This window comes from Acidimicrobiales bacterium (assembly GCA_016794585.1).
GTDB lineage: Bacteria > Actinomycetota > Acidimicrobiia > Acidimicrobiales > DATDAH01 > JAEUJM01.
This window is the reverse complement of sequence record JAEUJM010000005.1, coordinates 111,542-169,212: the sequence shown is the minus strand read 5'-3', so window position 1 is coordinate 169,212 and position 57,671 is coordinate 111,542. Positions and strand designations below refer to the sequence as shown.

The 57,671-nt window shown below is 71.9% G+C and carries 47 protein-coding genes (2 of these 47 running past the window's edge); 27 read left to right on the top strand and 20 right to left on the bottom strand.

Going from position 1 to position 57,671, the window contains the following annotated elements; genetic code table 11:
* A protein-coding gene (locus JNK12_02750) for a hypothetical protein (protein MBL8774818.1) crosses the window boundary here: on the bottom strand, positions 1 to 185 show its 5' end (the start). The gene continues 880 nt to the left of window position 1, outside the view; 185 of the gene's 1,065 nt are visible here — the first part of the coding sequence; it begins with the start codon at positions 183 to 185; the stop codon falls past the left edge of the window.
* Between the two features lie 156 nt (positions 186 to 341).
* Here JNK12_02750 and JNK12_02745 point away from each other — a divergent pair, with 156 nt between their 5' ends.
* Positions 342 to 1,235: a DUF4394 domain-containing protein gene (locus JNK12_02745; protein ID MBL8774817.1), complete on the top strand. Its 894-nt coding sequence runs from the start codon at positions 342 to 344 to the stop codon at positions 1,233 to 1,235.
* A 115-nt stretch (positions 1,236 to 1,350) separates the two neighbouring features.
* Here the strand turns inward: JNK12_02745 and JNK12_02740 are convergent, their stop codons facing one another.
* The 4 genes from JNK12_02740 to JNK12_02725 are packed head-to-tail and all read right to left on the bottom strand — an operon-like array spanning position 1,351 to position 6,217.
* Entirely contained in the window at positions 1,351 to 2,061 is a 711-nt protein-coding gene (locus JNK12_02740; protein MBL8774816.1) for an ABC transporter ATP-binding protein, read from the bottom strand.
* Positions 2,058 to 2,816 carry an ABC transporter ATP-binding protein gene (locus tag JNK12_02735; GenBank protein MBL8774815.1) on the bottom strand — a complete coding sequence of 253 codons (759 nt, stop codon included), beginning with the start codon at positions 2,814 to 2,816 and terminating at the stop codon, positions 2,058 to 2,060. Before JNK12_02735 ends, JNK12_02740 begins: the two co-directional genes overlap by 4 nt.
* Positions 2,813 to 4,849, bottom strand: a complete 2,037-nt coding sequence (locus JNK12_02730; protein MBL8774814.1) for an ABC transporter permease — start codon at positions 4,847 to 4,849, stop codon at positions 2,813 to 2,815. Before JNK12_02730 ends, JNK12_02735 begins: the two co-directional genes overlap by 4 nt.
* 24 nt (positions 4,850 to 4,873) lie before the next feature.
* Entirely contained in the window at positions 4,874 to 6,217 is a 1,344-nt protein-coding gene (locus JNK12_02725; GenBank protein ID MBL8774813.1) for an ABC transporter substrate-binding protein, read from the bottom strand.
* A gap of 136 nt (positions 6,218 to 6,353) precedes the next feature.
* Between JNK12_02725 and JNK12_02720 the strand changes: the two genes are divergently transcribed.
* Complete coding sequence (locus tag JNK12_02720) at positions 6,354 to 7,490, top strand: acyl-CoA dehydrogenase family protein (GenBank protein MBL8774812.1); 1,137 nt, start codon at positions 6,354 to 6,356, stop codon at positions 7,488 to 7,490.
* A gap of 14 nt (positions 7,491 to 7,504) precedes the next feature.
* Here the strand turns inward: JNK12_02720 and JNK12_02715 are convergent, their stop codons facing one another.
* Together JNK12_02715 and JNK12_02710 are read right to left on the bottom strand one after the other, a co-directional pair.
* On the bottom strand, positions 7,505 to 9,862 hold the full coding sequence (locus JNK12_02715; protein MBL8774811.1) for an amino acid permease: 2,358 nt from the start codon (positions 9,860 to 9,862) through the stop codon (positions 7,505 to 7,507).
* 111 nt (positions 9,863 to 9,973) lie between these two features.
* Entirely contained in the window at positions 9,974 to 12,385 is a 2,412-nt protein-coding gene (locus JNK12_02710; GenBank protein ID MBL8774810.1) for an amino acid permease, read from the bottom strand.
* Positions 12,386 to 12,528: 143 nt separating this feature from the next.
* Here JNK12_02710 and JNK12_02705 point away from each other — a divergent pair, with 143 nt between their 5' ends.
* Positions 12,529 to 13,194, top strand: coding sequence for a TrkA family potassium uptake protein (locus JNK12_02705; protein ID MBL8774809.1), 666 nt, complete (start codon positions 12,529 to 12,531; stop codon positions 13,192 to 13,194).
* A complete protein-coding gene (locus JNK12_02700; protein MBL8774808.1) occupies positions 13,191 to 13,856 on the top strand; it encodes a TrkA family potassium uptake protein in 666 nt (221 codons plus the stop codon). Before JNK12_02705 ends, JNK12_02700 begins: the two co-directional genes overlap by 4 nt.
* A gap of 35 nt (positions 13,857 to 13,891) precedes the next feature.
* On the opposite strand, the gene JNK12_02695 is transcribed toward JNK12_02700, so the two are convergent.
* Both JNK12_02695 and JNK12_02690 read right to left on the bottom strand, forming a co-directional pair.
* Complete coding sequence (locus tag JNK12_02695) at positions 13,892 to 14,893, bottom strand: alpha/beta hydrolase (protein ID MBL8774807.1); 1,002 nt, start codon at positions 14,891 to 14,893, stop codon at positions 13,892 to 13,894.
* 55 nt (positions 14,894 to 14,948) lie between these two features.
* On the bottom strand, positions 14,949 to 16,778 hold the full coding sequence (locus JNK12_02690) for a GMC family oxidoreductase (protein MBL8774806.1): 1,830 nt from the start codon (positions 16,776 to 16,778) through the stop codon (positions 14,949 to 14,951).
* A gap of 564 nt (positions 16,779 to 17,342) precedes the next feature.
* On the opposite strand from JNK12_02690, the gene JNK12_02685 reads away from it, so the two are divergent.
* Genes JNK12_02685 through JNK12_02645 form a run of 9 tightly spaced genes read left to right on the top strand, consistent with a single transcriptional unit; the run spans position 17,343 to position 26,264 of the window.
* Complete coding sequence (locus JNK12_02685; protein ID MBL8774805.1) at positions 17,343 to 18,107, top strand: DUF4118 domain-containing protein; 765 nt, start codon at positions 17,343 to 17,345, stop codon at positions 18,105 to 18,107.
* A complete protein-coding gene (locus JNK12_02680) occupies positions 18,107 to 18,259 on the top strand; it encodes a hypothetical protein (protein ID MBL8774804.1) in 153 nt (50 codons plus the stop codon). Before JNK12_02685 ends, JNK12_02680 begins: the two co-directional genes overlap by 1 nt.
* Positions 18,256 to 18,345: a potassium-transporting ATPase subunit F gene (locus JNK12_02675; protein MBL8774803.1), complete on the top strand. Its 90-nt coding sequence runs from the start codon at positions 18,256 to 18,258 to the stop codon at positions 18,343 to 18,345. Before JNK12_02680 ends, JNK12_02675 begins: the two co-directional genes overlap by 4 nt.
* 55 nt (positions 18,346 to 18,400) lie before the next feature.
* Positions 18,401 to 20,107 (top strand): potassium-transporting ATPase subunit KdpA, encoded by a 1,707-nt coding sequence (gene kdpA / locus JNK12_02670; GenBank protein MBL8774802.1) that lies wholly within the window; start codon positions 18,401 to 18,403, stop codon positions 20,105 to 20,107.
* Between the two features lie 14 nt (positions 20,108 to 20,121).
* A complete protein-coding gene (kdpB, locus tag JNK12_02665; GenBank protein MBL8774801.1) occupies positions 20,122 to 22,158 on the top strand; it encodes a potassium-transporting ATPase subunit KdpB in 2,037 nt (678 codons plus the stop codon).
* Positions 22,155 to 22,733: a K(+)-transporting ATPase subunit C gene (kdpC, locus tag JNK12_02660; protein MBL8774800.1), complete on the top strand. Its 579-nt coding sequence runs from the start codon at positions 22,155 to 22,157 to the stop codon at positions 22,731 to 22,733. The genes kdpB and kdpC overlap by 4 nt, the downstream gene beginning before the upstream one ends.
* A 10-nt stretch (positions 22,734 to 22,743) precedes the next feature.
* Positions 22,744 to 25,278 carry a sensor histidine kinase KdpD gene (locus JNK12_02655; protein ID MBL8774799.1) on the top strand — a complete coding sequence of 845 codons (2,535 nt, stop codon included), beginning with the start codon at positions 22,744 to 22,746 and terminating at the stop codon, positions 25,276 to 25,278.
* Between the two features lie 14 nt (positions 25,279 to 25,292).
* Positions 25,293 to 25,970 carry a response regulator gene (locus tag JNK12_02650; GenBank protein ID MBL8774798.1) on the top strand — a complete coding sequence of 226 codons (678 nt, stop codon included), beginning with the start codon at positions 25,293 to 25,295 and terminating at the stop codon, positions 25,968 to 25,970.
* A 9-nt stretch (positions 25,971 to 25,979) separates the two neighbouring features.
* Positions 25,980 to 26,264 carry a hypothetical protein gene (locus JNK12_02645; GenBank protein MBL8774797.1) on the top strand — a complete coding sequence of 95 codons (285 nt, stop codon included), beginning with the start codon at positions 25,980 to 25,982 and terminating at the stop codon, positions 26,262 to 26,264.
* 30 nt (positions 26,265 to 26,294) lie between these two features.
* On the opposite strand, the gene JNK12_02640 is transcribed toward JNK12_02645, so the two are convergent.
* Complete coding sequence (locus tag JNK12_02640; GenBank protein ID MBL8774796.1) at positions 26,295 to 26,954, bottom strand: class II aldolase/adducin family protein; 660 nt, start codon at positions 26,952 to 26,954, stop codon at positions 26,295 to 26,297.
* 64 nt (positions 26,955 to 27,018) lie between these two features.
* The gene (locus JNK12_02635; protein ID MBL8774795.1) at positions 27,019 to 28,002 is read right to left on the bottom strand and encodes a hypothetical protein; all 984 of its coding nucleotides are present in this window, start codon (positions 28,000 to 28,002) and stop codon (positions 27,019 to 27,021) included.
* Between the two features lie 68 nt (positions 28,003 to 28,070).
* On the opposite strand from JNK12_02635, the gene JNK12_02630 reads away from it, so the two are divergent.
* The 8 genes from JNK12_02630 to JNK12_02595 all read left to right on the top strand — a co-directional run bounded on the left by JNK12_02630 (position 28,071) and on the right by JNK12_02595 (position 37,088).
* Positions 28,071 to 29,930 (top strand): FAD-binding protein, encoded by a 1,860-nt coding sequence (locus tag JNK12_02630; GenBank protein MBL8774794.1) that lies wholly within the window; start codon positions 28,071 to 28,073, stop codon positions 29,928 to 29,930.
* A gap of 1 nt (position 29,931) precedes the next feature.
* The gene (locus JNK12_02625; GenBank protein MBL8774793.1) at positions 29,932 to 30,432 is read left to right on the top strand and encodes a PaaI family thioesterase; all 501 of its coding nucleotides are present in this window, start codon (positions 29,932 to 29,934) and stop codon (positions 30,430 to 30,432) included.
* A 90-nt stretch (positions 30,433 to 30,522) separates the two neighbouring features.
* Complete coding sequence (locus JNK12_02620) at positions 30,523 to 32,559, top strand: S-layer homology domain-containing protein (GenBank protein ID MBL8774792.1); 2,037 nt, start codon at positions 30,523 to 30,525, stop codon at positions 32,557 to 32,559.
* 190 nt (positions 32,560 to 32,749) lie between these two features.
* Positions 32,750 to 33,463 carry a hypothetical protein gene (locus JNK12_02615; GenBank protein MBL8774791.1) on the top strand — a complete coding sequence of 238 codons (714 nt, stop codon included), beginning with the start codon at positions 32,750 to 32,752 and terminating at the stop codon, positions 33,461 to 33,463.
* 140 nt (positions 33,464 to 33,603) lie between these two features.
* The gene (locus JNK12_02610; protein ID MBL8774790.1) at positions 33,604 to 34,374 is read left to right on the top strand and encodes a hypothetical protein; all 771 of its coding nucleotides are present in this window, start codon (positions 33,604 to 33,606) and stop codon (positions 34,372 to 34,374) included.
* A 143-nt stretch (positions 34,375 to 34,517) separates the two neighbouring features.
* Positions 34,518 to 35,813, top strand: a complete 1,296-nt coding sequence (locus JNK12_02605) for an amidohydrolase (protein ID MBL8774789.1) — start codon at positions 34,518 to 34,520, stop codon at positions 35,811 to 35,813.
* 22 nt (positions 35,814 to 35,835) lie between these two features.
* Positions 35,836 to 36,537, top strand: coding sequence for an acetoacetate decarboxylase family protein (locus tag JNK12_02600; protein MBL8774788.1), 702 nt, complete (start codon positions 35,836 to 35,838; stop codon positions 36,535 to 36,537).
* The gene (locus JNK12_02595; protein ID MBL8774787.1) at positions 36,534 to 37,088 is read left to right on the top strand and encodes a hypothetical protein; all 555 of its coding nucleotides are present in this window, start codon (positions 36,534 to 36,536) and stop codon (positions 37,086 to 37,088) included. Before JNK12_02600 ends, JNK12_02595 begins: the two co-directional genes overlap by 4 nt.
* Positions 37,089 to 37,170: 82 nt before the next feature.
* Here the strand turns inward: JNK12_02595 and JNK12_02590 are convergent, their stop codons facing one another.
* The 3 genes from JNK12_02590 to JNK12_02580 all read right to left on the bottom strand — a co-directional run bounded on the left by JNK12_02590 (position 37,171) and on the right by JNK12_02580 (position 42,334).
* Positions 37,171 to 39,318 (bottom strand): acetate--CoA ligase family protein, encoded by a 2,148-nt coding sequence (locus JNK12_02590; GenBank protein ID MBL8774786.1) that lies wholly within the window; start codon positions 39,316 to 39,318, stop codon positions 37,171 to 37,173.
* 95 nt (positions 39,319 to 39,413) lie between these two features.
* Positions 39,414 to 40,811, bottom strand: coding sequence for a TldD/PmbA family protein (locus JNK12_02585; GenBank protein ID MBL8774785.1), 1,398 nt, complete (start codon positions 40,809 to 40,811; stop codon positions 39,414 to 39,416).
* Positions 40,808 to 42,334 (bottom strand): TldD/PmbA family protein, encoded by a 1,527-nt coding sequence (locus JNK12_02580; GenBank protein MBL8774784.1) that lies wholly within the window; start codon positions 42,332 to 42,334, stop codon positions 40,808 to 40,810. Before JNK12_02580 ends, JNK12_02585 begins: the two co-directional genes overlap by 4 nt.
* Here JNK12_02580 and JNK12_02575 point away from each other — a divergent pair.
* Positions 42,333 to 43,610 (top strand): thiolase family protein, encoded by a 1,278-nt coding sequence (locus JNK12_02575; GenBank protein MBL8774783.1) that lies wholly within the window; start codon positions 42,333 to 42,335, stop codon positions 43,608 to 43,610. The genes JNK12_02580 and JNK12_02575 overlap by 2 nt on opposite strands.
* A gap of 33 nt (positions 43,611 to 43,643) precedes the next feature.
* Here the strand turns inward: JNK12_02575 and JNK12_02570 are convergent, their stop codons facing one another.
* Entirely contained in the window at positions 43,644 to 45,275 is a 1,632-nt protein-coding gene (locus JNK12_02570; GenBank protein MBL8774782.1) for a hypothetical protein, read from the bottom strand.
* A 132-nt stretch (positions 45,276 to 45,407) separates the two neighbouring features.
* On the opposite strand from JNK12_02570, the gene JNK12_02565 reads away from it, so the two are divergent.
* The gene (locus JNK12_02565; GenBank protein ID MBL8774781.1) at positions 45,408 to 46,724 is read left to right on the top strand and encodes a bifunctional o-acetylhomoserine/o-acetylserine sulfhydrylase; all 1,317 of its coding nucleotides are present in this window, start codon (positions 45,408 to 45,410) and stop codon (positions 46,722 to 46,724) included.
* Between the two features lie 86 nt (positions 46,725 to 46,810).
* Here the strand turns inward: JNK12_02565 and JNK12_02560 are convergent, their stop codons facing one another.
* Positions 46,811 to 48,109 carry an acyl-CoA dehydrogenase family protein gene (locus JNK12_02560; protein ID MBL8774780.1) on the bottom strand — a complete coding sequence of 433 codons (1,299 nt, stop codon included), beginning with the start codon at positions 48,107 to 48,109 and terminating at the stop codon, positions 46,811 to 46,813.
* A gap of 27 nt (positions 48,110 to 48,136) precedes the next feature.
* On the opposite strand from JNK12_02560, the gene JNK12_02555 reads away from it, so the two are divergent.
* Together JNK12_02555 and JNK12_02550 are read left to right on the top strand one after the other, a co-directional pair.
* Positions 48,137 to 49,237, top strand: a complete 1,101-nt coding sequence (locus JNK12_02555) for an acyl-CoA/acyl-ACP dehydrogenase (GenBank protein ID MBL8774779.1) — start codon at positions 48,137 to 48,139, stop codon at positions 49,235 to 49,237.
* 127 nt (positions 49,238 to 49,364) lie between these two features.
* On the top strand, positions 49,365 to 51,092 hold the full coding sequence (locus tag JNK12_02550) for an EAL domain-containing protein (protein ID MBL8774778.1): 1,728 nt from the start codon (positions 49,365 to 49,367) through the stop codon (positions 51,090 to 51,092).
* A 23-nt stretch (positions 51,093 to 51,115) separates the two neighbouring features.
* Here JNK12_02550 and JNK12_02545 read toward each other — a convergent pair whose 3' ends face one another.
* The 3 genes from JNK12_02545 to JNK12_02535 are packed head-to-tail and all read right to left on the bottom strand — an operon-like array spanning position 51,116 to position 54,503.
* Positions 51,116 to 52,342 (bottom strand): CoA transferase, encoded by a 1,227-nt coding sequence (locus JNK12_02545; GenBank protein ID MBL8774777.1) that lies wholly within the window; start codon positions 52,340 to 52,342, stop codon positions 51,116 to 51,118.
* A gap of 12 nt (positions 52,343 to 52,354) precedes the next feature.
* A complete protein-coding gene (locus tag JNK12_02540; protein ID MBL8774776.1) occupies positions 52,355 to 53,302 on the bottom strand; it encodes an enoyl-CoA hydratase in 948 nt (315 codons plus the stop codon).
* A gap of 4 nt (positions 53,303 to 53,306) precedes the next feature.
* Complete coding sequence (locus JNK12_02535; GenBank protein MBL8774775.1) at positions 53,307 to 54,503, bottom strand: acyl-CoA dehydrogenase family protein; 1,197 nt, start codon at positions 54,501 to 54,503, stop codon at positions 53,307 to 53,309.
* 21 nt (positions 54,504 to 54,524) lie between these two features.
* On the opposite strand from JNK12_02535, the gene JNK12_02530 reads away from it, so the two are divergent.
* A complete protein-coding gene (locus JNK12_02530; GenBank protein MBL8774774.1) occupies positions 54,525 to 55,616 on the top strand; it encodes an acyl-CoA/acyl-ACP dehydrogenase in 1,092 nt (363 codons plus the stop codon).
* Positions 55,617 to 55,753: 137 nt separating this feature from the next.
* Positions 55,754 to 56,557 (top strand): hemolysin III family protein, encoded by an 804-nt coding sequence (locus JNK12_02525; GenBank protein MBL8774773.1) that lies wholly within the window; start codon positions 55,754 to 55,756, stop codon positions 56,555 to 56,557.
* 6 nt (positions 56,558 to 56,563) lie between these two features.
* Here JNK12_02525 and JNK12_02520 read toward each other — a convergent pair whose 3' ends face one another.
* On the bottom strand, positions 56,564 to 57,671 hold the 3' portion of the coding sequence (locus JNK12_02520; protein MBL8774772.1) for an AMP-binding protein. Its footprint extends 362 nt past the window's final position; 1,108 of the gene's 1,470 nt are visible here — the last part of the coding sequence; its start codon lies off the right edge, out of view; its stop codon occupies positions 56,564 to 56,566.

Below are 57,671 nucleotides of genomic sequence, written 5' to 3'. Positions count from 1 at the left end.
CGGTCGATCATGTCGAACAGGGCGCCGGCCTCCGATTGCACCACCTGCTCGGCGAGGGCGAACATGGCCTCGTCGATCTGGCCGTGCACGTCCACCCACCCTCGCACCCGGTCGAGGAACCCTTCGTGGTCGTGCTCCTGGTCGTGGTCATGGTCGGCGGGGAGCTCGTGGGAATCGTGCGCCATGGCCCTTCGACCGGCGGCGGGCGCCATCGGTTACGTGGCGAGGTTTCGGATCCCGTCGGCGCCGGTCGTGACGTCGCGGTGACAGATGTCGTCGTTCCGTCATCCAGATGCGCCGCCGCTCCGTAGATCCTCCAAACCCCTCACAAGGAGCTGCCCATGCGTCGGACCCTCGCCCTCGGGACTGCGGTCCTCATCCTCGTCCTCGGACTGGTCGGGACGGCACCGCCGGCCTCGAGCGCGCCGAGCAACCAGACCGCGTTCGCGCTCACCACCACGAACAAGATCCTGCGCTTCCGCACCTACGCGCCCGGAACGATCCTGTCGGCGGTGACGGTCACCGGGCTCCAGCCGGGGGAGCGCCTCGTCGGCATCGACGTGCGTCCCGCCACCGGCGAGCTCTGGGCCGTCGGCGACGCCGATCGCCTCTACACGGTCGACCCCGCCTCCGGGGCGGCCACGGAGCGCTCGGTGCTCAGCACACCGCTCGACGGCCGCCACTTCGGCGTCGACTTCAACCCGACCGTCGATCGCCTGCGCATCGTCAGCGACGCCGAGCAGAACCTGCGGGTCAACGTGGACACCGGCGCGGTCACCGTCGACGGGTCGCTCGGCTACACCGGCTTTCTCGCCGCCGAGGACCCAAAGGTGACCGCCGCGGCGTACACCAACAGCCAGTGCGGCCCACCCAACCCGACGCCGGCACCGCCGCAGCCCCGCACGACGACGCTCTACGACCTGGACGCCCGCCTCGACCTGCTCTCGACGCAGGCGCCGCCCAACGACGGCGTGCTGAACGCGGTCGGCGGGTTGGGCGTGAACGTCCGGGCCCGGGCCGGCTTCGACATCTCGGGCAACGACGGCACGCCCTACGCCGCCCTCGACCCGGCCTCGCCCTCGGCCGACGCGACGTCGTTCCTCTACCGGATCGACCTCACCAACGGCGACGCCATCCGCATCGGGCGCATCGGCACCACCGCCACACCCCGGTACGTCACCGACATCGCCATCGCCTTCCAGGGCACCTGTCCGCTCCCGGCGCCGCCGATGTAGGACGCTCCACCCTCGACCACCCGGTCGACACGGTCAGCGACGGCCGCCGGTCTCCCTTGGGCCGGCGGCCGTCGCCGCGCGTCCGCACACGCCCGACGGCGTCCGCCGGCCACCGTCAGCCGAGGAAGTGCGCGTCGAGGTCGCCGAGCTCGGCGACGGGCCCGACGAAGGTGGTGCGGCCCTTGGTGAGCAGGACGACGTCGTCGGCGATGCCGAGGGCGTGGCTGACGAGCTGCTCGACGATGAGCAGGGTGGTGCCGGCGGCCTTGATGCGGCCGAGCATGGCGTAGACCTCGTTGACGATGATCGGGGCGAGGCCGAGCGAGAGCTCGTCCACGATCAACAGGGCCGGCGGCTGGACCAGCACCCGGGCCAGCGAGAGCATCCGCTGCTCGCCGCCCGACAGCGTCCCGGCCAGCTGCTGGCGGCGGGTGGCGAGGCGGGGGAAGGCGTCGTAGGCGGCGGCGAGGCTCTCGTCGACGCCCGGGTGGCCCTGCTTGGCGCCCTCGCGGAACGACAGGACGAGGTTCTCGTCGACGGTGAGGGTGGCGAACACCGAACGGCCCTCCGGGGCGTGGGCGACGCCCTGGCGGGCCAGGCGGAAAGCGGGCTGGCCCGTGACCTCGTCGCCGCGAAACCGCACCGTGCCGGCGGTCGGGGCGACGAGCCCCGAGCACACCCTGGCGACCGTGGTCTTGCCGGCGCCGTTGGACCCCAGCAGGGCGAGCGCCCGGCCCTCGTCGACGGAGAAGGACACGTCGAACAACGCCCGGAAGGGCCCGTAGCCGGCGTCCACGTGCTCGAGCTCGAGCAGCGGCGCGGTCACACCGTGTCCCCGAGGTAGGCCTGGCGCACGGCGGCGTCGGCGATCACGTCGGCGGTGGGGCCCTGGGCGATCAGCTGACCGAAGTCGAGCACGTAGAGGCGGCCCGTGACCCGCCGCACCATGGCCACGTCGTGCTCGACGAGGAGGATGGCCGTGCCCCGCTCGGCCCGCACCGTGTCGAGCACCTCGGCCATCTCGTCGGTCTCTCGGTGATCGAGACCGGAGGACGGCTCGTCCAGCAGGAGCAGGGTGGGCTCGATCATGAGGGCCCGGCCCAGCTCGACCAGGCGGCCCCGCCCGAGGCTGAGGGACTCGATGGGCCGGTCGGCGACCTCGTCGAGGCCGAGCAGGGCGAGAGTGGCCGCGGCGCGCTCCCGCTCGTCCCCCGACGGCGCGCTGCGCCCGAGGAGGTCCTTCAGCAGGCCGCCGTCGGCGCGCCGGGCCCGCTCGGCCACCAGCAGGTGGTCCCGCACGGTCATGCCCGCGAAGAGCTCGATGCGCTGGAAGGTGCGGCCCATGCCCAGCCGGGCCCGCCGGTGGACCTGGAGCGACGAGACGTCCTGGCCGGCGAACCTGACCCGCCCCCGGTCCGGGGCGAGCACGCCGTAGAGGCAGTTGAACAGCGTGGTCTTGCCGGCGCCGTTGGGGCCGATCAGCCCGACGATCTCGCCGGGCTCGACCGACAACGACACCTGGTCGAGGGCGGTCACGCCCGAGAAGTGCTTCGTGACCGAGTCGGCCTCGAGAAGGCTCACGTCGGGCCTCCCGATCCGCTGGGCACCGCGATCGGCCCGTCCGGGTCGGTGGAGGCGGGCGGGGGGTCGGTCCGTCGGGACAGGCGGGCGAGCAGCCGGTTGGTGGCCTCCAACGACGCCCGGGTCTGGTGCTCGAGGATCCCCTCGGGGTGCTTGGCGTAGGTGAGGGCGCCGAGGCCGAACAGGATCGACGAGATCGCCGCGGGGTTCTCGGCCGGGTTGAGGATCTCGGGGAGGAAGGTGAGGTCGAGGCGGCTGAGGAACTCGGGTACGAGCATGAACGAGATGCCCGCGGTGATGGCGGCCTGCACCGAGCGATCGCCGAGGGTGACCACCATCACCACCCAGAACAGGCCGAGGAAGAACACGTAGTCGGTGGCGGTGGCCCGGCCCGTCTGCGAGGCGAGGAGGCCGCCGCCGAGTCCGGCGATGCCCGCCGAGAGCGCGAAGGCGGTGATGCGGGCGCGCTTGCGGTCGATGCCGATCGAGGCCGCCGCCAGCTCGCTGCCCCGCAAAGCGTCGAGGTACCGACCGGTGGTGCCGCGCTTCACCAGCAGCACCACCACCCCGACGAGCGCGAGGATCACGAGGCACAGCAGCAGGAAGGCGCGGTCGTCGGTGAAGTCGATCGGACCGACGAGGGGGCGGGGGACGTCGACGCCGAGCGGTCCGCCGCTCACCCAGGTCTGCGGGACGAGCACGTTCTCCCACATCAGGGCGAAGGCCAGCGTGGCGAGGGTGAGGTAGAGCCCGTCGAGGCGCAGCACGGGGATGGCCAGCACCGCGCCGACGGCGGCGGCGATGAGGGCGGCGACGAACATCGTGGGCAGCACCGGCAGGCCGAGGCCCTGGACGAGCTGGCCGGTGGCGAACGCGCCCACGCCGGCGAAGGCGGCCTGGGACAGCGACACCTGGCCTCCCATTCCGGTGATGACGGTGATGGACAGGAAGATGACGCCGAAGATCAGGCCCTTGGTGAACAACAGCAGCCAGAAGTCGTCGAACCAGAACAGCGTGGCGAGCACGAACAGCACGATCGTGGTGACCGCCAGCACGCGGGTGGCCACGGTCATGCCTTCGGAGCGCACGGACGCGGCGGGCGCGGGCGGCGGCGGGTCGACACCGGCCAGGGGATCGGCGGTGCGTCCCAGGCCCCGCAGGGCGGGCCAGAAGAGCAGCAGCAGGAAGAGCACGAGGAACGGCAGGGCGGGGCGCAGCCCCTGCGACAGGATGCTGTCGGCGGGCAGGTAGCCGGCCAGCACCTGTTGCAGGACGCCGAGGGCGATGCCGCCGGCGAAGGTGAGGGGGATGCTGGTCAGACCGCCGAACGCGGCGGCGGCCACCGCGGCGACGAGCAGCGTGAAGAAGCCGTTGGCTTCGACCTGAGCGAACAGGGGAGCGAGCAGCACGCCGGCGAGTCCGGCGAGGAAGCTCGACATCATCCACGCCGCGCTCCCGACCCGATCGGCGTTGATGGCGTTGAGCTCGCTCATACGGGGGCTCTCCACGACCGCCCGCATCCGCAGGCCGAGCGAGGTGAAGCGGAACAGCACCGTGAGCGCCGCCACGACGAGGACGGTGACCACGATGGTGGCGACCTGGTTGGCGTCGAGCGCGTAGTCACCCCACCGGTAGATGCGCCCGGGGTCGGGCGCGATGCCGAGGGGGTTGTAGGCGGGGCTGCTGCCGAACCAGATCTGCACCATCTGGGGAATGGCCACGAGCAGGCCGAGCGAGGTGACGAGCCTGGCGAGCGGCGATGCGGTGCGCAGGTGGCGGAACAGCGCCCGGTCGAGGACGTAGCCGATGGCGGGCCCGAGCAGCACCACCGCCACCAGGAAGGCCAGGGGGATGGGCCAGTCGTGGCGGACGCGGGTCTCGTAGTACACCGCGGCGCTGACGAATGCCTGCGCGCCGAAGGCCAGGTTGAACACGCCAGAGGTCTTGTAGGTGAGCACCACGCCCACGGCCATGAGCGCGAAGACGCACCCGATGGGAAAGCCGCGGATGGCGTAGCTGATCAGCTCGGTCATGGCAGAGGCGCGAGCGGTGCCGCCTCAGTCCTGGTGGTCGGGCTCGTCGGGCAGCGAGGCGGCGCCGTTGTCGAAGCAGATGAACGGCTTGCCCTCGGTCGTGAAGCTGGGCACGAACTCGCCGTCCTGGATCTGCGACAGGGCGTAGCAGAGCTGCGGTCCGTCGGCCTCGTGGGCGATGGTCCAGTCGGTGCCGGCGACGATGCCGTCGCCGGTGAAGTCGGTGACGGCGTTGAGGCCGTCGACGACCTTGTCCCGGGTGAAGTCGGGCCCGGCGGCCCGCAGGCCGGTGACGAACTGCGCCGCGCTCAGCCAGCCGGCGAGCGACAGCTCACCGACGGTGCCGCCGGTCTCGTCCACCCACTGGAGGTAGTCCTGGATGCCTTGGGGCTGGGGCTCGAACTCGAAGGGGGTGAAGCCCGTGAGGACGTAGGAGCCCTCGAAGAGGTCGCCGAAGTCGCCGATGAGGTCGTAGTCGTAGCCGTTGGGGAGGTACTGCGGGGCGTCGAGGCCCTGTCGCTCCATCTCCCGGGCCAGGGTGGTGACGCCGTTGGTGTCCATGCAGGTGGTCACCAGGTCGACGCCGGCGTCCTTCATCTGCTGCACCTGCACGCTCAGGTCGGTCGTGCCGTACGCCAGCGAGCTGTCGGCGAAAGCGACCTCGGCGCCGGCATCCGCGCCGTACTCGTCGAAGCTGTTCTCGATGCCGGTCAGGCAGTCCGACGACTGCGGCACGTTGTAGGCGAGCACGCCGATCTTCTCGGCGCCGGTCTCCCGGGCCAGGAAGGGCAGCAGGGGCCCACCGCCGGTGAAGTCCAGGAACGAGCCCTTCTCCCCGAACAGGTTGGGCCCGTTCTGCCACTCCTGCTGGATGTTCCAGCCGAAGGTCGGGATGTTCTCGTCCACCAGCAGGTCGGCGCCGGCGAAGTTCAAGGTGGCCACGCCGACGACCGCGAACGGGTCGTCCTGGGTGATGATGCGCTGCACCTCGGTCTGGTTCTGCGCGAACTGGTCGTCGTGGCGGTTGTCCTCGGGCAGCACCAGGTCGCGCTGGTAGATGCCGCCCTCGTCGTTGATCATGGCGAAGTAGGCGTCCACGCCGTCCCACACCTGGCCGTAGGGGGCGCCGAGCGGGTTGGTGACCGAGGCGACACCGCTGACCGTGATGGTGTCGTCGGTGACGCCGGGCTGGTCGACGGCCACGAACTCGTCGTCGGCGGCGTCGCTGACCTCGCCGTCGTCGACGTTGGCGGCTGCCTCCGTGCCGTCCGTCTGCTCGTCGGCGCTGTCCTCGCCGGCGTTGCCGCACGCCGCCGCGACCAGTGCCAGGCTCGACAGGACGATCAGAAAGCGACGGTGCGTGCGCATCGGTGTCCCCCCGGATGGCGATGTGGTGCACAGACACTAGGGGACGGCGTCACCCCGCGGTGCCGCGACCTCGCTGGGCGCGGCTGCGACGTCGCGAAGGACCCGACGGGGTCCTCGGGTCTGTGAGGATCTGGGGGTGGACCTGGCGCTGACCGACGACGAGCGGGCCTTCGCCGCCGAGGTGCGGGCCTTCCTGGCCGACCACCTCGCGCTGCCGGGTGCCTTCGCGTCGACGGCCGACGAGATCGCCTGGGGGAGGGCCTGGCAGGCCACGCTCGCCGAAGGGCGCATGGTCGGCATCCACTGGCCGCAGGAGTTCGGGGGGCGCAGCGCGACCCCGGTCCAGGTGGCCCTCTACAACATGGAGTACGCCCGGGCGCGGGCACCGCAGCCGGTGAACCGGGTCGGCATCAATCTCGCCGGGCCCACACTGCTGGCCTGCGGGACCGACGAGCAACGGGCCCGGTGGCTGCCCGCGATCCTCGACGCCTCCGAGATCTGGTGTCAGCTCTTCAGCGAGCCCGACGCCGGCTCCGACCTCGCCTCGCTCACCACCCGGGCCGAGCGGGTGGACGGGGGCTGGCTGGTCTCGGGGCAGAAGGTGTGGACGTCGTACGCCGACGTGGCCCGATGGGGGATCGGGCTCGTCCGCACCGATCCCGAGGCGCCCCGCCACCGCGGTATCTCGTACCTCGTCATCGACATGACCGCTCCGGGCATCGACGTCCGCCCCTTGGTGCAGATCACGGGCGAGGCCGAGTTCAACGAGGTGTTCCTCGACGAGGTCTTCGTGCCCGACGACCAGCTCGTGGGCGGACTGCACGACGGCTGGGCGGTGGCCAACACCACCCTGGCCCACGAGCGGGGCACCGCCTTCCCGTTCAAGGAGCAGGTGGTGCACGAGGTCTACCTCGACGAGCTCTACGAGCTCGCCGCCCGCACCGGCCGTCTCGACGACGTCGACGTCGCCGACGAGCTGGCGCAGGTCTTCGTCGAGCTGCGCCTGCTTCGACTCCACAACTGGCACACGCTGTCGAACCTGGGCAAGGGCATCGAGCCCGGCCCCGAGTCGAGCGTGGTCAAGCTCACCTGGACCGAGGTCACGCAGCACCTGTCGGACACCGCGTTGACCGTGCTGGGCCCCGCCGGCGCGCTCGAGGGCCCGTGGGCCCGGCAGTGGCTGTGGAGCCAGGCCGCGGGCATCGCCGGGGGCACCTCCGAGATCCAGCGCACCATCATCTCCGAGCGCCTCCTGGGCCTGCCCCGGGGCTGAGCGTCCGCTGGGGGCTAGGCGAGGATCTCGTAGACGGGGTTCAAGATGGCGAGCCGGCCGTGGTGCTCGCCGACCACGCCCTGGGCTTTCAGCCGGACGCCCACGCGGATCCCCGGCACCTCCCGGCGGCCCAGGAACACCACGGCGACGCCGCCGCTGTCGTCGGCCAGGGTGCACTCGAGGGCGGGCACGCCCGACCAGGGCTGGACGCGGATCGACCGGATGCGCCCGGACACCATCACGCGCTGGCGGTGCTCGACCGCGCCGATGGGCACGGTGCCGTCGGTGTTCGGCGTCACCGACGCGGCGTGTTCCGCCACCGCGGCGCCATCGTCGTCGGCGGTCTCGCCGACGACGGCCGGCGCCACCTGGCGGACCTCCACCGGCGTGGCCTTGAGGTCGAGGTGGTACGGCACGACCGTGACGTTGCAGTGGGGGAGCGTCGAGAGCACCTTGACCATCTCGTCGGAGGTGCGGTCGTGGAGCAGCCGGTGCCAGAAGCGGCTGTACTCCCGGCGGGGAATGAGGACGCTGACCTCGGTCTCGCCGTCGGCGAGCTCCTGGGCGGCGATCTCGGCGGCGGCCTGGGTGACACGCCGGTCCTGGCACTCGACGATGTCGAGCGAAAGGCGGCCGAGGCCGAGCGTCCGCCAATCGCGGGCGAGGTCGGCGGTCACGAGGGGGTCGAGGTCGAGGTGCACGGCCCGCAGCTCGTCGGGCGTGAGGGTGCGGGCGTACTGGATGGCCCGGGCGGCGGCCACGTCGAGGGTGTCGACGAGCACGAGCACCACGTGGCGGCGCAGGATCGGCGCGCTGGCGGCGGCGTGGGCGTCCTCGAGCAGCTCCACCGCCTCGTGGGTGTACTGGCGGTTGAGGCGGAACAGCACCACCACGAGGATGGGGATGAGGGCGATGATCACCCAGGCCCCATGGGTGAACTTCGTGACGGCGACGATGATGGCGACGACGAAGGTCATGGCCGCACCGACGCCGTTGATGAACAGCCCGAGCTGCCAGTGCGGTTCCTTGTGGGTGATGTGGTGCTTGGCCATGCCCGCCTGGGACAGGGTGAAGCTGGTGAACACGCCGATGGCGTACAGCGGGATCAGCCGGTCGACCTTGGCCCCGGTGACGATGACCAGCACGATGGCCGCGGCGGCCAGGGCGATGATGCCGTTCGAGAACACCAGGCGGTGCCCCCGCTTGGTGAGCTGGCGGGGCATGAAGCTGTCGCCCGCGGCGAAGCTGGCGAGACGGGGGAAGTCGGCGAAGCCGGTGTTGGCCGCCAGCACGAGGATGAGCATCGTGCCCACCTGGAGCGAGTAGAAGAGCACCTCGCCGAGCGCCCCGGTGCCGTAGACGAGCTTGCCCACCTGGGAGATGACGGTGGGGGTGCCCTCCTCGAACGGGGTGGCGTGCACCTTGGACGCGAGGAGCGACAGGCCGAGGAACATGAAGCCCAGGGCGGTACCCATGACGACCAACGTCGAGCTGGCGTTCTTGGCGGCAGGTTCCTTGAAGGCGGGCACGCCGTTGGAGATGGCCTCGACGCCGGTGACGGCGGCACCGCCCGAAGCGAAGGCGTGGAGCACCACGAACAACGTGGCCCCGTAGAAGACGCCGTCGGCGGCGCTCCCTTCGGTGCCGGTGAGCATGCCCTCGACACCGCCGGCCTCGACGGGCAGGTCGCCGAAGGCCATCTGGTAGAGCCCGACGCCGAGCAGCAACACCATGTTGAACATGAAGAAGTAGGTGGGGACGGCGAACACCTTCCCCGACTCCCGGACGCCCTTCAGGTTGCCGAAGGCGATGATGAGGATGAACCCGATGGAGATGGGGACGACCCACGGCGCCAGCGCGGGGACCGCAGAGGCCAATGCGGCGCTGCCCGCCGAGACCGACACCGCGACCGTGAGGATGTAGTCGGTGAGCAGCGAGACCCCGGCCACCTGAGCGGGGAGTGCGCCGAAGTTGTCCTTGGTGACGATGTAGGCGCCGCCCGCACTGGGGTACGCCTTGATGGTCTGGCGGTAGGAGAGGATGAGGAAGCCGAGGACGATGAGCATCGCCACCGTCACCGGCACCACCAGCGCGAACGCAGCGACGCCGATGGCGGGGATCAGGACCCGCAGGATCTCCTCGGTGGCGTACGCGGACGACGAGAGGTTGTCCGAGGCGAACACGGCCAATGCCGTGGGCTTGCCGAGCCGCTCGTGCTCGAGCCGGTCGGTGGCCAGGGGCGCACCGAGGAGGCGGGTCTTGGCCCGGTAGCTCCACGTCTCGGGCAGGTCGACCCGTGGCGCCATGCGCTTCGGGGTGAGGCGCTCACCGCCTTGCGCAGCCGCCCGCTGGAGGTCGTCCTCGGTCTTCACCCAGCCAGTCGATACCGCTCGGCGCACCGGCGGCAAGCTCGCCGCGTCAAGATCCCGTCAATATCTCATCGGCGCCTGCGCGCCACGGCCGGGCTGGGCCGAGCCGGCGGGCTATGAGTGGTCCGCGCCGGCCTTGGCCTGGAGCTCGTACACGGGGTTGAGGATGGCGAGATTGCCGTTGTGCTCACCCACCACGCCGCTCACCGCGAGGCGGGCGCCGGTCTCGATGCCGGGGATGTGGCGGCGGCCGAGGAACACGATGGTGAGCGCGCCGGTGTCGTCGGTCAGCGTGCACTCGAGGGTGGACACGCCGGCCCACGGCTGCACGCGCATGCGCCGGACTTTTCCGTCGACGAAGACGCGCTCGCGATGGCGCACGGCGGCGATGGGGATGCTGCCGTCCGCCCGGGGCGTGGCCGTCGCAGGGGAGGCGAGCAGGCGGTCCACCTGTGCGTCCTCGCGGGCGGCGGCGCGCCCGCTCCGGCGCCCGGCGCGGCTGCCCAGGTCGGTGGTGGCGATCTCGGTCCGACAACGGCCGAGGTGGTAGGGCACCACCGTGACGTTGCAGTGCGGGAGGCTCGACAGCGTCGCCGCCATCTTGTCCGAGGTGCGGTCGTGCAGGAGCCGGTGCCAACCGCGGCGGTACTCCCGGCGGGGAATCAGCACGCTCACCTCGGTCTCGCCGTCGACGAGCGACTGGGCGGCCACCTCGGCCGCGGCTTTCGTCACCCGGCGGTCCTGGCACTCGATGATGTCGAGGGTGAGTCGGGTGAGGCCGAGCGAGCGCCAGCGCTCGGCGAGGCGGGCGGTGCGCAGCGGGTCGAGGTCGAAGTGCACGGCGCGCAGCTCGTCGGGGGCGAGGGTGCGGGCGTACTGGATGGCCCGCGCGGCGGCGACGTCGAGGCGGTCGACGAGGACGATCACCACGTGGCGCCGCAGGATGGGTGCTTCCGCGGCGAGGTGGGCGTCGTGCTCGAGCTCGGTCTCCTCCTCGACGTACTGGCGGTTGAGGCGGAAGAGCAGCCACACCACCAGGGGGACGACGGTGACGACGACCCACGCGCCCTCGGTGAACTTGGTGATGCCGGTGACGAGCGCGACCAGCAGCGACACCGCGGCGCCCACGCCGTTGATGGCGAAGCCACGGCGCCAGCCCGGCGCTTTGTGGCGGAGGTGGTGCTTGGCCATGCCGGCCTGCGACAGCGTGAAGCCGGTGAACACGCCGATGGCGTACAGCGGGATGAGGCGCTCGACCTTGGCCTGGGTGGCGACCACCAGGAGGATCGACACCGCCGACAGGGCGAGGATGCCGTTGGAGAACACGAGGCGGTGGCCGCGGGTGGTGAGCTGACGCGGGAGGAACGCGTCGCCGGCGGCGAAGCTGGCCAGGCGGGGGAAGTCCGCGTAGCTCGTGTTCGACGCGAGCACGAGGATGAGCACGGTGCCGGCCTGGAGGGAGAGGTACAGCAGGTGGCCGAGGCCCGACGAGCCGTAGACCAGCTCGCCGATCTGGCTGAGCACCGTGGGCGTGCCCTCGAGGAACGGCCGGGCCTCCACCTCGGCCGCCAACACCGAGATGCCGAGGAACATGGCGCCGAGGGCGACGCCCATGATCACGAGCGTGGTGCGGGCGTTGCGCCACGACGGCTCCTTGAACGCGGGGACGCCGTTGGAGATGGCCTCGACGCCGGTGACCGCGGCGCCGCCGGACGCGAAGGCCCGCAGGATGACGAAGAGCCCGGCGCCGTAGAACAACACGTCGTCGGCCCCCACCCCGGCCGGGATCATCTCCGGCTCGACCGTCGCCTGCGGGAGATCGCCGGCGACCAGCCGGGTGATGCCCACGAGGAGCAGCACCGCGATGTTGAGCATGAAGAAGTAGGTGGGAGCGGCGAAGAGCTTGCCCGACTCGCGGACGCCACGGAGGTTGCCGTAGGACACGAGGACGATGAAGCCCAGCGCGATGGGGACCACGAAGTCGGCGAGCGCAGGGACGGCCGACGCCAACGCCGCCGCGCCGGCCGCGACCGACACGGCCACGGTGAGGATGTAGCCGATGAGCAGGGCGACACCCGAGACCTGGGCGAGCCCGATGCCGAAGTTGTCCTTGGTGACGACATAGGCGCCGCCGGCGCTCGGATAGGCCTTGATGGTCTGGCGGTAGGAGAGGATCAACAGCGCGAGCACCCCGAGCAGCGCACCGGTGAGGGGCACGACCAGGGAGAACGCGGCGACCCCGACCGCCGGGATCAGGACCCGCAGAATCTCCTCGGTGGCGTAGGCGGACGAGGAGAGGTTGTCCGAGGCGAACACCGCGAGGGCGGTGGGCTTGCCGAGGCGCTCGTGCTGGAGCTCGTCGGTGTCGAGCGGCGGACCGAGGAGCTTGTTCTTCAAGCGGTAACCCAGCGGTTCGGGCAGCTCGACGCGCGGCGGGAGGGCCTTCGGGGTCAGGCGATCGTCATCCGCGACCCGGGACCGGGTGGCATCGCCGGTCGCGACGTCGGGGGAGTCGGTGGTCGTCACCGGCCCAGTCCACCATGTCCCGCGCGCCGGCACCTGATCGGGCCTTCCTGGGGCAGGAAAGGTTCGCGACAGGTCGGTCTGGCGCGCACCGGCGGGGAGCGGGCGAGTTGTCTCGGACCGCTCATTGGGTGTTGCATCGCGCCATGCACGTGATCGTGGTGGGGTGCGGCCGGGTCGGATCCGAGCTCGCCGGGAACCTGGAGGGCGGCGGCCACACGGTCGCGGTCATCGACAAGGACGCCCGTTCGTTCCGGCGTCTGCCCGACTCGTTCCAGGGCCGGTCGATCCACGGCCTGGGCTTCGACCGGGACGACCTCGAGGACGCCGGCATCAAGGAGGCCGACGCCGTCGCCGCGGTCACCTCCGGTGACAACTCGAACATCCTCACGGCCCGCATCGCCCGGGAGCACTTCGAGGTGCCAAACGTGGTGGCCCGCATCTACGACCCCCGCCGCGCCGTGATCTACCAACGCCTGGGCATCGCCACCGTCGCCACCGTCACCTGGACGACCGAGCAGATCACCCGTCGTCTGTTCCCCGAGCAGTCCCACCTCGAGTGGTCCGACCCCACCGGCGACCTCCTGCTCGTCGAGCGCATCCTGCCCGACGCCTGGGCCGGCCGCCGTCTCGCCGACGTCGGCTTCTCGCCCCGCATCCGGGTGGTCGCCCTCGTGCGGGCCGGTTCACCGCTGCTGGTCGACCCGGACACCGTCGGCCACGACGGCGACACCATGCACGTCATGGTGCACAAGGACGCCACCGAGGAGCTCGACGCCACCCTCGCCGACGCCGCTGGAGGCCAGTCGTGAAGATCGCCATCGCCGGCGCGGGCAACGTCGGTACCTACATCGCGGCCGACCTGCAGGGTGCCGGCCACGACATCTTGTTGATCGAGCAGGACTTCGACCTCGGCGCGCGCACGCAGGCCGAGCTCCCGTCGATCGAGGTCTTCGTCGGCGACGCCTGCGAGGTCAACGTCCTGCGCGACGCCGGCGTCGGCTCGGCCGACGTGATGGTGGCGGCGACCGGAGACGACGAGGACAACCTCGTCGTCTCGCTCCTCGCCAAGCAGGAGTTCGCGGTGCCCCGGGTCGTCGCCCGGGTGAACCATCCGCAGAACCACTGGCTCTTCAACGAGACCTGGGGCGTCGACGTGTCGGTGTCCACCCCGCACCTGCTCACCGCGCTGGTGGAGGAGGCGGTCTCCGTCGGCTCCCTCGTCCGGCTGCTCAACTTCGCCGAGGGCGAGGCCGGCCTCGTCGAGGTCACCCTGGCCGAGGACTCGCCGGCGGCCGGCGTGGCCATCGCCGCCCTCGACCTTCCGCGTGACGCCAGCATCGTCGCCGTCGTGCGCGATCGCCACGTCGTGGTCCCGCGCGGCGACACCGTGCTCCAGCGTGGCGACGAGGTGCTCGCCCTCATCACCCCCGCCTCCGAGGACCAGGTCAAGGCCCTGCTCGTCGGAGGCTGACCCGGCGGCCGCCGACCCGGCGCCCGCCGGTCCCCTCAGCGATCCGCGGCGCCCTGCGGGAACTGCCAGTCCAGCCAGTCGAGCACGGTCCGGGCGATGGCCCGGCCGTCCTCGGTGAGCGCGCCGCCGTCCACGACGTCGAAGCCGTGGTCGGCCCCCGGCACGATCTTGGTGGTGACGTCCTTGCCCGCGGCCTCGAGGGCGGCGGCGAAGCGCTCCGACTGGCCGACCGGGATCACGCCGTCCTCCTCGCCGTGGATGAGCAGCGCCGGCCCGTGCGCGCCGTCGGCGTTCACCACCGAGTCGGCCTTCTTCCATCGCTCGCGCACCTCGGGGTCCGAGCTCGAGCGCCGCCCGCCGTAGTAGCGCTCCTCGTCGGCCGACATGCCCGTGTAGTAGCCGTAGAAGCCGATGAAGCCGTTGATGTGGGACGGCGTGGTGGGCCACATCTCGGCGCCGTAGTAGTAGGGGTCGTCCCCCGAGACGTAGAGCTGCCCACCGAGGCGCGAGCCCGCGGAGCTACCGTGCACGACGATCCGGTCGATGTCGACACCGAGCTCGCCGGCCCGGTCGCGGACGTACTGCACCGCGGCCTTCACGTCCTGCTCCGGCTCGGGGTACACGGGCGACCGGGTGGTCTGGCCGAAGATCAGGTAGTCCACCGAGATCGTGACGTAGCCCGCGTACTGGTACACCTGGGCCCAGCCCCCCATGTCCGAGCGGGAGCCTCCGAACCCGCCGCCACCGTGGACGAGGACGATGGCGACGTCGCGGTGCTCGCCCTCGGGCACGCACAGGTCGCCCTGGTAGTGGTCGCCCGACGTCGGGGGCGTGATGGTGACCGTGGTGCAGCCCGCCGGGGCAGGCTCGGGCCCGGCGTCGTCCGCCGAGGTGTCGTTCGAGCCGGCGTCGAGCGCGTTCAGGGCCTCGGCGTCGGCGGCGGAGGTCGCGGCGGGCGTGGGCGACAGCCGGGCCATGGCCACGCCCGCGGTGGCCAGCACGACGACGACGGCGACCACCGAGGTCAGGACGCGCATCGCCGATCGCATGGTGGACCTATCGGCAGGCGAGGACCGCTCCGAAAGCTCGGGGCTAGCCGGGGGGCGGCGGCACCGGGTGCCGGCCGCTCAGGAGGCTGGCGGTGCGGTGGGCCAGCGCGGCCAGCGTCAGGGTGGGCCCGTACCCGGTGGAGGTGACGAACACCGACGAGTCGGCGCAGAGCAGGTTCTCGACGTCGTGGAAGCGGCCTTCCGGGCCGACCACGCTCGTGGCTGGGTCCGCCCCCATGCGGCAGGTGCCCATCACGTGGCGTGAGGCCGGTGCGAGGCCGAGCGGGTGCGCGGTCGCACCGGGCTCGTCCCTCGGCGGCGAGGACGACGAGACCGACCACTCGGCGCCGGCGTCGAGCAGCACCTGTTCGAGGACCGGCGACCAGTGGTCCGACGCGACGAGCTCGTGGCGGTGGGGGGCGTACGTGGCCCGACCCGCAGGACGGCCCCAGACGTCCCGCACGGCGGGGTCGAGGTCCACCCGGTTGCCCGGCTGGGGCAGATCCTCCCCCTGCATGGTGAACACCCACAAGCGGTCGCGTAGCGACGAGTCGCGCATGGCCACGTTGTGGAGCGGCCCGCTCGGGTAGGTGAGTGCCTCCTGGACCGGGTGGGCCGCCCCACCGTGCTCGACGATGCCGCCCCGGAACCACGGCAGGCCGGCGGCGCGGGCCGCGGCGAGGTCGTCGGCGGTGGGCACGCAGAAGTCGTCGTGGAGGTGGGTGACCGAACGGCCGCGCTCGGCGTGCAGCGAGAAGGGGAAGGCGCCGACCGTGAAGGTCTGGAAGTGGTACATGAGGTGGCGCCCGACGAGCCCGGACGAGTTGCCCACCCCACACGACAGGAGCAGCCGGGGCGTCTCGAAGGCACCGGCCGCCAGCACCACGTGGGCGGCGCGGACCTCCTGGACGGCGCCGCGGGCATCGAGGTAGCGCACGCCGGTGGTGCGGCGCCCCGAGGAGTCGAGCAGCACCTCGGTGACGTGGGACTCGGCCCGCAGGTCGCAGCGGCCGGTGCGCAGCGCCCGCTGGAGCATGGCGATGGGGTCGCCCTTGGCGTGGGTGGGGCAGCCGTAGTACCCGCAGAACCCGCAGTCGTTGCAGGCGGGCCGGCCGTCGTAGGGGACGCTGTTGGCGCCGGTGGGGGCCCGGTACGGGTGCAGGCCGTGGCGCTCGGCGGCCGGCACCGAGAGGGTGGCCCCGAACATGTCGGGGCCGGGGGGCATCGGGTACGGACCGGACCGCCAGGCCGCGAACGGGTTGGCATCGGCGTCGCCCGCGACGCCGATGGCCGCCTCGACGGCGGCGTAGTGCGGTTCGAGGTCGTCGTAGGTGATGGGCCAGTCCGCCACGGCCGCCCCGTCCACCGGCCCCCGCTCGCTCAGCAGGGCGAAGTCCTCCTCCCGGAAGCGGGGGAGCTTGCCGTCGGCGTGGGTGCCGCCCCCGCCCACGGTGGAGGGCAGGTTGTTCACGTCGCCGGTGAAGATGCGGTTGCCGTCGGCCTCGGTACGCCGGAAGGTGCGGGGCTCGGCCAGGGGGTCGGGCCCGAGGAAGTGGCGGAACGAGAACTTCAGCTCGTCGTTCGAGAACTCGTGCCGGGGCGCGTAGGGCGGCTCGGTGTCGATGAGGTGGTTGCGGCCCTTCTCCAGCAGCACCACCGACCAGCCCGCCGCGGTCAGCACCTCTGCGGCGGTCGACCCGCCTGGGCCGGACCCGACGATGACGGCGTCGGCGTCGAGGTCAGTCACGTCCCGTGACCTCCACCGCGGTGTAGCCCCGGGGCTGGCTGTCGCCGGCGAAGCCGATCGACCGCCAGCCGGCGCCGTCCCGGTTGCCGCCGTAGACCGGGTCTCCGTAGAGGCCCTCGCAGCCATGGGTGTGCAGCAGGTCCCGGAACCCTGAGTCGGCGGCGAGGCGCTGGTCCTGGTCCTCGCCGGCGAGGGTGACGAAGTCCGGGCCCAAGGCGGCGAGCCCGGCCCGGTAGCGCTGCTGCCAGCCGACGACGGGGCCGTTCCACTCCCGCTCGGGGATCCCCTGCGAGCCCTCGATCCGGGTGCGCCACGCCAGCTCCTCGATCCGGCTGAGGGGAGTGAAGCGGGAGAACCCGTCCTCGCCCCCGTGGCGCCCGGAGAAGGGGCCCCCTGCCCAGATGCGGGGCGGATCGACGAGGAACGCGCCGAGCAGGCCGTCGACGTAGTCGGCCACACCGGCGGCACGCGCCCCGGGGGCGCCCTCGTCGTCGGCCGGGAACAGCCGCTCGAGTGCAGCCTCGAGCACGCCGTGCTCCTCGTCGGTGAGCCAGATCGCGATGGGCGCACCTTAGGTCGCCGCCCCGGCCCGGGCCGTGGGCGTCAGCAACTCGTCAGGAGTCGGCCGGTGCGCGCTAAGAGCGCATCAAGCGCCTTCCGCTCCTGGTTGCCCGGACGTACACCGGGACCATGGCGAAGACACGAACGGAACCCATCGATCCCTTCGTCGCCGGGCTCGTGGCCGGCGTGAGCATGGTGGCGCTGGCGGCTCTCCTGGTGCCGCTGCGCTCCTGGCTGGGCAACACCAACGTCGCGCTGGTGCTCGTGGTGGGCATCGTGGCCGCCGCCGCTCTCGGCGGGCGCTCGGCCGGTGTGGCCGGCTCCGTGGCCGCAGCGCTGTCGTACGACTTCTTCCACACCCTCCCGCACTACACGATGACCGTCCACGCCCGGGTGGACCGCATCACCACGGTGCTCCTGCTCGTGGTGGGCGTGCTCGCCGGCGAGATCGTGGTTCGCACCCAACGCGCCCGCGCCGTCGCCCACGTGCGCGAGGACGAGCTGGTGCGGCTCCGCCGTGCCGCCCACCTGGCCAGCGCCACCGACCCGGCGGATCTCGTGCCGATGCTCGAAGCGGAGCTGGCGAGCCTCCTGGGGCTGTGGTTCTGCCGGTTCCAGCGCGCCCCGCTGGACGAGCCGGTGCCCCGCCTCACCCGTCACGGGGTGACCGTCCCGGCCGGGGTGGCGCCCCTCACCGAGGACCCCAACTCGTGGTCGATCGAGCTGCCCGTGACGGTGGGGGAGCGGGACCTCGGCCGCTTCCTGCTCGTGCCCCACGAGCCCCTCGCCGCGGGCGGGTTCGATCCTGACGCCCGGCGCGACGCGCTCGCCCTGGCCGACCAGCTCGCCGCGGTGCTCGCGGTCACCACGCCCGATGACCGGAGGAGGAACTGATGGCGGACGTCCTGTTCGTGCTCGTGGTGGTGGCGTTCTTCGCCGTCGCCGCAGCGTTCGTGGTCGCCTGCGACCGCATCATCGGGCCGGAGGAGCTGCCCGAAGCCACCGAAGTGGCGAACGACCGCTCCGCCGAAGTGGTGGCCCGATGACCTTCGACAACGTCGCCGGACTGGTGATCGCCCTCGCGGTCATCGGTTACCTCGTCGCCGCCCTCGTCTTCCCGGAGAGGTTCTGATGAGCGAAGCGGGGGCCCGAGCGGCCCGTGAGCGCAGCGAACAGGAGCGGATCAGATGACGGTCTCCGGCTGGCTCCAACTCGCCACGCTCGTCGCGCTCATCGCTCTGGGGACGCGGCTGCTCGGCCCCTACCTCGCCCGGGTCTTCGGGGGCGGGTCCGCTCCGGGCGACCGTGTGTTCCTGCCCGTCGAGCGCTTCGTCTACCGCCTGGCGGGGGTGGACCCCGAGCGCGAGCAGCGCTGGAACGTCTACGCCTACTCGCTGCTGGCCTTCAGCGCGGTGTCGGTGCTGTTCCTCTACCTGCTCCAACGCGTGCAGGAGTGGCTGCCGCTCAACCCCACCGACGCCGTGGGGGTGCCCGCCGCACTCGCCTTCAACACCGCGGTGAGCTTCGTCACCAACACGAACTGGCAGAACTACGGCGGCGAGCTCACCATGAGCCACCTCACCCAGATGGCCGGTCTGGCGGTGCAGAACTTCGTGTCCGCCGCCGTGGGCCTGTCGGTGGCGGTGGCGCTCATCCGGGGCCTGGCCCGACGGCGGGGGGCCACCATCGGCAACTTCTGGGTGGACCTCACGCGGGCCACGCTGCGGGTGCTCTTGCCCCTGGCCATCGTGTTCGCCGTCGTCCTCGTGGGGCGGGGGGTCGTCCAGAACTTCGACGGCTTCACCGACGTCTCCACCGTCGAGGGCACCGTGCAGTCCATCCCCGGCGGCCCGGCGGCGAGCCAGGAGGCCATCAAGGAGCTCGGCACGAACGGCGGCGGCTTCTGGAACGCCAACTCGGCCCATCCGCTCTCGAACCCCGACGGCCTCACCAACCTCCTCCAGATCGCGGCCCTGCTCGTGATCCCCTTCTCCCTCACCTACGCCTACGGGCGGATGGTGAAGGACCAGAAGCAGGGCTGGGTGGTCTTCGCGGCGATGTTCCTGCTCTGGATCGCGGCCGCCGGCCTGGCCATGGGCTTCGAGGCGGCCGGCAACGACCACCTCGACCCGCTGCGGGTCGATCAGGCCGTCACCAGCAACCAGTCGGGTGGGAACCTCGAAGGCAAGGAGGTGCGCTTCGGCCCGACCGCCTCCGGGTTGTTCGCGGCATCGACCACCGGGACCTCGACCGGCGCGGTCATCTCGTCCCACGACAGCTTCACGGCCTTCGGCGGGGCCGTGCCGCTGGTCAACATGATGCTGGGGGAGGTGAGCCCGGGCGGCGTGGGGGCCGGCCTCTACGGCATGTTGGTCTTCGCCCTGCTGGCGGTGTTCATCGCCGGCCTGATGGTCGGCCGGACCCCCGAGTACCTCGGCAAGAAGATCCAGGCCGCCGAGATGAAGCTCGTCGTGCTCTATCTGCTGGCAGTGCCCGCCGTGGTGCTCTGCTTCACGGGCGCCTCGCTGCTGCTCGACTCGGCGCTGGCCTCCCGGGCCAACCTCGGGCCGCACGGCCTGACCGAGATCGCCTACGCCTTCACGTCGGCTGGCAACAACAACGGGTCGGCCTTCGGAGGGCTCACCGGGAACACCGATTGGTACAACACGACCCTCGGGCTCTCGATGCTCGTCGGCCGCTTCCTGCTGATCGTGCCCGTGCTCGCCATCGCAGGGTCGCTGGTGCGCAAGCAGCCGGCGCCGGTGTCGGCCGGGACCTTCCCCACCGGCACTCCGCTGTTCGCCGGACTGCTGGTGGGGGTCATCGTCATCGTCGTCGGGCTCACCTACTTTCCGGTGCTCGCCCTCGGACCCCTCGTGGAGGGACTGTCGTGAGCGAGAACAGTTCGCTGTTCGACCCCGAGATCCTGCGTCCGGCGGTCGGGGACGCCTTCCGCAAGCTCGACCCGCGCGTGGCCATGCGCAACCCCGTCATGTTCGTGGTGCTCATCGGCAGCGTGGTCACCACGCTCGTGTTCCTGCGGGACCTCGGGTCCTCGACAGCCAGCGAGAACGTCTTCGCCGGCCTCGTGGCCCTGTGGCTCTGGTTCACGGTCCTGTTCGCCAACCTGGCCGAGGCCGTGGCCGAGGGCCGCGGCAAGGCGCAGGCCGACTCGCTGCGCCGGGCCAAGGCCGACACCACGGCCCGCGTGCGCCGATCAGGGGGCGCCATCGACGAGGTCCCCAGCCCGCAGCTCGCCATCGGGGACGAGTGCGTCGTGACCGCCGGCGACGTGATCCCCGGCGACGGCGAGGTCATCGAGGGCATCGCCTCGGTGGACGAGTCGGCCATCACCGGCGAGTCAGCTCCGGTCATCCGCGAGTCCGGCGGCGACCGCTCGGCGGTCACGGGCGGGACGCGGGTCCTCTCCGACGAGATCGTGGTGCGCATCACCGCCAAGCCCGGTGAGACCTTCCTCGACCGGATGATCGCCCTCGTGGAGGGTGCCTCCCGGCAGAAGACGCCGAACGAGATCGCGCTGAACATCCTGCTCGCGGGCCTGACCATCATCTTCCTGCTGGCGACCGTGACGTTGCAGCCGCTCGCGATCTACTCCGGGGCCGAGCAACCCATCATCATCCTGGTCGCCCTGCTGGTGTGCCTGATCCCGACGACCATCGGCGCCCTCCTCTCGGCCATCGGCATCGCCGGCATGGATCGCCTGGTGCAGCGCAACGTGTTGGCCATGTCGGGGCGCGCCGTCGAGGCCGCCGGCGACTGCTCGACGCTCCTGCTCGACAAGACGGGCACCATCACCCTCGGCAACCGCCAGGCGTCCGAGTTCATCCCCGTGGGCGATGTCACCGAGGCGCACCTCGCCGAGGTGGCGCAGCTCTCCAGCCTCGCCGACGAGACCCCGGAGGGGCGCTCGGTCGTGGTGTTGGCGAAGGAGCAGTACGGCCTGCGGGAGCGAGAGCTCGCCGGCGCCGAGCTCGTCCCCTTCACCGCCCAGACCCGCATGAGCGGGGTGGACTTCGAGGGTCGCTCCATCCGCAAGGGTGCCGCCGACTCGGTGCGCCGCTGGGTCGAGGAGGCGGGGGTCGACGTGCCCCCGGAACTGGGGCAGGTCGTCGACGGCATCGCCTCGGCCGGCGGTACGCCGCTGGTGGTCGCGGAAGGAGATGAGGTCGGCGGCTCGGCCACTCGCCGCGCCCTCGGGGTCATCCACCTCAAGGACGTCGTGAAGCAGGGCATGCGCGAGCGCTTCGACGAGCTCCGGGCCATGGGCATCCGCACGGTGATGATCACCGGCGACAACCCCCTCACCGCCAAGGCCATCGCCGACGAGGCCGGCGTCGACGACTTCCTCGCCGAAGCCACCCCTGAGGACAAGATGGCCCTCATCAAGCGGGAGCAGGCCGGCGGCTTCCTCGTGGCCATGACCGGCGACGGCACCAACGACGCGCCGGCCCTGGCGCAGGCCGACGTGGGCGTGGCCATGAACACCGGGACCCAGGCCGCCAAGGAGGCCGGGAACATGGTGGACCTGGACTCGAACCCGACGAAGCTGATCGAGATCGTGGAGATCGGAAAGCAGCTCCTCATCACCCGGGGCTCGCTCACCACCTTCTCCATCGCCAACGACGTGGCGAAGTACTTCGCCATCATCCCGGCCATGTTCGTCGGGGTGTTCCCCGCCCTCGACACCCTCAACATCATGGATCTGCAGACCCCGCGCTCGGCGATCCTCTCCGCGGTCATCTTCAACGCCCTGGTCATCGTGGCGCTGATCCCGTTGGCCCTCCGGGGCGTCAAGTTCCGGGCCGAGTCGGCCGCCGCCGTCCTCCGGCGGAACATCCTCGTCTACGGCCTGGGCGGGCTCATCGTCCCCTTCGTGGGCATCAAGCTCATCGACGTCGTCGTCACCGCACTGGGAGTGTCATGAGACGCCAACTGCTTCCCGCCCTGCGGCTGCTCGCGGTCTTCACCGTCCTGGTGGGCATCGCCTACCCGCTGTTCGTGACCGGGGTGGCCCAGGTGGCGTTCCCCGACCAGGCCGCCGGCTCGATCGTCACCGTCGACGGGGAGGCGGTCGGTTCCTCCCTCCTCGGCCAGGAGTTCACGGGGGACGAGTACTTCGAGAGCCGACCGTCGGCCGCCGGCGACGGCTACGACGCCGCCTCGAGCGGCCCGTCCAACCTCGGGCCGTCCAACCCCGACCTGCTGGCCGCCGTCGAGGAGCGGGCGGTGACCTACCGGGAGCGGAACGGGTTGGACGCGGACGCCGCGGTGCCGGTGGACGCCGTGACGGCGTCGGCGTCGGGGCTCGATCCCCACATCTCGGTGGCCAACGCCCGACTCCAGGCCGAGCGCGTCGCCGCCGCCCGCGGCCTGCCGGTGGAGGACGTGCTCGCCCTCGTGGACGACCACACCGAGGGCCGGGCCCTGGGCTTCCTGGGCGAGGTGGGGGTGAACGTCCTCGAGCTCAACCTCGCCCTCGACCGGGCCGCGGCTTCGTAGCCTGTCGATCATGGCCCGGGGCAAGCTGCGCATCTACCTCGGTGCCGCGCCGGGTGTGGGCAAGACCTTCGCCATGTTGAACGAGGGGCGGCGCCGCCGGGACCGTGGCACCGACGTGGTGGTCGGCTACGTCGAGACCCATGGGCGCCCGAACACCGCCGCGCAGCTCGAGGACCTCGAGGTGGTCCCGCGACGCACCCTCGGGCACCGGGGGACCGAGTTCCAGGAGATGGACGTCGATGCCGTCCTGGCTCGCCGCCCAGCGGTCGTGCTGGTCGACGAGCTCGCCCACACCAACGTCCCGGGCAGCCGCCACGCCAAGCGCTGGCAGGACGTGGCCGAGCTGCTCGCCGCCGGCGTCGACGTGCTGTCGACCCTGAACATCCAGCACCTCGAGTCGGTCAACGACGTGGTCGAGCGGATCACCGGGGTGAAGCAGCAGGAGACCATCCCCGACGAGTTCGTCCGCCAGGCCGACCAGGTCGAGCTGGTGGACATGACCCCCGAGGCGCTGCGCCGCCGCATGGCCCACGGCAACATCTACGCGCCGGAGAAGGTCGATGCCGCGCTGGCCAACTACTTCCGGGTGGGGAACCTCGGGGCCCTGCGCGAGCTGGCGCTGCTCTGGGTGGCCGACAAGGTCGACGAGTCGCTCCAGGACTACATGGCCGACCACGGCATCGAGGGTCCCTGGGAGACGCGGGAGCGCGTCGTCGTGGCCCTCACCGGCGCACCCAGCAGCGAGCACCTGATCCGCCGAGCGGCCCGGATGGCCATGCGCTCCAAGGCCGAGCTGCTCGGGGTGCACATCTCGGTCGGCGACGGGCTGGCGGCGGCCCCCAGCGACCTGCTCCTCCAGCACCGCCGCCTGCTCGAGGACCTCGGGGGCGCCTACCACGAGGTCGTCGGCGCGGACGTCGCGACCACCCTGTTGTCGTTCGCTCGCTCCCAGCACGCCACCCAGATCGTCCTCGGGGCCAGTCGGCGATCGCGGTGGGCCGAGCTGTCGCGCGGCTCGGTCATCAACGCGGTCGTGCGGGCGTCGGGACCCATCGACGTGCACGTGATCAGCCAGGAGGATGCCGACGGCGAGCTCCCGCCCCTGCCCCGGGCGCGCTCCGCGACGCTCTCGCTGCGACGGCAGCTCGCCGGGCTCGCCCTCGCTCTCGCGGGCGTACCGCTCCTGACGCTGCTGCTGGCCAACACTCGGGAGGTCTTCGACCTACCCGCCGACATGTTGGTCTACCTGCTGTTGGTGGTCGCAGTGGCGACCGTGGGCGGCGCCATCCCCGCCGTCCTCTGCGCGGTGACCGGGTCGCTGGCCCTGAACTGGTTCTTCACGCCGCCGCTCTACACGTTCACCATCGACAAGGGGGAGAACGCGTTCGCCCTCGTCGTGTTCATCACCGTGGCGGTGATCATCAGCGCGCTGGTGAGCCAGGCGGCGCGTCGTCGGGCCGACGCCGCCCGCGCCACCGCCGAGGCGGAGGCCCTGGCCCGTGTCACCGGGGGCCTCGTGTCCGGTGAGGACCCGTTGGCCGGCACCGTCGATCGCCTGCGGTCCACCTTCTCCCTCGATGCGGTGGCGGTGCTGGTCCCGGGCCCCGACGCCGACACGTGGGTGGTGGATGCGAGCGCCGGATCGCCCGTCCCCACCCGCCCGACCGGGGACGGATCGACGATCGCGCTCGGCGACGGTGCCGCCCTCGTGCTGGTGGGCGATCGGCTCCGCGAGGACGACCTGCGGGTCCTGGACGCGTTCGCCGCCCAGCTCCACGCCGCCCTCGAGCGGCGGGCGCTGGCTGCGGAGGCCGCGGAAGCCGGCGCGCTCGCCCACACCGACCAGTTGCGCACCGCCCTGCTCCGAGCGGTCTCGCACGACCTGCGCACGCCGCTCGCGTCGATCAAGGCGTCGGCCACCAGCCTGCTCCAGGAGGACGTCGACTGGTCGCCCGCGGCGGTGCGGGAGTTCCTCGTCACCATCGACGAGGAGGCCGACCGCCTCAACTCGCTCGTGGGCAACCTCCTCGACATGAGCCGGCTCGAAACGGGCGCCCTCGACCTGCTCGTGCGGCCCGTCGGACTGGAAGAGGTGGTCGCGGCGGCGCTCTCGAGCCTGGGGGCGATCGCCGCCGAGGTCACCGTGGACGTGCCCGAGACCCTGCCCCGGGTGGCCGCCGACCCTGCACTGCTCGAGCGGGCCGTCGCCAACGTGATCGGCAACGCGGTCCAGGCCAGCCCGGCCGGTGCCGAGGTGCGGGTCCAGGCCGGCGCGGTGGGCGACAGCGTGGACCTGCGCGTCATCGATCAGGGGCCCGGTGTCGCACCGGAGCTGCGCGAGGTCATGTTCCTCCCGTTCCAGCGCCTCGGCGACCAACCCAACGGCAGCGGCGTGGGGCTCGGCCTGGCGGTGGCGCACGGGTTCCTGGACGCCATGGGCGGCGCGCTCGTGGCCGACGACACCCCGGGCGGTGGGCTCACCATGGTCCTGAGCCTGCCGATCGCCGCCAGCGTGACCGCCGTCGGCGTGGAGGGGCCGTCGTGACCGAGTCGGGCTGTGTGCTGGTGGTGGACGACGAGCGGCAGATTCGGCGGGCCCTCGGCACCAACCTCCGGGCGCGGGGCTACGACGTCGTGCTCGCCGCATCGGGGGAGGAGGCGCTCACCTTGGCGGCCGAGCGTCATCCCGACGTCGTGATCCTCGACCTGGGCCTGCCCGGCATCGACGGCATCGAGGTGGTCCGGGGGCTGCGGGGCTGGGCCACGATGCCCATCGTGGTGCTGTCGGTCCGTGAGGGCGAGGCCGACAAGGTCGCCGCGCTCGACGCCGGTGCCGACGACTACGTGACCAAGCCCTTCGGCATGAACGAGCTGCTGGCCCGCTTGCGGGCGGCGCTGCGGCGCTCGACGCCCGCCGAGGAAGAGGCGGTGATCGCCACCGACTCGTTCACCATCGATCTCGCCGCGAAGCGCGTGGTGCGCGCCGGGGAGGAGGTGCACCTCACGCCGACCGAGTGGCACCTCATCGAGGTGCTCGTGCGCCACCAGGGCAAGCTCGTGAGCCAGCGCCAACTCCTCCAGGAGGTGTGGGGGCCGCAGTACGAGACCGAGACGAACTACCTGCGCGTCTACCTGGCCCAGGTCCGGCGCAAGCTCGAGCCCGATCCGTCCCGCCCGCGCTACTTCATCACCGAGCCCGGGATGGGCTACCGCTTCGAGGGGGCCCAGCCGCAGTAGCGTCCGGCCATGGCCAAGAGCGTGGAAGAGCTGCACGAAAAGCTGATGGACGAGTACGGGCAGGTCCGGCGGAAGTTCGACCAGATCCACACCGCCTTCGACCGGGTCATCACGGCCGGGCCCGAGGACGACCTGCACGACCGGTTGCTCCACCTCGAGAAGGTGGTGAAGGAAGTCCGCGACGGCGGGGTCGTGGGCTCCGGCGCCAACGGCCACCGGCGGGCGCTGAAGGAGTACCAGGAGGCGGTCGAGGCGCAGGGCGCTCCCGACAAGTCGGGTCCCACCGAGGGCTGACGCACCGCCCGTCGCGGCCCCGAGCGGCGCTCAGGCGCCCCACATGTTCTTGCGCACGAAGTCGTAGATGTTGGCGAAGTTGGCGTTGACCTCTTCGGGGATGGGCACCAGCTCGCCGAGCGCTCGGGCACCCCACACGATGTGGGCGTTGTGCTCGACCACGAGCGCGGCGTGCAGGGCGTCGTCGACGTTCTTGCCGACGGTCACCATCCCGTGGTTGGCCATGAGCGTGGCGCTGCGGTCGCCGAGGCCGGCGGCCACCACCTCGGCGAGCTCGTCGGTGCCGGTGGTGCGGTAGTCGCACACCCGTACCTCGCCGCCGATGAACACGACGAACTCCTCCACTGCGGCGGGGATGGGCTGGTGCACCAAGGCGAACATCGAGGCGTGCTTCGGGTGCGCGTGGATCACGCCCATCACCTCGGGATGGGCCCGGTAGCAGGCCAGGTGCAGCGACTTCTCGGAGGTGGCGCTGCGCTCGCCGGCCACCTTCTCGCCGTCGAGGTCCACCACGACCAGGTCGTCGAGGACCATGGGGTCGTAGGCCAGTGACGACGGCGTCATCACCACGTTGCCGTCCGACAGCCGGCCGGACACGTTGCCCGACGTGCCCTCGACCAGGCCCTTGGCGTACATGGTCTTGGCCGCCGCCAGCACGGCGGCGAACACCGCGTCGTCTGCATCCGACATCAGTCGAGGACCTCTTGTGCGTTCCCCGGCCACGCAGGCCGCGGCCTCGAACCTTCGGAGCGGCTCACGAAAGGACCTCCGGGTTGGCGATGTGGGTGGGGCGCTCGCCGGCGAGGAGGCGGACCAGGTCGTCGGCGATGATGCGGGAGTGGTTGGCCTCGGTGTCGTAGGTGGCGCCGCCGATGTGGGGGGTCAGCACCACGTTGGCCATCGAGCAGAGGGGATGGTCGGTGGGCAGCGACTCACCCTCGAAGTGGTCGAGGCCGGCGCCGCCGAGGGGGCCTGACGTCAGCGCCTCGGTGAGAGCGTCCAGGTCGTGCAGCGCGGCCCGGGCCGAGTTCACGTAGATGGCGCCCTCCCGCATGGCCGCGAATTGCTCGGCGCCCATCATCCCCAGCGTGTCCGGGCTGACCGCGGCGTGCATCGACACCACGTCGGCTTCGGCGAGCAGCGCGTCGAGCGAGTGGGTCGCCTCGTCGTTGAACGGGTCGTGGGCGATCACCTGCATGCCGAGCCCCTCCAGGCGCCAGCGGGTGGCCCGGCCCACGGCGCCGAGGCCGACGATGCCGGCGGTCCGGCCGGCCAGCTGCCAGGCCCGGAACCGCTGGTACGGGATGGTGCCGTCCTTGAAGACCTCGCCGGCGCGCACGTCGGCGTCGGCAGGGAGCAGGTGGCGGTTGACCGCGAGGAGGAGGGCCACGGCGAGCTCGGCGACCCCGTCGGCGTTGCGGCCCGGCGCGTGCAGCACGGGGATGCCCTTGGCGGTGGCCCCGGCGACGTCGACGTTGGTGGGGTCGCCCCGGGTCGAGCCGATGGCGAGGAGGGGGAGCTCGAGGACGGCGCCGGTGCAGAAGTCGGCCTCGCAGACCACGATGTTCGCGCCCTCGGCCTCGATGCGGGCGGCCAGCGCCTTGTCGTCGTAGAGGCGCAGCGGGCGGTGCTCGATCCACGGGTCGTAGACCACCTCGGCGACGGACTCGAGGGTGGCGAGCCCCTCCCCCCGGAACGGCGCGGTGACCAGCGCTCGTGGCTTCTCGGCTTCCCCCATGGGGGCATCCTCGCGCGACCGGGGGGACGGTTGTGCCGTCCGGCCCGGGGCGGCGCAGACTGACAGCCGTGCATCCGCTGCGCATCGCCGTGCTGGTCAAGCAGATCCCCAAGGTCGAGGCCATGGTCCTCGGCGACGACGGCCGCCTGGTGCGCGAAGGACTGCCCCTGGAGATGAACGCCTACTGCCGTCGCGCGGTGGCCATCGGGGCCGAACTCGCCGCGGCCACGGGGGGCACGGTGACCGCGCTCACCCTCGGGCCACCCTCGGCCGAGGACACGCTGCGGGAGGCCATCGCCTGGATCGAGGAGCGGGGGGTGCCCGTCGAGGGGGTGCACCTCTGCGACCCGGCCTTCGCCGGCTCGGACACGCTCGTCACGGCGCAGGCGCTCGCCGCCGCCCTGCAGCGCCACGAGGCCTTCGACCTCGTCCTGGCCGGCCGCAACTCGGTCGACGCCGACACGGGGCAGGTCGGACCCGAGCTCGCCCAGCTGCTCGACCTCGCGTTCGTGGCCGGCGTGCGCGAGCTCGCCCTCGTCGACGGCGCCGTGAGCGTCCGGCTCGAGCACGACGACGAATGGGTCGAGGCCACGGTGTCGTTGCCGGCGGTGCTCTCCGTGGCCGAGCGCCTCACCGATCCGGCGAAGGTGCCGCCCGAGGGCCGCGCCGCGGTCGCTTCGGACCGCATCACCTCGGTCACCGCCGCCGAGCTCGGCCCGGGTCCGTGGGGCGCGGCGGCGAGCCCGACCTCGGTCGGCGACGTGCGCTCGCTCGAGGTCGAGCGCCTGCGTCGGCGCCTCGCCGGCTCCGTCGAGGACCAGGTGGCGGAAGCGGTCGCCGTGCTCGCCGACCGGGGCGTGCTCGAGGGCGCCGCCGACGGTCCGTCCGAGACCGTCGCCCCACCCGCAGGCGCCGGCGGTCCCGCTGGTCCTGCGGTGGCCGTTGTGGTCGAGCCCGACCGCGTCCGCCTCACCCGGGAGCTGCTCGGCGCGGCCGCTCGGCTGGCGTCCGAGCTGGGGGGCCGGGTGGTGGCCCTTGGCACCAACCTGCCCCCGGTCGAAGACCTCGGGACGTGGGGCGTGGACGAGGCGGTCACCGTCACGGGCGCCCTGGTCGAAGAGGACGTGGCCGCCGGGGTCGCCGAGTGGGTCGCCGCCCGTGGGCCCTGGGCGGTCCTCGCGCCCAGCACCGCATGGGGCCGCGAGGTCGCCTCCCGGGTGGCGGCCGCCCTGGGGGCCGGGCTCACCGGCGACGCGGTCGGGCTCACCATCGAGGACGAACCGGCGTCGGAGCCCGAGGGCGCCGGCGCCGGCACGGGCGGTCGCCTCGTGGCGTGGAAGCCGGCGTTCGGCGGCCTGCTCGTGGCGGCGGTGCGCTCGACGTCCCCGGTCCAGCTCGTCACGGTGCGCGCCGGGGTGCTGCCCCTCCTCGAGGGTCGAGAGCCGGTGCCGGTGGCCACGGGGACGGTCGGCGTGACGCCACGGGGCCGGGTGGTGGTGCACGGCCGTCACCGGGAGGACGATGCCGAGGCGCTCGCGTCGGCGGACGTCGTCATCGGCATCGGCCAGGGCATCGATCCGGCCCACTACGCCGAGCTGGAGCCCCTGCGCCGGGCGTTGGGCGCGGAACTGGCCGCCACGAGGAAGGTGACAGACAAGGGGTGGTTGCCGCGGGCCCGTCAGCTCGGGATCACCGGTCACAGCATCGCCCCGCGGCTGTACGTGGCGCTCGGCCTGAGTGGGAAGTTCAACCACACGATGGGCGTGCGCAGCTCGGGCACCATCCTCGCGGTGAACCCCGACCCCGAGGCGCTCATCTTCGAGTGGGCCGACCTGGCCATCGTCGGGGACTGGCGGGAGGTCGCCCCCCTGCTCGTGGAGCGTCTCGAGGAGGCGGCCCGCGACGGCGCCGCCGGAACGGAGCACTGAGATGGCCGACGACGGCGCCAACCCCTACGGCCTCAGCGACGAGGTGATCGCGGCGCTGGAGGCCCGCTTCCGGGCCACCCCGCTGCACGCTCTGCTGGGCCTCGAGTTCCTCGAACGCACCGACGAGCACGTGGTGGTGTCCATGCCGGTGCGCAACGAGGCCTTCGGCAGCACCGGGAACCTCCATGGCGGCGCCATCGCCACGCTCATCGACGTCGCGGCCGCGTCCGCCGCGGCCCGCAGCAGCTCGTTCGTGCCCGGCCAGAACACGTTGGTCACCGCCGACCTGCATGTCCGCTACCTCGGCCGTCCCAAGGGAGACGTCGTGCGGGCCGTGGCCACCGTGGTGCGGGCGGGCCGCCAGCTCGTCGTGGTCGAGTGTCGTGTGCTCGACCCCGAGGACCGCGTGATCGCGGTGGCGGACTTCGCCGGCATGGTCGTGCCGCTCCGCGACCCGCTGCTGCCCGGCGCCGAGCCCGACCGGAGCGCTCCCGAGCTCTGACCCCCTCGTCGGGGGGTCGGTCCCCCCGGCAACAGGGCCGAAGGGCCCCCATCGCTACAGCCTCGGCGCAGGGGTGCCGACAACCCGGGCGTGAAACGACGCGGACGGCGGCGCGACCTCCTGGTCGCCGGCATCACCGCGCTGGCCCTCGCGCCGGTGGCGGTGCTCGGCCTCGCCGCGCCCGTGCCCTCCGCTGCGGCGCCGGCGGCGCCTGCCGCCGCACCGACCCTGGTGACGCCCGGGACCGGCCCCGACGGCACGTGTGAGGCCGCCGGGCTCGTCGTGGCCGGGGTGATCGACGGGGCCACGCTCTGCTCGACCGGCCCCGAGCCCGGCGTGGGACCCGTGCCGCCTGGCGCCGCGCCCACCGAGGCCACCGCCGGCATCCAGTGCTACGGCGACGGCACGAGTGGGGCCCGCGTGCAACTGGTCTACGCCCACCCGTCGGGGGTGAACCGGCTGTCGGCCCTTCGGGCCACGATGCGCACCCGCGCCGCGCAGATGGAGACCATCTTCAACGCCAGTGCCGGCCAGACCGGTGGCCAGCGCCACATCCGATGGGTCACCGACGCCAACTGCAACCTCGAGATCCTCGACGTGCTCATCCCCGCAAGCCAGGTGCCGGCGACAGCCTTCAGCGCGCTCATGTCCACCATGGTCTCGAAGGGGTTCAGCGACCCCGACCGCAAGTACGTCATCTGGGCCGAGACGAGCAATGCCAAGCCGACCACCTGTTCGGGGCTGGGAACGCTGTGGTACGACGCCCAGCCGACGGCGCTGAACTGGAACGACGCCCGCACGGGCTACGCCCGCCTCGATGAGACCTGCCTGCGCTCGGGCTTCGACGGTCGTACCGAGGCCCACGAGCTCATGCACACCATCGGGGGCGTGCAGCCGACCGCGCCGAATGCGACGCCGAGCGGGCACTGCCGCGACGAGGGTGACCGCATGTGTTACGACGACGACGGCGCCGGTCCGGTGCGGATGCGGTCGGTCTGCTCGTCGGGCAACGAGCTCCGCTTCGACTGCGGCCATGACGACTACTTCGCCGTGAACGCCGCCTGCGGGGCGGGCGGGTGGCTCGCCTCGCGCTGGAACACGGCCGACAGCCGTTGGCTCGAGTCCGTGCCCGGTGGGTCGCTGGCCCCTCCGGCCAACGACCGGGCCGCCGCCGCGACCCCGCTGTCGGGGTACGCGGGGTCGGTGGCCACGTCGAACGCCGGCGCCACCCAGGAGCTCGGCGAGAAGTCGCCCGCGGGAAAGCCTGGTGGTCGGTCGATCTGGTTCTCGTGGACCGCCCCGGTCACGGGCCCGATGGCCTTCGACACCTGCGGCAGCGACACCGACACCCTGCTCGGCGTCTTCACCGGATCGGCGACGTCCCTGGCCAATCTGGTGTCTCGTGGTGAGGGCGACGACGACGGCCAGCTCGGCCAGCAGTCCCGGGTGACGTTCGACGCCACGGCCGGGACCACCTACCTGGTGCAGGTCGACGGGCGCGGTGGGGATCAGGGCCCGGTCACCGTCCGGTGGGGGGCGCCGTACCACGGCTACTCCGACGTGCCCCTGGGGGCCTGGTACGAGGCATCGGTCAACTGGGTCAAGCGCTTCGCGCTGCTCGATCCCCAGCCCGGCGGTGGGTTCGGCCCGAAGGTCGCGATGACCAGAAGCCAGGTCGTCACCATGCTCTGGCGCCTCGCCGATCGCCCCGCCGCTCGCAGCCAGGCCTCTTTCGGGGACGTGCCCGTCACCGCCGCCTACCGTCCCGCGTTGAACTGGGCCGCGCAGGAGGGGATCGTGGCCCCGTACCCCGACGGGACGTTCCACCCGAACGCCACGGTCAAGCGCGGGCACTTCGCCGACATGCTCTGGCGTCTCGCGGGCTCGCCGTCCGCCGGCGCGCCGGCCGGCTTCGGGGATGTCGCGGCGTCGAGCAAGCTGGCGCCGGCGGTCGGCTGGGCCGCCGCCGAGTCTCTGGTGACGCCGTACCCCGACGGGACGTTCCGTCCGAAGAAGGCGCTCACCCGTCAGCAGATCGCCTCCATCCTGTTCGACTTCGCCTCGAGCGCGGACGCGTGGGGCGCCTATCCGGCTGCCCTGCCCTCGACCGTGGTGTTCCGCCACTGACGAGGCGAGGTGTCACTGTGACACCTCGTGTCCAGGGGTGCCGTCCGCCTTGCTAGAGTCCCGGCGCTCCTCACGTGGCGGACCTGGAGAGCAAGCGGGTGCGGCGGCCGTGTGCTCGGTGGCGGACCCGGTTGGGGGGCGGGACACACCCGACCGTCAGACCCGAACTCACCAGGAGCCCAGCACGACCATGCCCCGCCGTCTTCTCGCACTCACCGCCGCCGCCGCACTGGCGTTCGTCCTCGTCGCCTGTGGGGGCGGCGACGGCGACGACGAATCCGCCGTGACCGCAGCGCCGCTGGCCACCACGCCGGACAACACGGCCGCCCCTGCCACCACGGCCGCCCCTGACAGCGGCGACACCGGAGACGATGCCGTCGGCGGCGCGGTCGACATCGACAGCTTCGCCTCGGACGCCGGCATCACCGAGAGCGGCGACTCCTACAGCGAGTTCGTCCAAGTGTCCGACGACTCCGACCAGATCTTCGTCGAGGTCCCCGCCGAGTGGGACGACCTCGACACCACGGCGAGCAGCGACGGCAACCCGAGCATCCAGGCGTCGCCGGACCTCGGCGGCGACATCGAGTCGACCCCGATCCTCGGTTACACGGCGGTGCAGTTCACCTCGCCCCCCGACCTCGACGAGGTCATCTCGCAGACCGCGGCCGCCAGCACCCGTGGCGAGTGCGAGGCGGGCACGCCCAACGACTACAGCGACGGCGTGTTCAGCGGCCGCATCCAGGCGTTCGTGAACTGCGGCGGGGACGACCGGGCCTGGCTCTTCGTGGCCGCCATCCCGGACAACGGCGACTCCTACGCGACGGTCATCTTCGGCCAGGCCGTCACCTTGGCCGACGTCGACGCGCTGCAGCACGCCTTCGACACCTTCAACACCAACGTCTGAGCGACCCCGTCGGCGTTCGGCGCCCTCCGGGGCTGACTATCGTCCGACGGTGACGACTGTCACGTCGGAGGACGGAACCAGGGGGCGCCCGCCCGGCGTCTGATCCGCACAACACCCGCACAACTCCCCAAGGAGCGGCAATGCCAAGCAAGCGCACCCGGTCGATGGCCCTCACCGCGATCATCGTCCTCCTCCTCGGCCTGGGCCTCGCGGCCTGCGGCGGAGGCGGCGACGACGAGGACGCAGCCCCGACCACGACGGCAGCACCCGAGACCACCACGACCACGGCCGTGGCCTTCGATCCCGGCGATGAGACCGACACCACCGAAGCGAGCACCATCGAGGGCGAGGACCAGCGGGCGGCCATCGAGGACTTCATGAGCCAGGTCCAGACCGACACCGGGGCCGAGGACACCGGCGAGACCTACACCTTCGTTCCCATCGAGGACGACACCGGCCAGCTCACGGTGGAGGCTCCGTCGGAGTGGAGTGACGTGGACGGACGGGTCGCCACGCTCGGCAACCTGACCCTCCCCGACCTGCGGGCATCCACCGACATGGAGCAGTACAACGCCAGCTTCGACGTGCCGGGGTTCGAGTTCCGGGCCACCTCCGACTCGTCCACGGGTGATCCCCGGGCGGTGCTCAACGAGTACGCCATCCGCAGCGAGCAGGCCTGCGGCGAGGACCTCGGCGTCCAGGCGTACTCCGACCCGCTGTACACCGGTGTGTCGCAGGTGTTCGGTGACTGCGGGTCTTCGGGGGCCAGCTTCGTCTGGACCGTCGTCCAGCCCATCGACACCAGTGACGGCGACTACATCGCCGTGGTCGGCGTGCAGATCCTGAGCGACGCCGACATCGAGGCGCTGGGCCACATCCTCGACACCTTCGTGGTGACGCCGGCCAGCTGACCGCCTGGCCGCTCCGACGGCGGCACCCGGCTCGTCCCCGCACCCCCGGCCCTCGGGCCGGGGGTGCGGCGCGTGTTCGGTAGGGTGCCCGCACGGAGCGGCGGGGGGACCGCTGGCCGACACCGCAGCCCGAGGAGGATGCCGTGCGCACCGAGGACCTGATCCTGGTCAGCGTCGACGACCACGTGGTCGAGCCGCCCGACCTCTTCGAGGGCCGGCTGGCGGCGAAGTACGCCGACCTCGCCCCGCGGGTCGTCACCAAGGACGACGGCACCGACGTCTGGAGCTACGAGGGTCAGGAGCTGCCCAACATCGGCCTGAACGCCGTCGCGGGCCGACCGCCAGCGGAGTACGGCATCGAGCCCACGGCCTTCGCCGAGATGCGGGCCGGTTGCTACGACATCCACCAGCGCGTGGCCGACATGAACGCCAACGGCGTGCTGGGCTCGATGTGCTTCCCCTCGTTCCCGCAGTTCTGCGGTCAGCTCTTCGCCCGCACCGAGGACAAGGACGTGGCCCTGGCCATGCTCCGGGCCTACAACGACTGGCACATCGACGACTGGTGCGGCGCCTACCCGGGCCGCTTCATCCCCCTCGCCCTTCCCGCCATCTGGGACCCCGAGCTCATGGCCGCCGAGGTGCGCCGCGTGGCGGCCAAGGGGTGCCGGGCCATCACCTTCTCGGAGAACCCCGAGAAGCTGGGCTGGCCCAGCTTCCACTCGCCCCACTGGGACCCGTTCTGGCAGGCGTGCACCGACGAGGGGACGGTCGTGTGCCTGCACATCGGCTCGTCCTCGCAGATGGTGGTGACCTCGATGGAGGCCCCCATCAACGTGATGATCACGCTCCAGCCCATGAACATGGTGCAGGCCGCGGCCGACCTCCTCTGGTCGCGCGTGCTGACGAAGTTCCCGAAGGTGCGCTTCGCGCTGTCGGAGGGTGGCATCGGGTGGATCCCGTACTTCCTCGAACGGGCCGACTACGTCTACAAGCACCACAAGGCCTGGACGGGCAGTGACTTCGGCGATCAGCTCCCCAGTGAGGTGTTCCTCGACCGGGTCATCACCTGCTTCATCGACGACCGGTTCGGACTGGAGAACCGCCACGCCATCGGGGTCGAGCACATCTGCTGGGAGTGCGACTACCCCCACTCGGACTCGACGTGGCCGCAGTCGCCCGAGCTGCTCGCGGCAACGCTCGAGGGCATCCCCGATGACGAGATCGACGCGATGACCCACGGCAACGCCATCCGCGAGTTCCACTACGACCCGTTCGCCCACCGTCCCCGCGAGCGGTGCACCGTCGGAGCCCTGCGGGCCGAGGCCACCGGCGTCGACGTGAGCGAGCGGTCCTCGGGCAAGCCCGTGGTCGCCCCGGAGGCACCCATCACCATCGCCTCGATCATCGAGGCGGCGGCGGGGGCTTCTGGCAATCGCTGACCGCGGGCTACGGTCCGCGTCCATGGACGCGACGACGGTGTGGGGCCAGATCCAGGGTCGGGAGATCACGTTCCCGATGGAGGTGGCCGAGATGAACGCGGCCACCCTGCTGTTCACGGTGCCCGCCGAGGCCGCCGCCGCCCTGCTGCCCGGCGAGGCCTTCGAGGTGGTCGAGGTTGCCCCGGGTCAGGCCCAGCTCGTCATCGCCGCCTGCGACTACCGCCAGAACCCCTGGGGTGACTACAACGAGCTGAACTTCGGATTCCTCGTCCGGCCCGTGGGTGCCGCCGACGACGTGATCGGCTCGTTCGTCTACCGCATGCCGGTGAACCAGGAGTTCACCTCAGAGGCGGGCAACAAGGTCATGGGCTTCCCCAAGACCGTCGAGGTGCTCGACGCCGACTACACCGACACGACGGTGTCGTTCCGCCTGACCATGGGCGGGCACTTCACCATCGCCCTCACCCTGCCGCGGGCCGAGCCCCTCGACGAGCCCGAGCGCCTCGAGACCGACAGCTACTCGTACGTCGAGGGCGTGGCCTACGCCACGCCGCTGTCCATGGACATGGCCACCGGCTTCGTCGACCCGGCCGAGGTGGGCATCGAATTGGGTGACGGCCCCGTGGCCGACGAGTTGCGGTCCCTCGGCCTACCCAAGGCCCCCGACCTGGCCACCTGGGGCGAGGGCCTCTCGGCCACCTTCCTCCTCGGCCAGCCCGTGTGAGTGCGCCGGACGGCGACGAGGCGTTCGCCCCGGGCGAGCGGCTGGTGCCCTTCGCCCCGTACACCCGGCAGTTGGCGGTGGGGTTCGCCCTCGCCGCCGTGGTGGTCGTGGTCCAGCGTCTGATCCTGTGGTCCTTGGAGGACGCCGGCGAACGTCTCGCCATGGGCGCGGTTGCCGCGCAGATCGTCGCCCTCCCCGTGCTCGCCGGGATCACCGCGGCGCTCGGGGGGTGGCTGCGGGACCGCAAGCGCGACCTGATCTACGCGGGGTTGCCCGACGCCACCCACGAGCACCCCGAGGACCTCGAGGTCGTGGACGACCCCGCCGGCCTGTACCTCGTCGTCCGGCGGGTGATCCTGCGGGTCCTCGTCCTCTGGTTCGTGCTCGGCCTGGTGCTGCCGTTGATGGCGTCCACCATGGCCGCGCTGGCGGTCTACGCCTGGGTGGTGGCCGGCTGGGAGGCCAGGGCCACCATCCGTGACGGCCGGGAGCTGCTGACGCGACCCCGATGGTTCATCTGGTTGCCCGTGGCCTGGCGAACGGTGGCCTGAGCCCACTCCCGACGATCCCTTCTGGGTACTCGTATGTGTTCTCCAGAACACATACGAGTACCCGGAACGAGGGGGTTGCGGTTCAGCGGGTGACGACGAGGGCGTCGAGCGCGACGGCGCCCTTCGGGAGGACCAACAGAGGGTTGATGTCGAGCTCGACCAGGGACCCGGCGTGGTCCACGGCGAGGCGCTGCACCTTCAGGAGCACGTCGACCAGCGCACCCAGGTCGGCCTTCGGGCGGCCGCGGGCACCGGCGAGGAGGGGGAACCCCTTCACCTCGTGCACCATGCGGCGGGCCTCGGCCCGGTCGAACGGCGGGACGCGGAAGTTCACGTCGCCGAGCACCTCGACGAACACGCCTCCCAGGCCGAACAGGACCGTGGGCCCGAAGACGGGGTCGTCGGCGACGCCGACCACCGTCTCGACCCCGCCCGTCATCATCGGGCACACCAGGACGCCTTCGACGGCGGCACCCGGTGCCTCCGCGGCAGCCTTCTCGAGCAGTTCGCCGTAGGCGCGTCGCACCGCCGCGGGCCCGGCGACGCCGAGGCGGACGAGGCCGAGATCGGACTTGTGGTCGAGCGCCGGCGACGACACCTTCAGTACCACGGGGCCGTCGATCGACGCCGCGGCCCGCACGGCCTCCGCACGGGACCCGGCGAGCCGGTCGGCCGTGACCTGGATCCCGTAGGCGGCGAGCACCGCTTTCGATCGGTGCTCGGAGAGGGCGCCGCTGCCGGCCAGCAGCGGCTCGACCGTTCGGGCCGCGGGGGACCGTCGGCGGGCGGGCCGGGCGAACGGGGACCGGTAGCGCTCGAGGAAGGCCTGGTGGTCGTCCAGCGCCTTGACGGCACGGACGCAGTTCTGGAACGTGCGGAACACGGGCAGGCGCGACCCCAGCAGCACCTCGCGGTAGTCCGGTTCGTCGCCGACCGGCGAGCCCCAGATGACGCAGATCGGCTTGTCCGTGGTGGCCGCCGCGGCGACGAGGTCGGCGGCGAGCGGGCCGCTGAGCGACGGCACCGCACCCGTGATGGGGCAGACGATCACGTCGACGTTTGGGTCGGCAATGAGAGCGTCGAGGATCTTGCGCCCCCGCTCATCGGCCGACGGCGGCCCGCCGCTGTCGACGGGGTTGGCCACACGGAGCTCCGCGGGGATCCACTCGTGCAGCCGGGCCTGGGTGGCGGGCGCCAGCTCGGGCAGGTGCAGGCCGGCGGCCGCGGCGAGGTCGGCGAGGTGCGCTCCGGTGCCGCCGGAGATGGCGTAGATGCACACTCCGAGCGGCCGGCCCGATCGGGCCACGGCCGACCGCCGCGGGGTGCGGGCGAACAGGGCGGCGGTGTCGATGAGCTCGTCGAGGCCGTCCACCCGGGTCACGCCGTACTGGCGGAGCACGGCGTCGGTGACCGCGTCCGAACCGGCGAGATGCCCGGTGTGGGACTGCGCCATGGAACGTCCCTCGTCGGTGCGGCCGACCTTGACGACCACGATGGGTGTGTCGTGGCGGGCGGCATGGTCGGCGGCCAGGGCGAAGGTGCGTCCGTCCTTGAAGCCCTCGACGTAGGCGGCGACCACGCCGACCTCGGGCTGGTCCACGAAGTACCGGATGAAGTCGGCCGCCTCGAGGTCCACCTCGTTGCCCACGGGCGCCCAGTGGGAGAGCGCGATGCCGAGGTCCTGGGCCTGGAAGACCGGCCGGCCCTGGTGGCCGCTCTGGGTGATCAGGGCGATGGCCGCGCCCGGGAGGTCCGTGCGGAACGTCTCGAAGGCATTCAGGTTCGTGTTGGGCCCCAGCAGGCGTGTGTCGCTGCGCTGCACGAGCTCGGCCAGGTCGGTCTGGCGGGCGACGCCGTCGGGCCCGGCCTCGGCGAACCCTGCCGCGAAGACGACGGCGAAGCGGGCGCCGCGGTCTGCGACCTCCCGGAAGGCGGCCACGGCGTCGCCTACGAGGATGGCGGCGAGATCGATGTCGCCGGGGACGTCGGCGATGGTGGCGAAGCAGGGCACGCCGCCGACCTCGCGGCGGTTCGGGTTCACCGGGTGCACGGCGGCGTCGTGGGCCTCGGCCCACGCCCGGATCCTGGCGAACATCGTCGCCGCCGGCCGACCCGGGGTGTCCGAGGCGCCGACCACTGCGATGGTCCGCGGGTGGAAGAAGCGATCCAGGTCGAGCTCGCGCCGCGCCCTCGCCCGGCCCGTCACGTCCACCGGCGGCTCGGGCGACATCGCGGCGACGCTACCCCTCGCCGTCCTCCCGTTCTGCCAGCACCAGGCTGTTCTGCACGACAGGGTCGTGCTGGCAGAACGGAGGATCTGGGGCGCTACTGGGCCTGGCTGACGCTCGACATGTTGAAGTCGGGCACGAGCAGTGCCGGCGTGGCGGTGCGGGGGAAGTAGTCGCCCCACTCCCGTGAGAACGATGGGGCGGTGGCCGAGGCGGCGGTGAAGCGGTCGAGCAGGGCAACGGGGCTCTCGTTGAAGCGGAAGTTGTTGACCGCGCCCGTGATCTCGCCGCCCTCGACGCGGTAGACGCCGTCGCGGGTGAGGCCGGTGAGGAGCAGGGTCTGGGGGTCCACCTCGCGGATGTACCAGAGGCAGGTGAGGAGCAGGCCGTCGTCGAGGCCGGCCACGAGGTCGTCCACCCCGCCGGTGGCGCCGTCGACCGACACCAGCAGGTTGTCGATGCCGGGCGTGAGCGGGAGACCGGTGAGCCCGGCCGAGTGGCGGGTCTGGATCAGGGACCGGAGGGTGCCATCGGCCACCCAGTCGGTGGGCCCGAGGGGCAGGCCGTTGTCGAACACGCTGGCCTCGCTGCTCGACGACGAGGCGAGGGCGAACGGCGCGCACTCGAGACCGGGCGCCGCGGGGTCCGACGAGATGCGCACGGGCCGTCCCGAGAGACGCTCGCCCACCCGGGTGCCGCCCCCAGGCTTCGAGAACACGGTCTGGCCCTCGTGGGCGTCGCGGCCGCCGGCGACCCAATAGGCGTAGATCATGAGGTCGGCCACGGCGGCGGGCGGCAGGATCGTCGGGTAGCGGCCGGCGGGCAGGTCGATGCTGCGCTCGGCCCAACCGAGGCGGCGCTCGAGCTCGGCGTCGAGGGCGAGCGCGTCGACGTCGCTGAAGTCACGCGTGGCCTGGCCCACCCAGGCCGAGCGGGTGAGGTCGGAGGACTTCCCGGTGACCCCGACGTGGCCGGTGGGCTGCACGTGGCGGCGGCGCAGCCCGGTGGTCGAGCCGAGGTAGACGGTGTCGACGGTGTGCTCGACGTAGCCGTAGAGCACCCGGCCGGCGGCACCGGCCCTTCCGAAGGCCTCGCCCAGCGCGGGCGCGAAGGTGGCGAACACCCCGATGGAGGTGGTGGCGGGCGGGTCCGGCCAGTCGACGTCGGCGTCGCCCTCCACCATCGGGGCGGCGTCCTCCGCGGCGTCGGCCTCCCGGGCGGCGGCATCTGCGGCCCCGACCACGTCCCGCACGGCGTCGAGGGTCGTGCCGCTGCGCGACACCGAGGCGCTGGCGGTCCCCTGGGCACCGTCCACGAACGAGACGGCGGTGATGTCCCCGCCGTGCATGAGACCGTTGGTGGTGAGGGTGTTGTTGGCCCACCGCAGGTTGGCGCTGGCGGACACCTCGACGAGCACGATGCAGGCGTCGGCGGTGGAGGCGGCCAGTCCGGCCTCGACCAGCTCCTGGGGGGTCGGAGCGGCGTTCCCGCTCATTGGCCGGCCTCCTGCTCGGTGTTGAGTATCCGCACCTGGCGGAACCGGGCCGACGGGCAGCCGTGGCTGACCGGAGCGACCTGGCCGGGCTGAGCCTTTCCGCAGTTGAACGCGCCACCCAGCACCCAGGTCTGCGGGCCGCCGACGGCGTCCATCGACCCCCAGAAGTCGGTCGTGGTGGCCTGGTAGGCGGCGTCGCGCACCTGGCCGGCCAGCCGGCCGTCACGGATGCGGAAGAAGCGCTGACCGGTGAACTGGAAGTTGAAGCGCTGCATGTCGATCGACCACGACTTGTCGCCGACGACGTAGAGGCCGTCCTCGACGTCGGCGATGAGCCCGGCGGTGTCGGGCCCGTCGGCGGCCGGCTGCAGCGAGACGTTGGCCATGCGCTGGATCGGGATGTGCCCCGGCGAGTCGGCGTAGGCGCAGCCGTTCGATCGGCCCAGCCCCTGGAGGCGGGCCATGCGCCGGTCGATCTGGTAGCCGACGAGCGTGCCGTCGCGGACGAGGTCCCACGACTGGGTGGCCACGCCCTCGTCGTCGTAGCCGATGGTGGCGAGGCCGTGCTCGCCGGTGCGGTCGCCGGTCACGTGCATGATCGGCGACCCGTACTCGAGGGTGCCGAGCTTGTCCCACGTGGCGAACGAGGTTCCGGCGTAGTTGGCCTCGTAGCCGAGGGCCCGGTCGAGCTCGGTGGCGTGGCCGATGGACTCGTGGATGGTGAGCCAGAGGTTGGACGGCGCGATCACCAAGTCGTAGGTGCCGGCCTCGACCGACGGCGCCGCCAGCTTCTCGGCCAGCAGGCCGGGCAGCTCGGCCAGCTCGGCGTCCCAGTCCCAGGCGGCGGGGGTGCCGTCGGGGCTGCCGGCGAGGTACTCCCAACCCCGGCCGACCGGTGCTGCGATGGTCCGCATCGAGTCGAAGCGGCCGGTGGCCTCGTCGTGGCCGTGGGCCTCGAGCACGGGGTGCAGGCGCACCCGCTGCTGGGTGGTGACGGTGCCGGCGAGGTCGGCGTAGAACTTGTTCTCCACGACCTGCTCGACGCCGGCGCTGACGTGGTCGACGGCGTCGGCTCCCAGCAGGCGCCGGCTCCAGTCGCCGAGCAGGGCCACCTTCTCGGCCAGCGGGACGTCGCGGGGATCGACGTCGTAGCTCGACACCCACGTGACGTCGGCGTGGACCGGCTCGTCGGCCAGCTCGATGCGCTCGGTGCTGATGGCGGCGGAGACCTTGGCCACCGCGACGGCCTCCTCGGCGGCCCGGGCGGCGGCGTCGGGGGTGAGGTCGATGGTGGCCGCGAACCCCCAGGTGCCATCGGCCACGACCCGAACGGCGAAGCCGAGCTCCTCGCTGTCCTGCGCGCCCTGAAGGTTGCCGTCGCGCAGGCGGATGCTCTGGCCCTGCAGGCGCTCGAGGCGGAAGTCGGCGTGCTCGACCCCGAGCTCCCGCGCCCGCTGCAAGGCGGCGTCGGCCAGGGAGTGGAGCGGACGGGCCAGGAACGTGGGGTCCACCTGGTGCGGCATGCGGGGCAGGGTAGGTCGTGGGGAAGGCCCGCACGTGAGGTCCCGTAGACTCCGTGCGCCCGATCGGGTTGAGAAGGGGGACACCGTGGAACTCCACGAAGCAGTGATCGTCGACACCGTGCGCACGCCCATCGGCAAGCGCAAGGGGGCGCTCGCCACCTGGCACCCGGCCGATCTCCTCGGCTTCACGCTGAAGGCGCTCCTCGATCGCAACAGCGTCGACCCCGGGCGCATCGACGACGTGGTCGGCGGTTGCGTGAACCAGGTGGGGGAGCAGAGCAACAACATCGCCCGCAACGCCTGGGTCGGCGCCGGCCTCCCCTGGCACGTGCCGGCCACCAGCGTCGACCGCCAGTGCGGATCGTCCCAGCAGGCCATGCACTTCGTGGCCCAGGCCGTCATGGCGGGCTCGTACGACGTGGCCATCGCCTGCGGCGTCGAGTCCATGAGCCGGGTGCCCATGGGCTCCAACGCCAAGGGCGGCGTGGGGCCCTTCTCCCAGGACTGGATCGCCGCGGTCGGCGGTCGCTTCCACCCCACCCAGTTCGAGGTGAGCCAGATCCTCGCCGAGAAGTTCGGTGTCACCCGCGAGGACATGGACGCCTTCGCGGTCGAGAGCCACCGGCGGGCTTGGGAGAACACCGAGAACGGCTGGTTCGGCGAGGAGTGCGTGCCCGTGCCCCTGAAGGACGAGGACGGCAACCTCACCGGCGAGGTGCTCGACCGGGACCAGGGCATCCGCCCCGAGAGCACGATGGAGAGCCTCGCGAAGCTGCCCAGCGCCATGAGCTGGGACCCCGACACCGCGCCCGACATCACCGCCGGCAACGCCTCGCAGATGTCCGACGGCGCCGCGGCCATGCTCATCGCCAGCCGGGAGTTCGCCGAGGCCAACGGCCTGCCCATCCGGGCCGCGTTCCGCCACCTCGTGGTGGCGGCCGAGGACCCGTACCTCGTGCTCTCGGCACCCAACCCCGCCACCCGCAAGCTGCTCGAGCGTTCGGGGATGTCGATCTCGGACTTCGACTCGATGGAGTGCAACGAGGCCTTCGCCGCCATCGCCCTCATGTGGGCCAGCGAGTTCCAGCCCGATCCCGAGCGCTACAACCCGCGCGGCGGTGCCATCGCCATCGGCCATCCCCTCGGCGCCAGCGGCGTGCGCATCATGACCACGCTGTTGCACGACCTCGAGTCGACCGGCGGCCGCTTCGGCTTCCAGACCATGTGCGAGGGCGGCGGCCAGGCCAACGCCACGGTGATCGAGCGCCTCGGGTAGCGGCGCACGCTCCTGTGGGAGGGAGGAGGCCCGTCAGCCTGCGTCACGCTGTGCCTCGAGGATCGACAGCGTCGGGGAGATGGCCTCGTAGAGCGCCGAAGCGACGACCGCAGCGGCAGGCTCGTTGTGGTGCACCTCGTCCGCGTAAGCGATCTCCTCGAAGCCGTCGAGGGCGTCGGCCAGGTCGACCACCTCGGGCCGCAGGTCGGCGCGCATCTCGTCGAGCGCATCCGAGAACCGGTCGCGGAAGGCTCGGTCGATCTCGAGGCTGGCCAGGGTGGGATCGTCGGCTGTCGTCGACCGGGACCACAGGCTGGGCTGGAAGAAGTGGAGGATGGGCACGCCGGCGGCGGCGGCACTCGATCGCCCGGCGGCGACCGCCAGGTTGTAGAGGCGGGCGGCGTTCGCCGGGGAGGGCTCGGCGGTGCGGGGAGTGGGGTCCTCGTCGGCACCACCGACGAGCTGCGCCCCGCGGTCGATGAGGCCCTGGCGGATGTCGTCCGCGAAGAGGGTGGACTGCTCGGTCGGGGCACCGACCCCGGAATAGAGGCCGAAGTCGTTGTAGCCGTCGTACACCACGATCAGGTCGGGCGGAGTGCGCTCGGTGAGCATCTGCGCGAGCAGGGCCTGGTCCTGCCAGGCGACGTAGGACGGCATGGCGAAGTTCTGGACCCGGAGCATCCGCCCTTCGTCCGCGGCGAGACGGGCGACCTGGGAGGGGATGGTGAACTCGTCGCGCTGCTCGGCGCCGAACAGCGCCGAGCCGCCGAAGAACCAGACCTCGAGGGCATCGGTGGCGTCGAGGCCCGCGGGCTGCCAGCTGCGGCGGACCCGATCGGTGATGTTGATGTGCGCGCTCTGGTAGTCCGGATGGCGGATGGTCAGGTACGGGTCCAGCAGGTAGCGAAGGTTGGCGCTGTCCACGTCGTACTGCGCGTACCAGTCCTCGTCCCCTCTGGCCACGTGCGGGTCGTTGTTGGCGCGTGGTCCGGCCCCTCCGAACCAGTTCGGGACGTCGTCGATGTCGCCCGGGCGGGTGCGCGGGTCGACTTCGGTGCGCACGACGGGCATCGGTTGCTGCTGCCCTGCGGCCTGGCCGTCGCGTTCGGGCAGGAGCTCGTAGGCGATGTCGACCAGGCGGTCCTGACGGGCGACGGCGACGGCGGCCACGATCAGGAAGGGGACGACGGCGACGAGCGCGGCATGTGCTCGGGGCCGTCCGACCCGTCGGCGTCGGTCGTCGGCGAAGGGCCGGGCGGGAACCGGCCGGCCGCCGGACGCGAGGTCCCGGCGCTGCCAGCGCCCGGCGCGGCCGTCACCGAAGCCACCGAGCGGGTCCCACCGCAACAGCGTGCAGGCCAGCCACACGGGCACGAACACGATGAGGCCGACGACCGCGAGCAGCACGATCGACAACGCGTGGAACGCGACCCGGCCCGCGAGCCGGGTGGCGTGGCCGATGACCGCCTCGGCGCGACCGCTCACCCGGGCGGCGACCGTCACCGCCGTCGCCACGACGACGAGCAACGCCGCGGCCGCGCCGTGGCCGGTCGCGATCAGGCCCGCGGCGACCGCCATGGCCACCACCGGGCCGACCCAGGGTGACGGCGGGCGGTGGGTCGCCAGGATCGGCTCTGCCTCCTCCCAGCCGGTCACGGCGGTCATTCAAGCAGTGGTCGGGGCCGGCCGCCCGGGAAGCCGCGACTCGGGGCCAAATCACGACCATTCACATCGGAGTTTGGGGTAATGCTAGGGTCCCGTCCCTCAGCTGAGCGCAATCTTTCCGGAGGTAGGTCAATGAGTCAGTCCGAGTGGGGTTTCGAGACCCGGCAGGTCCACGCCGGCCAGGAGCCGGACCCGACCACCGGGTCCCGCGCCGTCCCGATCTACCAGACCACGGCCTACCAGTTCCGCGACACCAAGCACGCCGCCGACCTGTTCGCGCTGGCCGAGATCGGCAACATCTACACCCGCATCATGAACCCCACCCAGGGGGTCTTCGAGGCCCGCATCGCCTCCCTGGAGGGCGCCACCGAGACCGCCGTCGGCCTCCCCGGCGCCCTCGCGGTTTCGAGCGGCCAGGCGGCCGAGCACTTCGCCATCCTCAACCTGGCCGAGGCCGGCAGCCACATCGTCGCCTCCGCCGCCCTCTACGGCGGCACCTACAACCTCTTCCACTACACGCTGCCGAAGATCGGCATCGAGGTCACCTTCATCGAGGACCCGGACGACCTGGAGGCGTGGCAGGCGGCCGTACGCCCCAACACCAAGGCGTTCTACGGCGAGTCCATCGGCAACCCCCGCAACGACGTCCTCGACATCGAGGGCGTGGCCAAGGTGGCCCACGACAACGGCGTCCCCCTCATCGTCGACAACACCGTCGCCACCCCTTACCTGATCCGTCCGCTCGAGTGGGGCGCCGACATCGTCGTGCACTCGGCCACCAAGTTCATCGGCGGCCACGGCACGGCCATCGGTGGTGTGATCGTGGACGGCGGCTCGTTCGACTTCAGCCAGAACGACAAGTTCCCGCAGTTCACCGAGCCCGATCCGAGCTACCACGGCCTCGCGTACTGGCCCGCCCTCGGCGCCGGCTCGTACATCATCAAGGCCCGGGTGCAGCTGCTGCGTGACCTCGGCGCCGCCACCACGCCGTTCAACGCCTTCCTGTTCCTCCAGGGCCTCGAGACCCTCAGCCTGCGCATGGAGCGGCACCTGTCGAACGCCATCAAGGTCGCCGAGTACCTCGACGCCCACGACCAGGTCGAGTCCGTGTCCTTCGCCGGCCTCGCGTCGTCGCCCTGGAAGGCCCGGGCCGACAAGTACGCCGGCGGCAAGGGCTACGGCTCGGTGCCGGCCTTCGTGATCAAGGGCGGCCGCGAGGCGGGCGTGAAGTTCGTGGAGGCCGTCGAGCTGCACAGCCACCTCGCCAACATCGGCGACGTGCGCAGCCTCGTCATCCAGCCGTCGAGCACGACCCACAGCCAGCTCACCGAAGACGAGCAGCGCACCACCGGTGTGGAGCCGGGCCTCGTCCGCCTGTCCGTTGGCATCGAGTCGATCGAGGACATCCTCGCCGACCTCGACAAGGGCTTCGCCGCCGCCGCCGGCTGACCCAACCGGGCCGAACCACCCGAACTGGCTCCCGATTCGATCGCCCTGGCGATCGAATCGGGAGCCAGAACGCGTACGGCGCTACGTCACTTCTTGGGGAGACGGATGGCCTTGTCGGCCAGGATGTTCTTCTGCACCTCGGTGGTGCCGGCGCCGATCGACGTGTAGCGCTGGTACATGTACAGCCGGTTCCAGGCGCCGCCGTCGGCGGCATCGGGGCCGCCCTTGGCCATCATCCCGGCGGGTCCGAGCAGGTCGACGGCCAGCTCGGCGAGGGTCTGGGCCAGATGGCTCCACTGGAGCTTGGCCAGCGGCACCTCGGGCCAGTTGGGCTGTCCCTTGAGGATCTTGGAGAGCGCCCGGTAGTTCAGGAGCTTGGTGTACTCGATGTCGGTGTGGGCGCGGGCGAGACGCTCGCGGATGGACGGGTCCCGCAGCGCGTCGGGGTTCACCGAGCGGGCCAGGTTGATCATGGCGTCGAGGTCGGCGCGCATGGTGATGGCGAGCCCGGCGGTGCCGACCCGCTCGTGGCCGAGGGTGCCCATGGCCACCTGCCAGCCGGCGCCCTCGTCGCCGAGGCGGTAGGCGACGGGCACGCGGGCGTCGGTGAAGAAGATCTCGTTGAACATCTCCTCGCCGGCGATGTCGCGGACCGTGCGGCACTCGATGCCGTCCGCCTCCATGTCCACGATGAGGGCCGTGATGCCGACATGCTTCTCGCCGCGCTCGATCGCCCCCGGATCCGTCCGGACGAGGAACAGGCCCCACTTGGCGATGTGGGCCGACGAGATCCAGATCTTCTGGCCGTTGAGCACGTAGTCGTCGCCGTCGCGGACCGCGGTGGTGCGCAGGTTGGCGAGGTCGCTCCCCGCCTCTGGCTCGGTGAAGCCCTGGCACCAGTGGTCGTCGGCGTTGAGGATGTTGGGGATCCAGAGGTCCTTCTGCTCGTCGGTGCCCCACTTGATGATCATGGGGCCGATCTGCCAGAGCCCGTTGGCGTTGTAGATCCCGGGCGTGCGGTAGCGGGCGTGCTCCTCGGAGTAGATGACGTTCTGGGTGACCGTGGCCTCGCGGCCACCCCACTCCTTCGGCCAGTTGATGGCCGCCCACCGGCCGGTGTTGAGCAGGCGCTGCCACGCCCGCCGGCGCTCCATCGACTTCATCGTGCCCGTTTGCCTTGTGGCTCCTTCGTCGCCACCCCTTCGGGATCTGGAACCAGCGCTCCCTGCGGCTTCGCTCCGCTCCGCCACGTCACCAGAGCCCGGTTCGTCGGCTGCGCTCTCGTCCTCGGACCACTCGGCGAGGAAGGGGTCGAGGTGCTCGTCGAGCCACCCGCGCAGCTCGTCGCGGAACGCTTCGTCCTCGGCGGTGTGGGCGAAGTCCATGGACCTGACACTAGTGTCAGGTTTCCCATGGAGTTCACCTTCAGCGACGACCAGGAAGCGCTGCGGGGCGCCGTCCGGCAGTTCCTCGCCGCCGAGAGCCCGATGTCCTACGTGCGGGAGCGCTGGGAGTCCGACGACGGCGTCACCGACGAGGTCTGGCGCCAGATCGTCGACCTCGGATGGACCGGCCTGCTCGTCCCCGAGGCCCAAGGCGGGCTCGGCCTGGGCCTCGTCGACCTCGTGGTCGTGCAAGAGGAGATGGGGCGGGTGCCGTTCCCCGGGCCCTACTTCTCCTCGTCGATCCTGGCCACCCTCGCGGCGGTCCGCCTCGGCCTCACCGACCGCACCGCCGCCCTCGCCGCGGGGGAGTGCACCGGCACGGTGGCGCTCGACGAGCAGGGCCACGGCGACCCCGTCGACCGGGTGCGCACCCGGGCCAGCCGCAAGAGCGGCCGGTGGCGCCTCACCGGGCACAAGCCCATCGTCCTCGACGGCCACCGCGCCGACTGGGTGCTCGTCGCGGCCCGCACCCAGGAGGGCCTCGGCACCTTCGTCATCGAACGCCCCGAGGCCGAGCTCGTCCCCACCTGGGACGGAGGGCGCAAGGTGGCCCGGCTCGTCCTGGACGACACCCCCGCCGATCCGGTCGGCCCCGACGGAGATCACACCGCCCTCTGGCGGCGGGTGGCCGACGACGCCAACGTGGCGCTTTGCGCCGAGCTGGTGGGGGGCATGGAGCAGGCCAACCACCTGGCGGTGGAGTACGCCAAGGTGCGGGTGCAGTTCGGCCGGCCCATCGCCACCTTCCAGGTGATCAAGCACAAGACGGTCGACATGCTCCACCGGCTCGAGCTCTCGCGGGTGGGCACCCACTACGCGGCGTGGGCCTCGGACGCGGACGAGCCCGTCCGGGCCGAGGCGGTGGCCATGGCCAAGGGCTACGTCCCCGAGGCCGCGGTGTTCGTCTCCGGTGAGTGCATCCAGATCCACGGCGGCGTCGGCTTCACCTGGGACTGCGACGCCCACCTCCACTACCGCCGGGCCAAGCAGGACGACCTGCTCCTCGGCTACCAGGGGTGGTCCCGTCAGCGCCTCGCCGACGAGGTCCTGGGGGCTGGCGCCGCCTGACCGGCGAGTCACTCTCGGAGCGCTCAGAGCGGCGAAATCGCCACGCAGCGTGAGCTAGACACCGCTGTCTACCACGGTCCGTCGTTCGCCTTGACGGGCGTGGGTTGCCGTCGCATAGTCACGAACGGTGGCGATCTGGGGACGGAGCGTGGGCGCGGAGCGGACGGCCCGTCTCCGCGTCCCGAGCCGGGGGTTTCCCGCCTTCGCCGCCGGTGTCCTCGTCGCGGTGGCGGCCGGCCTCGTCGGCCTCCTGGTGGTTCCCCAGGACGCGACCGTGGTGGACGAGTTGGCCTTGGCCCTGCTGCTGCCGGTCGTGGCGGTGGCGGTCCTGGCGGTGCACCGCGCCGCCGCCCTCGGTGCCGCCAACGAGCGCGACGCCCGCTGTGATCCGCTGACGGGGCTCCCCAACCGCGTGCACTTCCGCCAGGTCCTCGACGAGCGCCTGGCCGACGGCCGCAGCGCCTGGGCCCAGGTGGCGATCCTGCTGCTCGACCTCGATCGCTTCAAGGAGGTCAACGACACCCTCGGTCACGACACCGGCGACCACCTGTTGCGCCAGATCGGCCCCCGGATCGCCGGCGCCCTGGGCGGTGACGGCCTGGTCGCCCGCCTCGGGGGCGACGAGTTCGGCGTGCTCCTCGAGGGGACCGACGAGGCGGCCGCCCGCGCTCGCGCCACCGCCATCGTGGCCGGCCTCGAGGAGCCCTTCGCGGTCGACGAGGGCCTCCTCGACGTGGAGGCGAGCATCGGCATCGCGCTGTACCCCGAGCACGGCACCACCACCGAGGTGCTCCTCCAGCGGGCGGACATCGCCATGTACCGGGCGAAGTCACGTCAGCACGCGGTCGAGCTCTACTCGCCGGAACACGATCACCACAGCCGGCGTCAGCTGAGCCTCCTCGCCGATCTGCGGCGAGCCCTCGGCAACGACGAGCTCGTGGTGCACTACCAGCCCCAGGTGAACCTCATGACCGGCCGGGTGGAGACGGTCGAGGCGCTGGTCCGGTGGCAGCACCCTCGTGAGGGGCTGCTCTCACCCGCGGAGTTCGTGCCGTTGGCCGAGCGCACCGGCCTCATCCGTCCGCTGACCACCAACGTCCTCGCCCAAGCCCTCCGCCAGATCGCCCACTGGCGCGATCGCGGCCTCGATCTCGTGGTCAGCGTGAACCTGTCGGCCCGCAACCTCCACGACCCGCACCTGTCGAGCCAGTTGCGTGAGGTCCTCGATCGTCACGGCCTCCCCGCCCGCCACCTCCAACTCGAGCTCACCGAGAGCTCGATCATGGATGACCCCGAACGGGCGGGCACGGTGCTGCGGTCCCTCGACCAGCTCGGTGTCCGTCTCGCCATCGACGACTTCGGCACGGGGTACTCGTCCCTGGCCTACCTCCAACGCCTCCCCGTCGACGAGATCAAGATCGACCGCTCCTTCGTGATGGGCATGGCCGAACGGCCCGCGGACCGGGTCATCGTGGACTCCACCATCGACCTCGCCCGCAACCTGGGACTGACCGTCACGGCCGAGGGCGTCGAGACCGAAGCGGTGCTGTCGCTCCTGCGGGGCGCCGGTTGCCACAGCGTCCAGGGGTACTTCGTGAGCCCGGCCGTCCCCGCCGGCGAGCTGGAAGCGCTGCTCGAGTGCCCGCTCTGGGCGGGGGGCATGGCCGCCGGTCTGGCCCGCGGCCAGGGCAGCCTCTTCGGCCCGCAGTTGCCCCACGAGCCCGAGGGGGCACCTCGCTCGCCGGCGCTGCTCGACGACGATCTCGTGCTCGACCTGGACGGCGAGCCGACGATCGACCTCGGCGGCGGCCGCCACCCGAGCCACCGAGCCGTGATCGTCCCGCCCCGACTCTGACCTGGTTCTGGTGGTAGGGGGGCTCAGAGGATGCCGGCGGCGTGGAGGCGGGCCTGCTCGTCGGCGTCGAGGCCGAGTGCACCCCACACCTCGTCGTTGTGCTCGCCCAGGCGGGGAGCGCCGGCGGGCACCGGGGGCTCGGCGCCGACGAAGCGGGGGAAGGGTGCCTGCTGGCGCACCGGGCCGAGGACGGGATCGTCCACGGTCACGAGGTCGCCACGGGCGGTCATGTGGGGGTCGGCGAAGATGTCGGCCGCCGTGTACGCGGTGGCGACCGGCACCTCCTCGGCGATGCAGCGGTACTCGACCTCGGAGGTCGGCAGTCCTGAGGTCCAGGCCGCGACGAGGTCGTTGATCTCGTCCGAGCGGGCGGCGCGGTCCGCGAGCGTGGCGTAGCGGGGGTCGTCGACGAGCTCGGGCCGGCCCATGGCCTTGCAGAGGCGGGAGAAGTTGGTGTCCGAGCCGGCCACGATGCAGATGTAGCGACCGTCGGCGGTGGGGTAGTTGTCGAGGGGGGCCGACGTGGTGAGGCGGTTGCCCTCTCGCTCGCGGACGATGCCCAGCACGTCGTAGCCCGCGAGGGTCCACTCGAGGACGCGCAGCACCGAGCCGTAGAGGAACGCGTCGATGACCGCGCCCGAGCCGCCGCGGGCATCGCGTGCGTAGAGGGCGGCGGTGGAGGCCTGCGCCGCGAACACGCCGGTGAGGTAGTCGCTGATGGTGATGCCGGGCCGCACGGGCGGCCGGTCGGGGTAGCCCGTCAGGTGGAGCAACCCGCCGTATCCGATGCCCAGGCGGTCGAGCCCGGGACGGCCCGACCACGGCCCGTCCTGGCCGAACACGCTGATGCGCACGGTGACGAGGCGCGGGTCGAGGTCGGCAGGAGCGATGTGCCAGCGCTCGAGCGTTCCGGGGCGGAAGTTCTCGCACACCACGTCGGCGGTGGCGGCGAGGCGGCGGAACAGCTCCTGGCCCTCGGGCTTGCGCAGGTCGAGGGTGACGCTCTTGCGGCCCCGGCCCTCGACGGCCCACGACAGCGAGTAGCGCCCTCCGTCGTCGCGGCCGGCGTCGTCGCCCTCGTGCCCCGGCGGGTTGGCGAAGGGGCCCATGCCCCGCATGAAGTCGCCGGCGCCGGGCTGCTCGACCTTGATGACCTCGGCGCCCTGCTCCCCGAGCAGCGCGGCGCAGAAGGGGGCCGAGATGCGGGTGCCGAGGTCGAGGACGCGTAGGCCCTCCAGGGGCCGGCCCACGGTCGCCACGTTTCAGGCCTGCTTCTTGGTGGGGTCGTCGCCGGCGTCGCGGTCGGCGAAGACCTCCTTCATCGAGGACTTCTGCTTGCGGGCCTCGAGGGCGTTCAGCGCCGTGGCGGTGTTGTGGGTGAAGTGGTGCGCCATGAAGTGGTACTGCCACGACTGGCGCTTGCCCATCAGCTCGAAGGTGTGGTTGATCGAGCCCTTCACCATCTCGGCGGTGACCGGGGGCACGAGCGCGATGCGGTCGGCCAGCTCGCGGGTGGCCGAGCCGAGCTCGTCGCGCGGCACGACCCGGTTGACGAGGCCGAGGCGCCACGCCTCCTGGGCGTCGATCTTGTCGCCGGTGAGGAGGAACTCCTTCGCCTTGCGCATGCCCAGCTCCCACGGCTCGACGAGGAGCTCCACGCCGGCGCCGGTCATGCGCAGCACGGGGTTCTGGAACACGGCGTCGTCGGCCGCCACGATCAGGTCGCACATGGTGGCCAACATCAGGCCGGCGGCGATGCACGACCCCTGGACCGCGGCGATGGTGGGCTTGCGGAAGTCGTAGATCTTCAGGCAGCGGTCGTAGTACATGACCTTCTCGTGGCGGTACTTGCCCTCGGGGGTCTCCCGCATCTGGCGCCACTCGTCGGGCTCCACGTCACCCACGAGGGCCTTGAGGTCGTGGCCGGAGGAGAAGTGCTTGCCGTCCGCGGCGAGGATGACCACGCGGACGTCGTCGTCGGCGTCGGCGAGGTCGAAGGCGGCGTCGAGCTCGTCGATCAGGCCCGTGTCCTGGGCGTTGGCCACCTCGGGGCGCGCGAGGGTGATGGTGGCGACCGCCCCGTCCACCTCGTATCGGACCTTCTCGAAGGCCTGCTTGCTTCGGGCCTCCTCCGTCGGCCCCCCTTCGGGATCCGGTTCGTCGTTCGCGGCTGCTCCTCTCCGCTGCGCAGCGTCACCAGGTCGTGTCATGTCGTCATCCCTTCCCTGCGGGCTTGGGCTCGCGGGGGAGGCCGAGCACCCGCTCACCGATGATGTTGCGCTGGATCTCGTTGGTGCCGGCGAAGATCGACGACGACTGGTAGTAGAGCCAGGCCCGCTGCCACGCGCCGTCGCCGGGGTTGTCGGTGGCGCCCCGCCACAGGGGAGCGGCATCACCCAGCACCGCCATGGCGGTCTGGTGGAGGCGCTTGCTCATCTCGCTCCAGTAGAGCTTCAGCGCGCTGGCCTCGGGGCCGAGCTCGCGGCCGTGCTCGAGGCGCGACAGCGACCGCCAGTTGTGGAGCTGGAAGAGGCGGACCTCGACGTACGCCTCGGCGAGGCGCTGCTGGAGGCGGTGGTCGTCGTAGGCGCCGCGCTCGAGGGCGAGGCGCAGGAGCTCCTCGAGGTGCTGGGCGTGGATGACGAGCTGGCGAGGATTGGTGCCCCGCTCGTGCGTGAGGGTGGACGACGACACCCGCCACCCGTCGTGCTCAGCGCCGACGAGGTTCTCGTCGGGCACGAAGGCGCCGTCGAAGAACACCTCGTTGAACTCGGCCTCGCCGGTGACCTGGGTGAGGGGCCGCACCTCGACGCCGTCGGCGCGCATGTCGACCACCAGCGCGGAGATGCCCTTGTGCTTGGGGGCGTCCGGGTCCGTGCGGGCGAGGCACAGGCCGAAGTCGGCGAACTGGGCGTACGAGGTCCAGACCTTCTGGCCGGTGAGGCGCCAGCCGCCGTCGACCCGCTCGGCCCGGGTGGCCACGGAGGCGAGGTCGCTGCCGGCGCCGGGCTCGCTGAACAGCTGGCAGAACAACAGGTCGGCGGCGCGGATGGCGGGCAGCCAGCGCTGCTTCTGCTCGGCTGTGCCGTGGGCGAGCAGGGTGGGCCCGACGAGGTTGATACCGATGCGCCCGACGAGCTCGGGCGCCCGTGCCCGGGCCAGCTCCTCCTGGACGACGTAGTGCATCAGCGCGCCGGCGCCGCGGCCGCCGTACTCCTCGGGCCACGTCACGGCGACCCAGCCCCCGTCGGCGAGGCGGCGCTGCCAGTCCCGTAGGAAGACCACCTCGTCGGCGAGGTCGTCGAACTGCGGCGGCAGGCCGCGGCCGTACTCCCACGGCAGGTTGGCCTCGAGCCAGGTGCGGCACTCGGCGCGCAACGCGATCTGCTCGGTTGTCGGCGAGAGGTCCATCCACGGGTGATAGTAGGGGCCATGGACTTCGACCTCTCGGAGGACCAACTCGCGCTCCAGGACGCCGCGGCGCGGTTCCTGGACGAGCAGAGCCCGACCACCCGGGTCCGCGCCGCCATGGCGGCGGCCGATGCCTACGACCTCGACCTCTGGGCCGCCATGGTCGACCTCGGCTGGCCCGGCATCGCGGTGCCCGAGGCCATGGGGGGACTCGGGCTCGGCACGGTCGAGCTGGCGGTCCTGCTCGAGCAGACCGGCGCCCACGTGGCGCCCACGCCCTTCCTCCAGGAGGCGCTCACCCTCGCCGCGCTGGTCGACGCCGCGGAGCGGGGGGTCGTGGAGGCCGCGTGGCTGGATCCGGTGCTCCTCGGTGATTCGGTCGCCGCCGTGGCGTGGCAGCCGGTCCGGGCCGAGCGCGACGGGGCCCGCTGGCTGCTGAGCGGGCGGACGGGACCGGCCTTGTTCGCCCCGGTGGCCGATGTCGTCGTCGTGCCCGGCCGCGAGGACGACGGCCGCGAGCACCTCTTCGTGGTCACCACCCGGCCCGGCCAGATCGCCCCCGAGCCGGCGATGGACCAGACCCGCCAACTCGGCTGGGTCGACCTCGAGCGCACGCCGTCGCTGCACCTCGGCGAACAGGACGCGGCCACCGCCTTCGCCGACCTGGGGGCGTTGGCCCACGCCGCCGAGCTGCTGGGGGCCGCCGACCGCGCCCTCGCCATGGCCGTCGAGTACGCCAAGGAGCGGGTGCAGTTCGGCAGGCCCATCGGCAGCTTCCAGGCCATCAAGCACCGGTGCGCCGACATGCTGGTCGACGTCGAAGGCATGCGCTCGGCCGTCTACTACGCGGCGTGGTGCATCGGCGCCGGCGACCCGGATCGCTCCATCGCCGCGTCGACGGCCAAGACGTGGTGCTCGGACGCGGGCCGGAGGGTGATGGCCTCGGCCCTCCAGGTGCACGGCGGCATCGGCTTCACCTGGGAGCACGACCTGCACCTGTACCTGAAGCGGGCCCAGCTCGACGAGGTCAGCTTCGGGGACGCCTCGTTCCACCGCGCCCGGCTCGCCGGGCTGCTGCGCGAGCGGGTGGAGCGGGGCGAGAGCGTCATCTGAGGCCTCCGGGCCGGCGGTTTCGGCCCGGTGACCGCGTGGTGGCGTCCCGGTGGCGCCGCCGTGACACTTGGCACCTGCTCATGGCGGCGCGAGGGCGGCCGATACGGTGACCAGGTGACCCCGACCAAGGCGGCGCGATGAGCGACGTGACACTGGACCCCTCTGACGGTGGCCGGCGCGATACCGCCCCGCCCCTGGCCGGCCCGCCCGTCGTCGGCCACATGGCGGAGGTGCGCGAGCACGTCGCCGAGGTCCGCGAGCACGTCGCCGAGGTCAAGGACCACGTCGTCGAGCAGATCGCCCACGTCAAGCCCCTGTTGCGCGGGTGGCTGCACGAGATCTTCTTCTTCCTGTCGATCCCCGCCGGCCTCCTGCTGGTGGCGCTCTCGTCCACCGTGGAGGCGCGCCTCGCCGCGGCCGTCTACAGCCTGGGTGTCACGGCGTTGTACGGCGTCAGCTCGGCCTACCACCGCGGGCCGTGGACCGAGAAGGGGCGCGTCGTCATGCGCCGCCTCGACCACGCCATGATCTTCGTGCTCATCGCCGCCACCTACACGCCGTTCTGCCTGCTGTTGGTGGACGGACCGCTGTCTTGGATCTTCCTCGGGGCGATCTGGGCGGTGGCGCTGACCGGCCTGGTGCTCGCCCTCACCGGGATCTCCATGAAGTACGGCATCGGCTTCATCCTCTACATCGCGCTCGGATGGGCCGCGGTGCTCGCCATGCCCCGCCTGCTCGACGTGATGACCCCGTTCCAGCTCGGCCTCATGGTCGCCGGCGGCCTCCTGTACACCGTCGGGGCCATCTTCCTCGCCACCCGCTGGCCCGACCCGTTCCCGAAGGTCTTCGGCTACCACGAGGTCTGGCACGTGATGACCGTCGTCGCCGGCATCTGCCTGGCGGTCGACATCTGGATGCTGTCGCTCAACGCCGGCGCCTGAGCCTTCCTACGAACCCTCGGCCACCAGCGACGTGATGGCGGCCCGGTCGGGTTTGCCTGCGGGCAGCGTCGGTAGGGAGTCGAGGTGCACGACCCGGTCGGGGGCCTTGAACCTCGCGAGGCCCTGCGCCACCACCCAGTCCCGGGCCTTCTCCCGGTCGAGCGGCGCGTCCGCCACCAGGACGGCGACGAGGCGCTCGCCGAGGCGGTCGTCCGGCTCGCCCACGACCACGGCTTGGCGCACGGCGGGGTGGGCCTCGAGCGCGGCCTCGACCTCGCCGGGGTCGACGTTCTCGCCGCCGCGGATGATCACGTCCTTCGTGCGCCCCACGATGGTGAGCCAGCCGTCGGCGTCCAGGGTGGCGACGTCGCCGGTGCGGAACCAGCCGTCGGCGGTGAACGCCTCGACGTCGTCCTCGGGGTCGAGGTAGCCCTCGAACAGCTCGGGGCCGCGGACGTGCAGCTCGCCGCCCTCACCCAGACGCAGCTCGGCGGCGTCGGCGGCGTGGCCGTCCGTGGTGGCGGCCTGCTCCTGGGTGTCGCCGGCGAGGGTGGTGGCCACCGTGGGCGCCTCGGTGGACCCGTAGCTGCGCTTCACCCGGGCCCCGAGGCGGGCGGCGGCGTCACGCACGAAGGCGGGCGAGACGCCGGCGCCGCCGCTGGAGACCAGACGCAGGCTGGCCACCCGCTCCTCGGCGAACCCGGGCGCCGCGAGCAGCTCGACGAAGAACGTGGGCGGGCCGATCATGAAGCTCACCGCCTCGGCCTCGATCAGATCGAGGGCCCGATCGGCGGACCAGCGGGCCATGAGCAGGGTCTTCAGGGGGACCACCCCGGGCAGCAGGACGCCGTTCAACAGGCCGGACACGTGGGCCAGGGGGGCGGGGATCAGGGTGGCGTCTCGGGCGTCGAGGCCGTGGACCGTGACCATCGAGCGGGCCTTGTAAGCCAGCGACCGATGGGTGTGGCGCACCCCCTTGGGCCGGCCGGAGGAGCCCGAGGTGAACAACACCACGGCGAGGTCCTCGGCCGCCGCCGCGTCGGCGTCCGGGCCGACGGGGGGACCTGAGGGCAGGTCCTCGACGTCGAGCACGAGGCGAGGGTCGAGGCGGGCC

Excerpts from the sequence above, each read along its gene's own strand:
- JNK12_02745 (MBL8774817.1), top strand. The coding sequence starts at position 342 with ATGCGTCGGACCCTCGCCCTCGGGACTGCGGTCCTCATCCTCGTCCTC.
- JNK12_02730 (MBL8774814.1), bottom strand. The coding sequence starts at position 4,849 with ATGACCGAGCTGATCAGCTACGCCATCCGCGGCTTTCCCATCGGGTGC.
- JNK12_02725 (MBL8774813.1), bottom strand. The coding sequence starts at position 6,217 with ATGCGCACGCACCGTCGCTTTCTGATCGTCCTGTCGAGCCTGGCACTG.
- JNK12_02705 (MBL8774809.1), top strand. The coding sequence starts at position 12,529 with ATGCACGTGATCGTGGTGGGGTGCGGCCGGGTCGGATCCGAGCTCGCC.
- JNK12_02695 (MBL8774807.1), bottom strand. The coding sequence starts at position 14,893 with ATGCGCGTCCTGACCTCGGTGGTCGCCGTCGTCGTCGTGCTGGCCACC.
- JNK12_02690 (MBL8774806.1), bottom strand. The coding sequence starts at position 16,778 with ATGGCTGCGAGGGCCTCTACGGAGACCCGGTCTACGGCGGCAACCGGG.
- JNK12_02685 (MBL8774805.1), top strand. The coding sequence starts at position 17,343 with ATGGCGAAGACACGAACGGAACCCATCGATCCCTTCGTCGCCGGGCTC.
- JNK12_02680 (MBL8774804.1), top strand. The coding sequence starts at position 18,107 with ATGGCGGACGTCCTGTTCGTGCTCGTGGTGGTGGCGTTCTTCGCCGTC.
- JNK12_02675 (MBL8774803.1), top strand. The coding sequence starts at position 18,256 with ATGACCTTCGACAACGTCGCCGGACTGGTGATCGCCCTCGCGGTCATC.
- kdpA (MBL8774802.1), top strand. The coding sequence starts at position 18,401 with ATGACGGTCTCCGGCTGGCTCCAACTCGCCACGCTCGTCGCGCTCATC.
- kdpC (MBL8774800.1), top strand. The coding sequence starts at position 22,155 with ATGAGACGCCAACTGCTTCCCGCCCTGCGGCTGCTCGCGGTCTTCACC.
- JNK12_02655 (MBL8774799.1), top strand. The coding sequence starts at position 22,744 with ATGGCCCGGGGCAAGCTGCGCATCTACCTCGGTGCCGCGCCGGGTGTG.
- JNK12_02645 (MBL8774797.1), top strand. The coding sequence starts at position 25,980 with ATGGCCAAGAGCGTGGAAGAGCTGCACGAAAAGCTGATGGACGAGTAC.
- JNK12_02640 (MBL8774796.1), bottom strand. The coding sequence starts at position 26,954 with ATGTCGGATGCAGACGACGCGGTGTTCGCCGCCGTGCTGGCGGCGGCC.
- JNK12_02635 (MBL8774795.1), bottom strand. The coding sequence starts at position 28,002 with ATGGGGGAAGCCGAGAAGCCACGAGCGCTGGTCACCGCGCCGTTCCGG.
- JNK12_02625 (MBL8774793.1), top strand. The coding sequence starts at position 29,932 with ATGGCCGACGACGGCGCCAACCCCTACGGCCTCAGCGACGAGGTGATC.
- JNK12_02615 (MBL8774791.1), top strand. The coding sequence starts at position 32,750 with ATGCCCCGCCGTCTTCTCGCACTCACCGCCGCCGCCGCACTGGCGTTC.
- JNK12_02610 (MBL8774790.1), top strand. The coding sequence starts at position 33,604 with ATGCCAAGCAAGCGCACCCGGTCGATGGCCCTCACCGCGATCATCGTC.
- JNK12_02600 (MBL8774788.1), top strand. The coding sequence starts at position 35,836 with ATGGACGCGACGACGGTGTGGGGCCAGATCCAGGGTCGGGAGATCACG.
- JNK12_02590 (MBL8774786.1), bottom strand. The coding sequence starts at position 39,318 with ATGTCGCCCGAGCCGCCGGTGGACGTGACGGGCCGGGCGAGGGCGCGG.
- JNK12_02585 (MBL8774785.1), bottom strand. The coding sequence starts at position 40,811 with ATGAGCGGGAACGCCGCTCCGACCCCCCAGGAGCTGGTCGAGGCCGGA.
- JNK12_02575 (MBL8774783.1), top strand. The coding sequence starts at position 42,333 with ATGCGGGGCAGGGTAGGTCGTGGGGAAGGCCCGCACGTGAGGTCCCGT.
- JNK12_02580 (MBL8774784.1), bottom strand. The coding sequence starts at position 42,334 with ATGCCGCACCAGGTGGACCCCACGTTCCTGGCCCGTCCGCTCCACTCC.
- JNK12_02570 (MBL8774782.1), bottom strand. The coding sequence starts at position 45,275 with ATGACCGCCGTGACCGGCTGGGAGGAGGCAGAGCCGATCCTGGCGACC.
- JNK12_02565 (MBL8774781.1), top strand. The coding sequence starts at position 45,408 with ATGAGTCAGTCCGAGTGGGGTTTCGAGACCCGGCAGGTCCACGCCGGC.
- JNK12_02560 (MBL8774780.1), bottom strand. The coding sequence starts at position 48,109 with ATGGACTTCGCCCACACCGCCGAGGACGAAGCGTTCCGCGACGAGCTG.
- JNK12_02555 (MBL8774779.1), top strand. The coding sequence starts at position 48,137 with ATGGAGTTCACCTTCAGCGACGACCAGGAAGCGCTGCGGGGCGCCGTC.
- JNK12_02540 (MBL8774776.1), bottom strand. The coding sequence starts at position 53,302 with ATGACACGACCTGGTGACGCTGCGCAGCGGAGAGGAGCAGCCGCGAAC.
- JNK12_02535 (MBL8774775.1), bottom strand. The coding sequence starts at position 54,503 with ATGGACCTCTCGCCGACAACCGAGCAGATCGCGTTGCGCGCCGAGTGC.
- JNK12_02530 (MBL8774774.1), top strand. The coding sequence starts at position 54,525 with ATGGACTTCGACCTCTCGGAGGACCAACTCGCGCTCCAGGACGCCGCG.
- JNK12_02525 (MBL8774773.1), top strand. The coding sequence starts at position 55,754 with ATGAGCGACGTGACACTGGACCCCTCTGACGGTGGCCGGCGCGATACC.